Origin of the sequence: Actinacidiphila epipremni, assembly GCF_012034175.1 — a bacterium.
Taxonomy (GTDB): Bacteria; Actinomycetota; Actinomycetes; order Streptomycetales; family Streptomycetaceae; genus Actinacidiphila; species Actinacidiphila epipremni.
On record NZ_JAATEJ010000011.1, the window covers coordinates 1 to 57,151 of the forward strand.

General features: G+C 73.4%; 48 protein-coding genes and 1 pseudogene (1 of these 49 cut by a window edge). 11 read left to right on the plus strand and 38 right to left on the minus strand.

What is annotated here, in order from left to right:
* Positions 1–45: 45 nt before the first annotated feature.
* The 6 genes from HCN08_RS15500 to pyk all read right to left on the minus strand — a co-directional run bounded on the left by HCN08_RS15500 (position 46) and on the right by pyk (position 7,875).
* Positions 46–762 carry an ABC transporter ATP-binding protein gene (locus HCN08_RS15500; protein ID WP_167983661.1) on the minus strand — a complete coding sequence of 239 codons (717 nt, stop codon included), beginning with the start codon at positions 760–762 and terminating at the stop codon, positions 46–48.
* Positions 759–1,688: an ABC transporter ATP-binding protein gene (locus tag HCN08_RS15505; protein ID WP_167983662.1), complete on the minus strand. Its 930-nt coding sequence runs from the start codon at positions 1,686–1,688 to the stop codon at positions 759–761. Before HCN08_RS15505 ends, HCN08_RS15500 begins: the two co-directional genes overlap by 4 nt.
* An 8-nt stretch (positions 1,689–1,696) precedes the next feature.
* Complete coding sequence (locus HCN08_RS15510) at positions 1,697–3,580, minus strand: branched-chain amino acid ABC transporter permease (protein WP_167983663.1); 1,884 nt, start codon at positions 3,578–3,580, stop codon at positions 1,697–1,699.
* 7 nt (positions 3,581–3,587) lie between these two features.
* The gene (locus tag HCN08_RS15515) at positions 3,588–4,517 is read right to left on the minus strand and encodes a branched-chain amino acid ABC transporter permease (protein WP_167983664.1); all 930 of its coding nucleotides are present in this window, start codon (positions 4,515–4,517) and stop codon (positions 3,588–3,590) included.
* Between the two features lie 128 nt (positions 4,518–4,645).
* A complete protein-coding gene (locus HCN08_RS15520) occupies positions 4,646–5,899 on the minus strand; it encodes a branched-chain amino acid ABC transporter substrate-binding protein (RefSeq protein WP_322974466.1) in 1,254 nt (417 codons plus the stop codon).
* A 539-nt stretch (positions 5,900–6,438) separates the two neighbouring features.
* Positions 6,439–7,875 (minus strand): pyruvate kinase, encoded by a 1,437-nt coding sequence (gene pyk, locus HCN08_RS15525; protein WP_167983665.1) that lies wholly within the window; start codon positions 7,873–7,875, stop codon positions 6,439–6,441.
* Positions 7,876–8,128: 253 nt separating this feature from the next.
* Here pyk and HCN08_RS15530 point away from each other — a divergent pair, with 253 nt between their 5' ends.
* Positions 8,129–9,964, plus strand: coding sequence for a bifunctional metallophosphatase/5'-nucleotidase (locus HCN08_RS15530; protein WP_167983666.1), 1,836 nt, complete (start codon positions 8,129–8,131; stop codon positions 9,962–9,964).
* Here the strand turns inward: HCN08_RS15530 and HCN08_RS15535 are convergent.
* The 3 genes from HCN08_RS15535 to pepN all read right to left on the minus strand — a co-directional run bounded on the left by HCN08_RS15535 (position 9,933) and on the right by pepN (position 15,645).
* Positions 9,933–11,510: a lysine N(6)-hydroxylase/L-ornithine N(5)-oxygenase family protein gene (locus tag HCN08_RS15535; RefSeq protein WP_167983667.1), complete on the minus strand. Its 1,578-nt coding sequence runs from the start codon at positions 11,508–11,510 to the stop codon at positions 9,933–9,935. The genes HCN08_RS15530 and HCN08_RS15535 overlap by 32 nt on opposite strands.
* Positions 11,511–11,550: 40 nt before the next feature.
* A complete protein-coding gene (locus HCN08_RS15540; protein WP_167983668.1) occupies positions 11,551–12,951 on the minus strand; it encodes a pyridoxal phosphate-dependent decarboxylase family protein in 1,401 nt (466 codons plus the stop codon).
* Positions 12,952–13,137: 186 nt separating this feature from the next.
* The gene (gene pepN, locus HCN08_RS15545) at positions 13,138–15,645 is read right to left on the minus strand and encodes an aminopeptidase N (protein ID WP_167983669.1); all 2,508 of its coding nucleotides are present in this window, start codon (positions 15,643–15,645) and stop codon (positions 13,138–13,140) included.
* Positions 15,646–15,745: 100 nt separating this feature from the next.
* On the opposite strand from pepN, the gene HCN08_RS15550 reads away from it, so the two are divergent.
* Both HCN08_RS15550 and HCN08_RS15555 read left to right on the plus strand, forming a co-directional pair.
* On the plus strand, positions 15,746–16,669 hold the full coding sequence (locus HCN08_RS15550; protein WP_167983670.1) for a hypothetical protein: 924 nt from the start codon (positions 15,746–15,748) through the stop codon (positions 16,667–16,669).
* Positions 16,670–16,779: 110 nt separating this feature from the next.
* Positions 16,780–17,337, plus strand: coding sequence for a DinB family protein (locus HCN08_RS15555; protein ID WP_167983671.1), 558 nt, complete (start codon positions 16,780–16,782; stop codon positions 17,335–17,337).
* 136 nt (positions 17,338–17,473) lie between these two features.
* On the opposite strand, the gene HCN08_RS15560 is transcribed toward HCN08_RS15555, so the two are convergent.
* The 12 genes from HCN08_RS15560 to HCN08_RS15610 form a co-directional block, all read right to left on the minus strand.
* Positions 17,474–18,937 (minus strand): glutamate synthase subunit beta, encoded by a 1,464-nt coding sequence (locus HCN08_RS15560; RefSeq protein ID WP_167983672.1) that lies wholly within the window; start codon positions 18,935–18,937, stop codon positions 17,474–17,476.
* Complete coding sequence (gltB, locus tag HCN08_RS15565; protein WP_167983673.1) at positions 18,930–23,486, minus strand: glutamate synthase large subunit; 4,557 nt, start codon at positions 23,484–23,486, stop codon at positions 18,930–18,932. Before gltB ends, HCN08_RS15560 begins: the two co-directional genes overlap by 8 nt.
* 328 nt (positions 23,487–23,814) lie before the next feature.
* On the minus strand, positions 23,815–24,558 hold the full coding sequence (locus HCN08_RS15570) for a VIT1/CCC1 transporter family protein (protein WP_167983674.1): 744 nt from the start codon (positions 24,556–24,558) through the stop codon (positions 23,815–23,817).
* Positions 24,559–24,677: 119 nt separating this feature from the next.
* Positions 24,678–25,724, minus strand: coding sequence for a prolipoprotein diacylglyceryl transferase (lgt, locus tag HCN08_RS15575; protein ID WP_167983675.1), 1,047 nt, complete (start codon positions 25,722–25,724; stop codon positions 24,678–24,680).
* Positions 25,725–25,831: 107 nt separating this feature from the next.
* On the minus strand, positions 25,832–26,647 hold the full coding sequence (locus HCN08_RS15580) for a DsbA family protein (protein WP_167983676.1): 816 nt from the start codon (positions 26,645–26,647) through the stop codon (positions 25,832–25,834).
* Between the two features lie 120 nt (positions 26,648–26,767).
* The gene (trpA, locus tag HCN08_RS15585) at positions 26,768–27,586 is read right to left on the minus strand and encodes a tryptophan synthase subunit alpha (RefSeq protein WP_167983677.1); all 819 of its coding nucleotides are present in this window, start codon (positions 27,584–27,586) and stop codon (positions 26,768–26,770) included.
* Positions 27,583–28,881 (minus strand): tryptophan synthase subunit beta, encoded by a 1,299-nt coding sequence (gene trpB, locus HCN08_RS15590; RefSeq protein WP_167983678.1) that lies wholly within the window; start codon positions 28,879–28,881, stop codon positions 27,583–27,585. The genes trpA and trpB overlap by 4 nt, the downstream gene beginning before the upstream one ends.
* Positions 28,882–29,040: 159 nt before the next feature.
* A complete protein-coding gene (trpM, locus tag HCN08_RS36930) occupies positions 29,041–29,202 on the minus strand; it encodes a tryptophan biosynthesis modulator TrpM (RefSeq protein WP_407648779.1) in 162 nt (53 codons plus the stop codon).
* Positions 29,203–29,220: 18 nt separating this feature from the next.
* Positions 29,221–30,030, minus strand: coding sequence for an indole-3-glycerol phosphate synthase TrpC (gene trpC, locus HCN08_RS15595; RefSeq protein ID WP_167983679.1), 810 nt, complete (start codon positions 30,028–30,030; stop codon positions 29,221–29,223).
* A gap of 191 nt (positions 30,031–30,221) precedes the next feature.
* A complete protein-coding gene (locus tag HCN08_RS36935) occupies positions 30,222–30,899 on the minus strand; it encodes a DUF2752 domain-containing protein (RefSeq protein ID WP_407648780.1) in 678 nt (225 codons plus the stop codon).
* Positions 30,900–31,133: 234 nt separating this feature from the next.
* Complete coding sequence (locus HCN08_RS15605; RefSeq protein ID WP_167983680.1) at positions 31,134–31,418, minus strand: HGxxPAAW family protein; 285 nt, start codon at positions 31,416–31,418, stop codon at positions 31,134–31,136.
* Positions 31,419–31,539: 121 nt separating this feature from the next.
* Positions 31,540–32,157 carry a TIGR02234 family membrane protein gene (locus HCN08_RS15610; protein ID WP_167983829.1) on the minus strand — a complete coding sequence of 206 codons (618 nt, stop codon included), beginning with the start codon at positions 32,155–32,157 and terminating at the stop codon, positions 31,540–31,542.
* A 753-nt stretch (positions 32,158–32,910) separates the two neighbouring features.
* On the opposite strand from HCN08_RS15610, the gene HCN08_RS15615 reads away from it, so the two are divergent.
* Positions 32,911–33,984: a S53 family peptidase gene (locus tag HCN08_RS15615; protein WP_407648781.1), complete on the plus strand. Its 1,074-nt coding sequence runs from the start codon at positions 32,911–32,913 to the stop codon at positions 33,982–33,984.
* 77 nt (positions 33,985–34,061) lie between these two features.
* On the opposite strand, the gene HCN08_RS15620 is transcribed toward HCN08_RS15615, so the two are convergent.
* Both HCN08_RS15620 and hisI read right to left on the minus strand, forming a co-directional pair.
* Positions 34,062–35,570, minus strand: a complete 1,509-nt coding sequence (locus HCN08_RS15620; protein ID WP_167983681.1) for an anthranilate synthase component I — start codon at positions 35,568–35,570, stop codon at positions 34,062–34,064.
* 11 nt (positions 35,571–35,581) lie between these two features.
* Positions 35,582–35,944 carry a phosphoribosyl-AMP cyclohydrolase gene (hisI, locus tag HCN08_RS15625; RefSeq protein WP_167983682.1) on the minus strand — a complete coding sequence of 121 codons (363 nt, stop codon included), beginning with the start codon at positions 35,942–35,944 and terminating at the stop codon, positions 35,582–35,584.
* A gap of 150 nt (positions 35,945–36,094) precedes the next feature.
* Between hisI and HCN08_RS15630 the strand changes: the two genes are divergently transcribed.
* Positions 36,095–37,012 carry a hypothetical protein gene (locus HCN08_RS15630; protein WP_167983683.1) on the plus strand — a complete coding sequence of 306 codons (918 nt, stop codon included), beginning with the start codon at positions 36,095–36,097 and terminating at the stop codon, positions 37,010–37,012.
* A gap of 54 nt (positions 37,013–37,066) precedes the next feature.
* Complete coding sequence (locus HCN08_RS15635) at positions 37,067–37,699, plus strand: TIGR03085 family metal-binding protein (protein WP_167983684.1); 633 nt, start codon at positions 37,067–37,069, stop codon at positions 37,697–37,699.
* Positions 37,700–37,721: 22 nt separating this feature from the next.
* On the opposite strand, the pseudogene HCN08_RS15640 reads toward HCN08_RS15635, so the two are convergent.
* Positions 37,722–38,963, minus strand: a pseudogene (locus HCN08_RS15640) (MFS transporter); the annotation flags it as partial.
* Complete coding sequence (locus HCN08_RS15645; RefSeq protein ID WP_167983686.1) at positions 38,960–39,574, minus strand: helix-turn-helix domain-containing protein; 615 nt, start codon at positions 39,572–39,574, stop codon at positions 38,960–38,962. The pseudogene HCN08_RS15640 and the gene HCN08_RS15645, both read right to left, overlap by 4 nt.
* Positions 39,575–39,716: 142 nt before the next feature.
* On the opposite strand from HCN08_RS15645, the gene HCN08_RS15650 reads away from it, so the two are divergent.
* Complete coding sequence (locus HCN08_RS15650) at positions 39,717–40,328, plus strand: O-methyltransferase (RefSeq protein ID WP_322974468.1); 612 nt, start codon at positions 39,717–39,719, stop codon at positions 40,326–40,328.
* 31 nt (positions 40,329–40,359) lie between these two features.
* On the opposite strand, the gene hisF is transcribed toward HCN08_RS15650, so the two are convergent.
* The 8 genes from hisF to hisD all read right to left on the minus strand — a co-directional run bounded on the left by hisF (position 40,360) and on the right by hisD (position 46,266).
* Positions 40,360–41,118 carry an imidazole glycerol phosphate synthase subunit HisF gene (gene hisF, locus HCN08_RS15655; protein ID WP_167983687.1) on the minus strand — a complete coding sequence of 253 codons (759 nt, stop codon included), beginning with the start codon at positions 41,116–41,118 and terminating at the stop codon, positions 40,360–40,362.
* Positions 41,115–41,555 carry a Rid family hydrolase gene (locus tag HCN08_RS15660; RefSeq protein WP_167983688.1) on the minus strand — a complete coding sequence of 147 codons (441 nt, stop codon included), beginning with the start codon at positions 41,553–41,555 and terminating at the stop codon, positions 41,115–41,117. Before HCN08_RS15660 ends, hisF begins: the two co-directional genes overlap by 4 nt.
* The gene (priA, locus tag HCN08_RS15665; protein WP_167983689.1) at positions 41,552–42,277 is read right to left on the minus strand and encodes a bifunctional 1-(5-phosphoribosyl)-5-((5-phosphoribosylamino)methylideneamino)imidazole-4-carboxamide isomerase/phosphoribosylanthranilate isomerase PriA; all 726 of its coding nucleotides are present in this window, start codon (positions 42,275–42,277) and stop codon (positions 41,552–41,554) included. Before priA ends, HCN08_RS15660 begins: the two co-directional genes overlap by 4 nt.
* Positions 42,278–42,397: 120 nt before the next feature.
* Positions 42,398–43,042: an imidazole glycerol phosphate synthase subunit HisH gene (gene hisH, locus HCN08_RS15670; protein WP_167983690.1), complete on the minus strand. Its 645-nt coding sequence runs from the start codon at positions 43,040–43,042 to the stop codon at positions 42,398–42,400.
* A gap of 9 nt (positions 43,043–43,051) precedes the next feature.
* Positions 43,052–43,204, minus strand: a complete 153-nt coding sequence (locus tag HCN08_RS15675; RefSeq protein WP_167983691.1) for a hypothetical protein — start codon at positions 43,202–43,204, stop codon at positions 43,052–43,054.
* Positions 43,201–43,794: an imidazoleglycerol-phosphate dehydratase HisB gene (gene hisB / locus HCN08_RS15680; RefSeq protein ID WP_167983692.1), complete on the minus strand. Its 594-nt coding sequence runs from the start codon at positions 43,792–43,794 to the stop codon at positions 43,201–43,203. The genes HCN08_RS15675 and hisB overlap by 4 nt, the downstream gene beginning before the upstream one ends.
* A gap of 55 nt (positions 43,795–43,849) precedes the next feature.
* On the minus strand, positions 43,850–44,956 hold the full coding sequence (locus HCN08_RS15685; RefSeq protein ID WP_167983693.1) for a histidinol-phosphate transaminase: 1,107 nt from the start codon (positions 44,954–44,956) through the stop codon (positions 43,850–43,852).
* Positions 44,953–46,266, minus strand: coding sequence for a histidinol dehydrogenase (gene hisD / locus HCN08_RS15690; protein WP_167983694.1), 1,314 nt, complete (start codon positions 46,264–46,266; stop codon positions 44,953–44,955). The genes HCN08_RS15685 and hisD overlap by 4 nt, the downstream gene beginning before the upstream one ends.
* A 149-nt stretch (positions 46,267–46,415) precedes the next feature.
* Between hisD and HCN08_RS15695 the strand changes: the two genes are divergently transcribed.
* The 3 genes from HCN08_RS15695 to ybaK all read left to right on the plus strand — a co-directional run bounded on the left by HCN08_RS15695 (position 46,416) and on the right by ybaK (position 49,357).
* Complete coding sequence (locus HCN08_RS15695; RefSeq protein WP_167983695.1) at positions 46,416–48,026, plus strand: oxidoreductase; 1,611 nt, start codon at positions 46,416–46,418, stop codon at positions 48,024–48,026.
* Between the two features lie 106 nt (positions 48,027–48,132).
* Positions 48,133–48,852, plus strand: a complete 720-nt coding sequence (locus tag HCN08_RS15700) for an LON peptidase substrate-binding domain-containing protein (RefSeq protein ID WP_407648783.1) — start codon at positions 48,133–48,135, stop codon at positions 48,850–48,852.
* Between the two features lies 1 nt (position 48,853).
* Complete coding sequence (ybaK, locus tag HCN08_RS15705; protein ID WP_167983696.1) at positions 48,854–49,357, plus strand: Cys-tRNA(Pro) deacylase; 504 nt, start codon at positions 48,854–48,856, stop codon at positions 49,355–49,357.
* Positions 49,358–50,045: 688 nt separating this feature from the next.
* Here ybaK and HCN08_RS15710 read toward each other — a convergent pair.
* The 4 genes from HCN08_RS15710 to HCN08_RS15725 all read right to left on the minus strand — a co-directional run bounded on the left by HCN08_RS15710 (position 50,046) and on the right by HCN08_RS15725 (position 54,311).
* On the minus strand, positions 50,046–50,684 hold the full coding sequence (locus tag HCN08_RS15710; protein ID WP_167983697.1) for an ABC transporter permease: 639 nt from the start codon (positions 50,682–50,684) through the stop codon (positions 50,046–50,048).
* A 34-nt stretch (positions 50,685–50,718) separates the two neighbouring features.
* A complete protein-coding gene (locus HCN08_RS15715) occupies positions 50,719–51,522 on the minus strand; it encodes an ABC transporter permease (protein WP_167983833.1) in 804 nt (267 codons plus the stop codon).
* Between the two features lie 127 nt (positions 51,523–51,649).
* The gene (locus HCN08_RS15720) at positions 51,650–52,705 is read right to left on the minus strand and encodes an ABC transporter ATP-binding protein (RefSeq protein ID WP_322974469.1); all 1,056 of its coding nucleotides are present in this window, start codon (positions 52,703–52,705) and stop codon (positions 51,650–51,652) included.
* 361 nt (positions 52,706–53,066) lie between these two features.
* A complete protein-coding gene (locus tag HCN08_RS15725; protein WP_167983698.1) occupies positions 53,067–54,311 on the minus strand; it encodes an NYN domain-containing protein in 1,245 nt (414 codons plus the stop codon).
* A 290-nt stretch (positions 54,312–54,601) separates the two neighbouring features.
* On the opposite strand from HCN08_RS15725, the gene HCN08_RS15730 reads away from it, so the two are divergent.
* Positions 54,602–54,778 (plus strand): hypothetical protein, encoded by a 177-nt coding sequence (locus HCN08_RS15730; protein WP_167983699.1) that lies wholly within the window; start codon positions 54,602–54,604, stop codon positions 54,776–54,778.
* A 93-nt stretch (positions 54,779–54,871) separates the two neighbouring features.
* On the opposite strand, the gene dnaE is transcribed toward HCN08_RS15730, so the two are convergent.
* On the minus strand, positions 54,872–57,151 hold the 3' portion of the coding sequence (gene dnaE, locus HCN08_RS15735; protein WP_167983700.1) for a DNA polymerase III subunit alpha. It continues 1,275 nt past the right edge of the window; 2,280 of the gene's 3,555 nt are visible here — the last part of the coding sequence; its start codon lies beyond the right edge, outside the window; it ends in the stop codon at positions 54,872–54,874.

A 57,151-nucleotide genomic window follows, 5' to 3' on the forward strand; every position in this document is an offset into this window, starting at 1 on the left:
GGCAGTTTCCGGGTGCGGCCCCTTCCCGTACGAGCGGCAGCGGGGTCAGTCCTCGCCGAGGTAGGTCTTGCGGACGCCCTCGTCGTGCAGGAGGTCCTGTCCTGTGCCGGAGAGCTTGATCGCGCCGATCTCCATGACGTGCGCCTGGTCGGCGAGGGAGAGCGCGGCCTGGGCGTTCTGCTCGACGAGCAGGATGGTGGTGCCCTGCTCCTTGAGTTCCTTGATGGTCGCCATGATCTTCTGCATCATGATCGGCGACAGCCCCATGGAGGGTTCGTCGAGCATGAGCAGCTTGGGCCGGCACATCAGGGCGCGGCCCATGGCGAGCATCTGCTGCTCGCCGCCGGACAGGGTGCCGGCGGCCTGCTTGCGGCGTTCGCCGAGGATCGGGAAGAGCGTGTAGGCGCGTTCGATGTCCTCGGTGACGCCGGCGGGGTCCTTGCGCAGGTAGGCGCCGAGCAGCAGGTTCTGCTCGATGGTCAGGCTGGGGAAGATGTGCCGGCCCTCGGGTGAGTGGGCCAGCCCCAGGGCGACGATCTTGTGCGCGGGGACCCGGGTGAGGACCTTGCCGTCGAAGCGGACGCGTCCGCCGATGGGCTTGAGCAGGCCGCTGAGGGTGCGCAGGGTGGTGGTCTTGCCGGCGCCGTTGGTGCCGATCAGGGTGACGATCTGGCCGGCTTCGACGGTGAAGGAGATGCCTTTGACGGCCTCGATCTTGCCGTAGGCGACGCGCAGGTCGTCCACTTCGAGGAGTGCGGTCATTTGTCGTTCTCCTGCTGCTCGTCGTTCTCCGGCGCCTCGTCGTCGTCCGGTGCGCCCGCGGGGGCGCTCTCCGGTGCGTCCGCGGGAGCGGCCTCCGGTGCGCTCTGCGGCGTGCCCTCGAAGGGTTCGCCGAGGTAGGCGGCGATGACCCGTTCGTCGTTCTGGACGACCTCGGAGCTGCCCTCGACGAGCTTCTCGCCCTGGACGAGGACGGCGACGCGGTCGCACAGGTTGAAGATGAACCGCATGTCGTGCTCGATGACGAGGACGGCGATGCCCTGGTCGCGGATGGCGAAGACGAGTTCCTCGGTGGCCCGGGTCTCCTGCGGGTTCATGCCTGCGGTGGGCTCGTCGAGCAGCAGCAGGCCGGGTTCACTGGCCAGGGCCCGGGCGATCTCCAGTTTGCGCTGCTCGCCATAGGGGAGGTTGCGGGCGAGGTGGTCGGCCTTGGCGGCCAGGCCGGTGAACTCCAGGAGCTCCATGGCCCGTTCACGGGAGGCGCGTTCAGCCCGGTGGAAGCCGGGGCCGCGCACGATCGCGGAGAAGAGCCCTTCCCTGGTGCGGGTGTGCCGTCCGACGAGGACGTTCTCCAGCACGGTCATGTTGGCGAAGAGCCGGATGTTCTGGAAGGTGCGGGCGATGCCGGCCTGGGTGACCAGGTGCGGTTTGGGCGGCAGGACCGTGCCGCGGTAGCTGACGGTGCCTTCGGTGGGCACGTACAGGCCGGTGAGGCAGTTGAAGAAGGTGGTCTTGCCGGCGCCGTTGGGGCCGATGAGGCCGACGATCTCGCCGCCGTTGACCGTGAGGGAGACGTCGCGGACGGCGGTGAGGCCGCCGAAGCGCATGATGACGCCGCTGGCTTCGAGCAGGGCCTGCTTGGGTCCGGCGGAGGCCGGGGTGGGCTGCTGGGGGATGGTGGTGGTCATGGTGTGCCTCACGCCCCTGCCGTGGCGGCGGGGACGGTGTCGTCGCCCATCGGACGGTTGCCGGGTGCCAGTTCCTCGTCCTCGTGGAACTCCAGCTGGCGGCGCCGGTTGGGGATGATGCCCTCGGGCCGGAAGCGCATGATGAGGACGAGCGCGAGGCCGAAGGCGAAGAGCTCGTACTTCGACAGGAAGTCCAGCTTCTCCGGGATGACGTAGAGCAGGGCGGCGCCGAGGATGGGGCCGCTGACGGTGCCCATGCCGCCGAGGACGACGGCGGCGAGCAGGAACGCCGAGTTGGGTGGCACGGGGCCGGAGAACTGGTACGGGTCGGGTACGACGCTGTTGGTGACGTGTGCGAAGACCGTGCCGGCCAGGCCGGCGAGCGAGGCGCCGAGGGCGAAGGCGACGAGCTTGACGCGGAAGCCGTTGATGCCCATGGCGGTGGCGGCGGTCTCGTCCTCGCGGATGGCGATCCAGGAGCGGCCGATGCGGGAGTCGGCGGCGCGGGTGAAGACCAGCACGACGATGACGGTGATGAGCAGCATCAGCAGGTAGTAGTTGGCGAACCGGCCGAGGGTGAAGGAGCCCATGGAGTGGTTGTCGCCGAGGTTGTATCCGAAGACCGACAGGTCGGGGATCTGCGCGATGCCGTTGGGGCCGTTGGTGATCTTCGGGCCGCTGACGCCGTCGAGGTTGCGGACGACGATGCGGAAGATCTCTCCGAAGCCGAGGGTGACGATGGCCAGGTAGTCGCCGCGCAGGCGCAGGGTGGGGGCGCCGATGAGGACGCCGAACACGCAGGCTGCGACCATGCCGGTGATGGCGGCGGCCCAGAACGGGAACTGTACGCCGGACCAGATGGAGAACTGGGAGCCGGAGACCAGGGCGGCGGCATAGGCGCCGACGCCGAGGAAGGCGACGTAGCCGAGGTCGAGCAGGCCGGTGAGGCCGACGACGATGTTCAGGCCGAGGGCGACGGTGCCGACGATCAGGACGCTGACGCCGAGGTTGGCCCAGTGCTCGTTGTTCTGCACGAAGGGGTACGCGATGGCGGCGATGACCCCGACGGTCGCGGAGAAGCGCCGGTTGCGGTGGGTGAGCTGCTGGAACTGCTTGAGCAGGCCGCTCGCGCCCAGGCCCCAGAAGCCGACGGCGACGACGATGAGGTAGCCGATGAAGATGTCGCTGTAGTCGGTGGCCAGGCCGAAGGTGAGGATCTTCAGGCCGAGGGCGTAGACCACGACGATGACCAGGCGCTGGAGCCAGGGGTTGAGCTTGCGGGCGTCCGCGACGCGCAGGTCGCTGTGGTGGAGGCGGGCCTCGCGCAGCCACACGTAGGTGCGGACGACGGCCGCGTACTTCTCGAACCGGCCGAGTTCGTAGTATTCGGCGCCGGCCGGCTCCTGCGGGCGGCGGTCGATCGGCAGGCCGAGGGCGCCGGCGAACAGGACGAGGGCGCCGATGAAGGCGACGAAGCCGCCGGGGTCGAGATTGGCGAAGCCGCCGAGTTTGGCGGCGATGTCGATGACGGTGTACCAGGTGGTGCCGAGGGTGGCCAGGGCCAGCAACAGCACGGAGTTGGGCGAGCGGCTGGGGTTGAGCCAGCGCAGGCCCGGTGTGCCGAAGGCGCCGAGGGCGACGACGCCGGTGAGGATGGCGGCGATCAGCGTCATGATCTGCAGGCCGCCGGGATAGCCGCTGACGGTGAGGTCGCCGGGGAAGTCGGTGGTGTAGGTCCACGACATGAACGTGGAGGCGATGCTGATCACGGCGCCGGCGAGGGTGGCGGCCCGGGCGGCGGTGCGGGGCATCGGGAGGTAGGGGGCGGCGCGGCGGCCGGTGTCGGTGCCGGCGACGGCCGCTTCCGCGGTGGCGAGGGGGATGTCGGTCATGTCGCGATCACGCCCTGTCCGCTACGCGCTCGCCGAGCAGGCCCTGGGGCCGCAGCAGCAGCACGATGATGAGCAGGACGAAGGCCCAGACGTTCTTCCAGCCTTCGCCGCCGAGCTGCTGCATTCCCGGGATGTTGGAGATGTAGGCCGAGGCGCAGGATTCGGCGATGCCGAGGACCACGCCGCCGAGCATGGCGCCGTAGATGTTGCCGATGCCGCCGAGGACGGCGGCGGTGAACGCCTTCAGGCCGGCCTGGAAGCCCATGTCGTATTTGATCTGGCCGTATTTCAGGCCGGAGGCGAGGCCGGCGACGGCGGCGAACAGGCCGCCGATGGCGAAGGCGATCACGATGATGCGGTTGGTGTCGATGCCCATGAGCTGCGCGGTGTCCGGGTCCTGGGCGGTGGCCTGCATGGCGCGGCCGGTGCGGGAGGTGCGGACGAACGTGGCGAGGGCGGACATGCAGACGACGGCGGCGACGACGAGGAAGATGTCGCCGGGGGCGACACTGACCGAGCCGATGTCGAAGCCGTCACCGGGCAGTTGCGGGAAGTGCTTGCCGGCGGTGGCGTGCGGGTACCACAGGAAGACCGCCTGCTGGAGTGCCAGCGACAGGCCGATGGCGGTGATGAGCGGTGCGAGCCGGGGGGCGTTGCGCAGTGGCCGGTAGGCCAGACGTTCGGCTCCCACCGCGATCAGGACGGCCACGATGGCACCGCCGGCCAGCATGAGCGGTAGTGCCGCCCATATGGACATGCCGTCCGGGAGATTCGTGTAGACCGCCAGGGCGCCGAAGGCGCCGGTCATGTAGATCTCGCCGTGGGCGAAGTTGATGAGCTGGACGATGCCGTACACCATCGTGTAGCCGATGGCGATGAGCCCGTACATCGAGCCGATGAACAGCCCGTTGGCCAGCTGTTGCGGCAGGGTGTGCACCGCATGGCCTCCATGTCGCTGGGAGCGTGGGTGAGCGGATGGGCGTGCAGGTGGAGGGGGTGTGACGGGACGGGCCGCGCGGCCGGCGTGGCCGGTCCGCGCGGCCCGTCACCAGGGTGCGGGCCGGGTCAGCCGGTGTACTCGCCGGTCTTGACGGCCACCCACTTGCCGCTCTTGACCTGGTAGACGGTCAGCTGCTTGTTGGTGGTGTCACCGAACTCGTCGAAGGAGACGTGGCCGGCGATGCCGTCGAAGTCGGTCTTCTGGACGGCGTCGATGAGCTTGGCCCGGGCGTCGGAGGGCAGCTTGCCGCCGTTGGCGTCCATGACGGCCTTGACGCCGTTGATGATGGCGGTGGTGGCGTCGTAGGAGTAGCCGCCGTAGGTGCCGTAGTCGCCGGGGTAGCCCTTGGCCTTGTAGGTGTCGATGAAGGTCTTGGCCGCGGGCAGGGTGTCGACGGGGACGCCGACGGAGGTCACCAGGTCGCCTTCGGCGGCGGCGCCGGCGGTCTTGATGTAGGTGTCGGAGTACATGCCGTCGCCGCCCATGAGCGGGATGTGCACGCCGGCCGCCTTGAGCTGCTTGGTGATCAGCTCGGACTCGTCGTACTGGCCGCCGTAGTAGAGGATGTCGGCGCCGGAGTTCTTGATCTTGGTGACGAGGGTGGAGAAGTCGCTGTCGCCGGTGTTGACGTGGTCGGTGCCGGCGATCTTGCCGCCCAGCGACTGGAACTTGCCCTTGAAGATGCCCGCGAGGCCGGCGCCGTAGGTCTGCTTGTCGTCGACGACGAAGGCGTTCTTCTTGTTCAGGGTCTTGGCCGCGTAGTCGGCGGCGAAGTTGCCCTGGTTGGCGTCGGTGGTGGCGGTGCGGAAGTAGGACTTGAACGGGCGGGTCTTGGTGCCGGTGGCCCAGTCCTTGCCCTGCGTGAGCGCGGGGTTGGTGTTGGAGGGCGAGATCTCCACCATCTTGGCGCTGTCGAAGACCTGCTGCATCGACTGTGCGACACCGGAGTTGAGCGGGCCGACGGCGGCGATGACGTCGCTCTCGGCGACGAGCGCGGTGGCGTTCTGCTGGCCGGTGGCCGGCTGCGCCTTGTCGTCCAGCGCCTTGATCTTGAAGGTGACGCCCGGGACGAGCTTCTTGGTGTTGGCGTCGTCGACCGCGATCTGGGCGCCGTACTGGATGCCGAGGCCCGTGGCGGAGTTTGCACCGGTAAGCGGAGCGTCGACACCGATCACCACCGTGGTGCTGCTCGTGCCGGCGCTGTTGCCGCCGCCGTCCGAGCTCTTCTTGTCGTCGTCGCTGCGGGAGCCGCAGGCGGAGAGCGTGAGGGCTCCGGTGGCGAGCACGGAGGTCAGAATCAGCAAGGAACGCTGTCGCACGGTCAGTCCTTTCCCCTGAACGGCCTTCTCCGGTGAGAGACCGAAGTCGCGCGCCGGAACCCGGACTGACTAATCCGGAGGCGCGGTGACTGGCCGTGACTCTAGGCCCGGTTCGTCACCTAAGGCAGAGGTGTGGGGAAGAGTGTGACTGTCTTGTTATGCCGACCGGAAACTCTTGAGCTTTTATTGAGGTTGACTACGGCATTTGGGGGCATTGCTCCCCAGTGCTGCCGTGTCCGGATGCTGAGAACCCGCACTTCCGGTGTGGGACAAGGGCTCGGTGACCTGCCGGGGCCCGCGGGGCGGCCGGCGGCGGCGGGCGGGCGCGGCGCGCATAAGGCAGCGGCGGCGCGGGGGGCGGCGGCCGGCGGGCGCGGCGGAATGGTTATTGCACGCGTGTTACGCAGCGTTAATTACGGTCGAATGACATTTACCGCGCGAGTACCCCGGGTCCGGGGAACCGGCCGAAAGGGTGCGCCCCCGTCGGCGGGGGCCGGCGGGGGCGCGCGATAAGTCAGCACCAAATTCGCGGTGACGCATTACGCGTGCGGGGAGTCGTCCTCGCCGATGCGGTGGACGCGGACCATGTTGGTGGTGCCGGACATTCCGGGCGGGGAGCCGGCGGTGATGATGACGACGTCGCCCTTGGCGCAGCGGCCGATCCGCAGCAGTTCCTCGTCCACCTGTTGGACCATCTCGTCGGTCGTCTGCACCATCGGGCCGAGGAAGGTCTCCACGCCCCAGGTGAGGTTGAGCTGCGAGCGGGTGGCGGGCTCGGGGGTGAAGGCGAGCACCGGGATGGGCGAGCGGTAGCGGGACAGCCGGCGCACGGTGTCGCCGGACTGGGTGAAGGCGACCAGGAAGCGGGCGTCGAGGAAGTCGCCGATCTCGGCGGCGGCCCGGGCGACCGCGCCGCCCTGGGTGCGCGGCTTGGAGCTGTCGGTGAGCGGGGCGAGCCCGGCGGTGAGCATGTCCTCCTCGGCCGCCCGGACGATCCGCGCCATGGTCTTGACGGTCTCGATCGGGTACTTGCCGACGCTGGTCTCGCCGGACAGCATCACCGCGTCGGTGCCGTCCATCACCGCGTTGGCCACGTCGCTGGCCTCGGCGCGGGTGGGGCGGGAGTTGTCGATCATCGAGTCCAGCATCTGGGTGGCGACGATGACCGGCTTGGCGTTGCGGCGGGCGAGCGCGACCGCGCGCTTCTGCACCAGCGGCACCGCCTCCAGCGGCATCTCGACGCCGAGGTCGCCGCGGGCGACCATGATGCCGTCGAAGGCGTCGACGATCTCGTCGAGGGCGTCGACGGCCTGCGGCTTCTCGATCTTGGCGATGACCGGGACCCGGCGGCCCTCCTCGGTCATGACCTTGAGCACGTCGTCCATGTCCCGGCCCGAGCGCACGAACGACAGCGCGACGATGTCGGCGCCGGTGCGCAGCGCCCAGCGCAGGTCGCGGATGTCCTTGTCGGACAGCGCCGGCACGGAGACCGCGACGCCGGGCAGGTTGAGGCCCTTGTGGTCGGAGATCATGCCGCCCTCGATGCACATGGTGTGCACCCGCGGGCCCTCGACGTCGGTGACCTCCAGGGTGACCCGGCCGTCGTCGACCAGGATACGCTCGCCGCGCGCGACATCGGCGGGCAGCCCCTTGTAGGTGGTGCCGCAGATCTGCTGGTCACCCTCGATGTCGTCGGCGGTGATGGTGAACTCGTCGCCGCGTTCAAGCAGTACAGGGCCCTCGGCGAAACGGCCGAGCCTGATCTTCGGGCCCTGAAGGTCGGCCAGGACGCCCACGCTGCGGCCGGTCTCGTCGGACGCCTTGCGCACCCGTCGGTAGCGGTCCTCGTGCTCGGCGTAGCTTCCATGGCTCAGGTTGAGGCGTGCCACGTCCATGCCGGCCTCGACCAGTGCCTTGATCTGGTCGTAGGAGTCGGTGGCAGGTCCCAGGGTGCAGACAATTTTGGCTCGGCGCATGTGTCGAGCGTATGACTTACCCGTTGGTAGTCGTGGCCTCTACGGGCAACTGCCCAACGACAGCTGAATTAACGCTTGTTGACAACTTCCGAAGTGTGCGGGGGGTCGCTCGGATGAGCGCCGCGGGGCGGTGGTCAGCAGCAGTTCACCTGCCGGGGCTGTTGCGGGGACGCCATGTGGGCCACAATCTACGCGCGTTGTGGCCGTCAGGTGCGCCGCGACGCGTCCGTGACCGTCGAGGAGACGAGACAACATGCCGCTCAACCGCAGGGACTTCATCAACCGCTCCGCCGCCACCGGCGCCGGCGTGGCGCTGGCCGGCGCCGGCGCGGTCGCCGCGGCCGGGCCCGCCGAGGCCGCGGAGCCCCACGGACACGGCCACCAGGGCGGCCACGGCCGCAAGAAGAGCTTCAGCCTGCGCGTGCTCGGCACCACCGACCTGCACGGCCACGCCGTGAACTGGGACTACTTCACCAACGCCGAGTACGACGACGCCACCCACAACGACGTGGGCCTGGCCAAGATCGCCACCCTCGTCGAGCAGGCCCGCGCCGAGAAGGGCCACGACAAGACCCTCCTCATCGACGCCGGCGACATCATCCAGGGCACCCAGCTGTCGTACTACTACGCCCGCGTCGAGCCGATCACCGGCGCGCGCAAGGGCCCGCGGCACCCGATGGCGCTCGCGATGAACCACATGAAGTACGACGCGGCGGCGCTCGGCAACCACGAGTTCAACTACGGCATCCCGCTGCTGCGCGCCTTCCAGGAGCAGTGCGACTTCCCGCTGCTGGCCGCCAACGCCGTGGACGCCAAGACCCTCAGGCCCGCCTTCCCGCCCTACCTGGTCAAGGAGCTGAAGGTGCCCGGCCTGCCGCCGGTCAAGGTCGGCGTCCTGGGCCTGACCAACCCCGGCATCGCGGTGTGGGACAAGGCCAACGTGCAGGGCAGGATGGCCTTCCCCGGCCTGGTCGAGCAGGCAAAGGTGTACGTGCCGAAGCTGCGCGCCCTCGGCTGCGACGTGGTGATCTGCACCGACCACTCCGGCCTGGACGGCGGCACCACGTACGGCGACGCGGTGCCGTACCCGGAGAACGCCTCCTCGCAGGTCGCCGCGCAGGTGCCGGGCATCGACGCGATCCTGGTCGGCCACACCCACGTCGAGCGCCCGCAGACGCTGGTGGTCAACGAGCAGACCGGCAGGACCGTGGTGCTCTCCGAGCCGCTGTACTGGGGCATGCGGCTGTCGGTGTTCGACATCGACCTGTCCTTCGAGCGGGGCCGCTGGCACGTGGAGTCGGTCACCGCCGAGGTGCGCAACGCCAACACCGTCGCCGAGGACCCGCAGGTGGCCCGGCTGGTGCGGGCCGAGCACCAGAAGGTCGTGGACTACGTCAATCAGATCGTCGGGACGTGCACGGTCGCGATGTCCGCGGCGGAGTCGACGTACAAGGACACCCCCATCATCGACTTCATCAACCTGGTGCAGTCCGACACCGTGAAGGCGGCGCTGGCCGGCACCGAGTACGCCGACCTGCCGGTGCTGTCGGAGGCCTCGCCGTTCTCCCGCACCGCCGCGATCCCGGCCGGGCAGGTGTCGCTGCGCGACGTCGCGGGCCTCTACGTCTACGAGAACACCCTGGACGCCAAGATCCTCACCGGCGCGCAGGTCAAGGACTACCTGGAGTGGTCGGCGGAGTATTTCGTGCAGACCGCGCCGGACGCGCCCGTGGACCCGGCGAAGATCACCAACGCCAACAACACGCCGGACTTCAGCTACGACGTGCTCAGCGGGGTGTCGTACGACATCGACATCGCGCAGCCGGCCGGTTCCCGGATCGTGAACCTCACCGCGGGCGGGCAGCCGGTCGACCCGGCCGCGCGGTTCGTGCTCGCGGTCAACAACTACCGCTCCAGCGGCGGCAGCAACTACCCGCACGTGGCGGCGGCCCAGTCGGTGTGGTCCAACTCCGACGAGATCCGCAACACGATCATCGCGTGGGTGCAGGCGCACGGCGGCATCGACCCGGCGACCTTCCCGGCCGACCAGTGGCGGCTCACCCGCGCCGGAGTGCCGCTGTTCGCGTGACGGCGTCCTCGCCGGGGCGCCGGGCCTGCGGGACGCCCCCTCCCCCGGCGGCCCCGGCGCCCCTGGCCTGGGGGACGCCCGGCAGGCCGAAGGTGGTGAAGGCGGTCCTGGCCGGCAGCGGGTAGTGCTCCGCGCCGGTCAGGAGCGCGGTGAGGTCGTTGAGGATCACCGCGGAGCGCCAGGCGGCCAGGCCCAGGTCCGGGGCGCCGACGCCGTGCGTGTGGCGCTCGGCGTTCTGGACGTAGATCCGCCCGGTGACCTGCCGGTCCAGCTGGAGGCGGTGCCGGGCGTCGACGGCCGGCCGGCCCGCGGCGTCCCGGACCAGCAGGTCGTCCAGCGGGGCGAGCAGCTGGTCCAGCGGGCGCTCGCGGTAGCCGGTGGCCAGCACCACGGCGCTGGTGACCAGCCGGCTGCGGGCGCCCTGCTCGGCGTGCTCCAGGTGCAGCTCGACACCGGTGGTGCCGATCCGGCCTGCGGTGCGTACCGTCACGCCGGGTGTGAGCACCGCGTCCGGCCAGCCGCCGTCCAGGGTGCGGCGGTAGAGCTCGTCGTGGATCGCGGTGATCGTCTCGGTGTCGATGCCCTTGTGGAGCTGCCACTGCTGCGGCAGCAGCCGGTCGCGTACGTCCTCGGGCAGGCCGTGGAAGTAGCGGGTGTAGTCGGGGGTGAAGTGCTCCAGGCCCAGCTTGCTGTACTCCATCGGGGAGAACGCCGGGGTGCGGGCGAGCCAGGTCAGGCCCTCGCGGCCCACCGGGCGCGAGCGCAGCAGGTCCAGGAAGACCTCGGCGCCGGACTGGCCCGAGCCGATCACGGTGACGTGCTCGGCGGCCAGCAGCTTCTCGCGCTGCGGCAGGTAGTCGGCGCTGTGCAGGACGGGTACGGCCGGCTGCTCGGCGAGCGGGCGCAGCGGCTCGGGGACGTAGGGGGCGGTGCCGACGCCCAGCACGAGGTGCCGGGCGTAGGTGCGGCCGAGGGCCTCGGCCTCGCCGTGGGCGTCGAGTTGGGTGTGGTCGACCTCGAAGTGGCCGCGTCCGGCGTCCCAGCGGACGGTGTCGACCTGCCGGCCGAAGTGCGTGGTGGGCAGCGACTGGGCGACCCAGCGGCAGTAGGCGTCGTATTCGGCGCGGTGCACATGGAAGCGCTCGGCGAAGTAGAAGGGGAAGAGCCGCTCGCGGGTCTTGAGGTAGTTCAGGAACGACCAGGGGCTCGCGGGGTCGGCGAGCGTGACGAGGTCGGCGAGGAAGGGGACCTGGAGGGTGGCGCCGTCCACCAGCAGGCCGGGGTGCCAGTGGAAGCCGGGTGCCTGGTCGTAGAAGGCGGCGGCCAGGTCCGGGACGGCGTCGGCGAGGGCGGCGAGCGAGAGGTTGAAGGGGCCGATGCCGATGCCGAGCAGGTCGAAGGGGCGGGGCCCGCCGGGGGCGGCGGCGGGGCCGGGCTCCTCGACGGACGCCGCGGGGTGGCCGGGCGCCGCGTGGTGGCCGGGTGCCTGGGCGGCCGGTGCGGGCTCCGGGTCCGGTTCCGGCGGCTGTGCGGTGGGGGTGGTCATCGGTACGGGGCCTTCCTTCGGGGGTGCGGCGCCGGGCGGTTCACGGCGTGCCGTCGCTCTGGCGGGTACGGGCGTCGGCCACCAGGCGCAGCAGGGCGTCCAGGTCCTGCGGGCGGATGTGCGGGTTGAGCAGCGTCGCCTTGAGCCACAGCCGGCCGGTCGCGGTGGCCCGGCCGAGCACCGCGCGGCCCTCGTACATCAGCCCGCGCCGCAGCTCGGCGACCTGCTCGTCGTCGGCGCCCGCGGGGCGGAACAGGACGGTGCTGATGGACGGGCGGCCGTACAGCTCCAGCGCCGGGTGCCGTTCGACGGCGGCGGCCAGTTGCCGGGCGTGCCCGCACACCGCGTCGACCAGCGCGCCCATGCCCTCGCGGCCGAGCGCCCGCAGCGTGATGGCGATCTTGAGCACGTCGGGGCGGCGGGTGGTGCGCAGTGAGCGGCCCAGCAGGTCGGGCAGGCCCGCGTCGGTGTCGTCGGCGGCGTTGAGGTAGTCGGCCTGGTGGCCCAGCGGGCGCAGCGCGGCGCCGTCCGGTACGGCCAGCAGGCCCGCGGCGACCGGCTGCCAGCCGAGTTTGTGCAGGTCGAGGGTGACCGAAACGGCGGACTGGAGCCCGTCGAGCTTGCCGGACTCGTGCCGGCTGAAGAGCAGGGGCCCGCCGTACGCGGCGTCCACGTGCAGCTCGGCGCCGTGCCGGGCGGCGGTCTGGGCGAGCTGCGGCAGCGGGTCGATTGTGCCGGTGTCGGTGGTGCCGGCGGTGGCCACCAGCAGGGCGCGGCCGGGCAGTTCGTCGAGGGCGGCGTCCACGGCGGCCGGGTCCAGGACGCCGGCGGGGGTGTCGACGACGATGGGCCGGGGCAGGCCCAGCAGCCATGCGGCGCGCTGCACGCTGTGGTGGGCGTTGCCGCCGCACACCACCTGGACGCGGGGCCCGCCGGCGGCCCGCTCGCGGGCCAGCAGCAGGGCGAGCTGGTTGGACTCGGTGCCGCCGGTGGTCATCAGGGCGTCGGGGGCGGGCAGGTCGGGGTAGACCAGCGCGGCGAGCCCCGCGGCGGTGCGGGTCTCGATCTCGGTGGCCGCGGGGGCCTGGTCCCAGGAGTCCAGCGAGGGGTTGAGAGAGGCGGCGGCCAGCTCGGCGGCGGCGGCGACCGCGAGCGGCGGGCAGTGCAGATGCGCCGCGCAGTACGGGTCGGCGGGGTCGGCGGCGCCGCGGGCCATTTCCCGTACGAGGGTGTGCAGCGCCTCGTGTGCGCCGGTGCCCTCGGGCCTGAGCGGGCGGCCGAGCGCGCCGGCGACCCGGCGGGCGGTCTCCTTCGGCCCGCCGCCCGGCAACGGCCCGCCGCGCGCGGTCGCGCCGTCCTCCAACGCGGCGAGCACCGTCTCGACCAGCGGTCTGAGCTCCGCGGGCCCGTACCGCCCGCCCGCCAGGCCGGGCATCTCCATCTTTGTCGGTCCTCCCGCGTACGTGGCTCTCCTCCGCAGAACCCAACGACGCACCCCCGCCCGGCGGTACGGCTGCGGGCGATTGCGTCGCGCGGGGCGGCGCGGCCGGCACCCGGTGCGCTCAGCGCTCGGCAGCGGCGGGCGGGACCCGGCGGGAGGCGTGGGCAGCGCCGCCCGCCGTACGGCTCACCTCGCCGCCGCCCGGATGCGCAGGGTGCGGGCGAGGTCGTCGAGCCGGTCGGACAGGGTGCGGTGGAAGGCCGCGGTGACGTCGGGCCCTTCCAGGCAGGTACGGCCGAGGTCCAGGGTGGCCTGGGAGACCGCGGTGGAGGGGAAGGCGGTGCGGCCGGCCTGCTCGGCGAGCGCGGTGCCGCGGCGGGCGGCGAGCGCGGGCGCGTCGTCGAAGTAGCGGCGGACGTAAGGGCCGGTCAGCGCGGTGTGCTCGGGCTGCCAGAAGCCCTGGGCGTGGGCGGTGAACAGGTAGTTGGACAGCGAGTCGTCGCCGTACATCGCCTGCCACGCGGCCTGCTTGGCGTCCGCGTCGGGCAGCGCGGCCCGGCAGCGTGCCGCGCCCTCCCGGCCGGTGGCGCCGGGGTCGCGGGCGAGTGCGGTGTCGATGTCGGCGGCGGTGGCCGCGCCGAGCACGGCGAGCCGCAGCAGCATCCGCCAGCGCAGGTCGGCGTCCACGGGTGTGCCGCCGGGGATGGCGCCCTGGTCGTACCACGCGCGCAGCCGCGCGGCGGACTCCTTGTCGCAGGCGCTGTCGACGAGGGTCCGGGTGGCGCTGAGCCGGTTGCCGTCGAGCCCGGCGTCCAGCAGCTGCCGGGCGAGGGCGGCGAGGTCGCGCAGCGCCGCCGGGCGGGCGGCGGGGTCGAGGTACTGGTCGGTGATCTGGCCGCGGCAGAAGGTGAGGACGGCGGAGACGATGCCGGGCTCGGTCTCGCCGGGCAGGTGGTCCGCGGCCAGCGCGAGGTAGGCGGCGGGGGCGAGGCCGCCGTCCTGGACGAGGGTGCGGGCGGCGTTCCAGGCGACGGCCCGGGACAGCGGGTCGGGCACGCCGCCGAGGGTGTCGCGCAGCGTCTGCCAGGACTGCGGGTCGAAGTGGACCTTGGTGTAGGTGAGGTCGCCGTCGTTGAGGAGGATCAGGTCGGGCCGCGGGCCGGGCAGGTCGTGGTGCTCGCTGACCGTCCCGGCGGCGATGTCGACGGTCAGCCGCTCGCGCAGCACCAGCGTGCCGGGCGCGGCGACGGCCCGGTCGTACAGCCCGACGCCGACGTGGTGCGGGCGGGTGCCGCGGTGCCGGATCTCCAGCCGCCAGTGGCCCTCGGGCGCGCCGGGCGGGGTGTCGGGGGTGAGGGTGTCGACGCCGGAGGTGCGCAGCCAGGCCGCGGCCCAGGCGGGCAGGTCGCGTGCGGTGGCGCTGCCGAGGGAGTCCAGGAAGTCGGCGAGGGCGGCGTTGCCGAAGCGGTGCCGGGCGAAGTGGGTGTTGAGGCCGGCCAGGAAGTCCTTGCGGCCGAGCCAGGCGACGAGCTGGCGCAGCGCGGAGGCGCCCTTGGCGTAGGAGATGCCGTCGAAGTTGTTCATGGCCGACGCGGTGTCGGGCACGGCCTCGGGGTCGGGGGCGACGGGGTGCGTCGAGGGCCGCTGGTCGGCGTCGTAGCCCCACGCCTTGCGGGCGACGGCGAAGTCGGTCCAGGTGCCGGTGAAGCCGGTGGCCTCGCTGAGCACCTGGAAGCCCATGTACTCGGCGAAGGACTCGTTGAGCCAGATGTCGTCCCACCAGCGCAGCGTGACGAGGTCGCCGAACCACATGTGCGCCATCTCGTGGGCGATGACGACCCCGCGGAACTGCTTCTCCGCGGGGGTGACGGCCGAGCGGTGCAGGAACTCCTCGCGGAAGGTGACCAGGCCCGGGTTCTCCATGGCGCCGGCGTTGAACTCGGGCACGAACGCCTGGTCGTAGGAGTCGTACGGGTAGGGCTCGTCGAACATCTCGTGGTAGCGGTCGAAGCAGCGCCGGGTGATGTCGAACAGGGCGGCGGCGTCCCGGTCCAGGTGCTCGGCGAGCGAGCGGCGGCAGTGCAGGCCGAAGGGCAGCCCGGCGTGCTCGGTGCGCACCGAGTGCCAGGGGCCGGCGGCGACCGCGACGAAGTAGGTGGCCAGCGGCGGGGTGGTGGCCAGCCGCCAGCGGCCGGGCGCGATCCGGGTCGCGACGCCGTTGCCGAGCACCTTCCACTCGGGCGGCGCGGTCACGGTGACGTCGAAGACCGCCTTGAGGTCGGGCTGGTCGAAGGACGCGGCGACGCGCTGCATGTCGTTCATGAACAGCTGGCTGTGGACGTACGCCTCGCCGTCCTCGGGGTCGGTGAAGCGGTGCATGCCCTCGCCGGTGCGGGAGTAGGTCATGTCCGCCTCGACCCGCAGTTCGTGCGGGCCCGCGGTGAGCCCGGCGAGCGGCAGCCGGTTGCCGGCCAGCAGGTCGGTGTCGAGGTGCCGGCCGTCCAGGACGACGCGGGTCAGCGCCGCGGGGCGGATCTCGGCGAAGGTGTCGCAGTCGCGCCGGGCCTCGAACCGGATCACGGCCGTGGAGCCGAACACCTCGTCCCCGCGGGTGAGGTCGAGGTCGAGCGCGTAGCTGTGGACGGTGAGGTCGCGGGCCCGGGTCTCGGCCTCCGCGTGGGTCAGAACAGGCATGCGCCTCATGCTGCCGCACCCGGTCCCCGGGCGGGAACCTCCCAGGGGCCCCCGCCTTCCCGCGGCGGCGCGTAGGCTCGTGCCGTACGGGGAGGTGGGCATGGCCGAGTACGCGGACCAGGGCGCGGCCACGGTGCCGGGCGGGCCCATCGTGCACGGCTTCCCGCATCTGGCGACGGTGCGTACCGCGCTGACCGCGCTCTACCGGCGGCTGTCGGCGGACGGGGTGCTGCGTTTCCCGGCGAGCGTGCTGCCGGAGCTGGTGGATTTCCCGGCGGACGAGGATCCGTATCTGGGGGCGCAGCGGGTGGCGCGGGCGCTGGTGCAGCACTTCCGGCTGCCGGACGCCCGGATGGTGGTGGGCTTCCGCGACATGGTGCACGCCGGTGACGTCGAACTGGCGGCGGGCCCGGAGTATTTCATCGAGCTGCACTCGCGGTTCAAGACCGACCGGCGGGACGTGGGGGCGGCGCTCGCGCACGAGGTGATGCACGTCTATCTGCACCGGCTGGGCCTGGAGCTGCCGGGGACGCGCGACAACGAGATCCTCACCGACACCGCGACGACGTATCTGGGCGCGGGCTGGCTGCTGCTGGACGCCTACCGGGAGGAGGCGGCGATCCGCGGTGAGCGGCTGCGGATGTCCGCGTACAAGCTGGGCTATCTCACGCCGGAGGAGTTCGGCTATGTGCTGGCCAAGCGGGCGGAGGTCTTCGGGGACGACGTCGAGCCGTGGTTCCGCTCGGCGCAGGCGGCCGACGCCTACCGTGCGGGCCGGGAGCGGGCTCGCGAGGACTGGCGGCGGGCCCCGCTGGCGGGCGCGGGCTGGGGCGCCCGGCGCCGCTACGCCCGGGACCGCCGGGCGCTGGCGGCCGGGCCGGACTACTCCTTCGACGCCGGGGCGGCGGGCCCGCGGGTCTCCTTCCCGTGCCCGGCGTGCTTCCAGCGGCTGCGGCTGCCGTGCCGGGGGCGGATGCGGGCGCGCTGCGGGCTGTGCCGCACGGAGCTGGACGTCGACACATGACCGCCGGCACGTCATCGCCGGCGCGTGACCGCCGGCACATGACCGCCGGTGCGGGGCGGCTCCGGTAACCCGGTGGCGGACCGGGCCGCCCAGGGCCCACCATGCAGCGCATGACCGGTGAACCAGTGCGATGGACCAAGGCGACCGTCTACCCCGACATGTGGGTCGATCCGGCCGACGACCCCCGCGAGAGCGCCGCGGCCCCGCAGGGCGAGCTCGCGACGTTGCAGGACTACCTGCGCAGCTACCGCATCACCGTGGCGATGAAGTGCGACGGCCTGGACGCCGGGCAGCTCGCCCGCCGCTCGGTGCCGCCCTCGACGATGTCCCTGCTCGGCCTGCTGCGCCACCTCGCCGAGGCCGAGCGCGACTGGCGCAACTGGATCACCGAGGGCGAGCCGCTGCCGAAGCTGTACGGGCCGAAGGACGCGGACTTCGACGGTGCCGTGGCCGACCCGGCGGTGGTGGAAGCCGCGTACGCCGACCTGGCGCGCGAGCAGGCGGCGACCGACGCGGAGCTGGACCGGCACACGGACCTCGGCGCGAAGGTGGGCCGGGAGCAGGTCGTGGTGCGCGAGCTGCTGGTGCACCGGGTGGAGGAGTACGCCCGGCACGCCGGGCACGCCGACCTGCTGCGCGAGTGCGTCGACGGCCGGGTCGGGCAGTAGCCCGGGGGGTGCCGCGGCCGGACATGACACAGCGCCCGGCTCCGAGTGGTCGGGGGGAGCCGGGGCGCTGTGCTGTTTCCGCGTTCCGCACGCCGTTGTGCGGGACGGATCGGGGTGGACCCCCGAGGTGCGGGGGTCAGACCGCCAGCGGGCGGTCGGTCGGGCGGATCGGGGCGGGCAGCGCGGAGGGCAGGCCCGTCAGGTACGCGTCGACCGCCCTGGCCGCGGAGCGGCCCTCGGCGATGGCCCACACGATGAGGGACTGGCCGCGCCCGGCGTCGCCGGCGACGAACACGCCGTCGACGTTGGTCGCGTACGAGGCGTCGCGGGCGATGTTGCCGCGGGCGTCGAGTTCCAGGCCGAGCTGCTCGACCAGGCCGTTGGACTGGTCGGTGCCGGTGAAGCCCATCGCGAGGGTGACCAGGTCGGCGGGGATGACCCGCTCGGTGCCCTCCTGCGGGACGAACTTCCCGCCCTCGAAGACCACCTCGACCAGGTGCAGCTCGCGGACGTTGCCGTCCTCGTCACCGGTGAAGCGCATGGTGTTGACGGCGTAGAGGCGCTCGCCGCCCTCCTCGTGCGCGGAGGTGACCTTGTAGACGGCCGGCATCGTCGGCCACGGCTGGTGGGCCGGGCGGTCGTCGGACGGGCGCGGCATGATCTCCAGCTGGGTGACGCTGAGCGCGCCCTGCCGGTGGGCGGTGCCGACGCAGTCCGCGCCGGTGTCGCCGCCGCCGATGACGACGACGTGCTTGCCCTCGGCGGTGATGGGGGGCGCCACGAAGTCGCCCTCCTGCACCTTGTTGGCCAGCGGCAGGTACTCCATCGCCAGGTGCACGCCGTTCAGCTCCCGGCCGGGGACCGGCAGGTCGCGCGAGACGGTGGCGCCGGCGGCGATGACGACGGCGTCGTAGCGCTTGGCGAGCGCGGCGGCGTCCAGGTCGGTGCCGATCTGCACACCGGTGCGGAACTTCGTGCCCTCCGCGCGCATCTGCTCGATACGGCGGTTGATGTGCCGCTTCTCCATCTTGAACTCGGGGATGCCGTAGCGCAGCAGCCCGCCGATGCGGTCGGCCCGCTCGTAGACCGCGACGGTGTGGCCGGCCCGGGTGAGCTGCTGGGCGGCGGCCAGGCCCGCGGGGCCCGAGCCGATGACGGCGACGGTCTTGCCGGACAGCCGCTCGGGGGGCTGCGGGGTCACGTCGCCGGCGTCCCACGCCTTGTCGATGATGGTGACTTCGACGTTCTTGATGGTGACGGGGGGCTGGTTGATGCCGAGCACGCACGCGGACTCGCACGGCGCCGGGCACAGCCGCCCGGTGAACTCCGGGAAGTTGTTGGTGGCGTGCAGCCGCTCGGCGGCGGCCTGCCAGTCCTCGCGGTAGGCGTAGTCGTTCCACTCGGGGATCAGGTTCCCCAGCGGACAGCCGTTGTGGCAGAACGGGATGCCGCAGTCCATGCAGCGGCCGGCCTGCTTGCTGATGATCGGCAGCAGCCCGCCGGGGACGTAGACCTCGTTCCAGTCCTGCCTGCGCTCCTCGACCGGGCGGGTCGGCGCGTTCTCGCGGCCGGTGGTGAGGAAGCCCTTGGGGTCAGCCATTTGCCGCCTCCATCATCTTCGCGGTGGTCTCGGACTCGGAGAGTCCGGCCTGCTCGGCGGCGTTCTTGGCGGCGAGCACTGCCTTGTAGTCCCTCGGCATGACCTTGCCGAAGCGGGTGAGGGCGCCGCCCCAGTCGGCGAGCAGCCGCTCGGCGACGGTGGAGCCGGTCTCCTCGGCGTGGCGGCGCACCACGTCGTGCAGCCACGTGATGTCGTCGGCGTCCAGCGCCTCGACCTCGACCATGCCGGGGTTGACGGCGGCCGGGTCCAGGTCGAGGACGTAGGCGATGCCGCCGGACATGCCGGCCGCGAAGTTCCGCCCGGTGGGGCCGAGGACGACGGCCCGGCCGCCGGTCATGTACTCGCAGCCGTGGTCGCCGACGCCCTCGGCGACGACGGTCGCGCCGGAGTTGCGGACGCAGAACCGCTCGCCGGTACGGCCGCGCAGGAACAGCTCGCCGCCGGTGGCGCCGTAGGCGATGGTGTTGCCGGCGATGGTGCTGTATTCGGCGAGGTGGTCGGCGGCCCGGTCGGGGCGGACCACGACCCGGCCGCCGGACAGGCCCTTGCCGACGTAGTCGTTGGCGTCGCCCTCAAGACGCAGGGTGACGCCCTTGGGCAGGAAGGCGCCGAAGGACTGGCCGGCGGAGCCGGTGAAGGTGATGTCGATGGTGCCGTCGGCCAGGCCCGCGCCGCCGTACTTCTTGGTGACCTCGTGGCCGAGCATGGTGCCGACGGTGCGGTTGACGTTGCGGATCGGCACCTGGGCGCGGACCGGGGCGCCGTTGTCGAGGGCGTCGGCGGCGAGCTTGATGAGCTCGTTGTCGAGGGCCTTGGCGAGCCCGTGGTCCTGCTCGGTGATCCGGTGCCGTGCGGCGCCTTCGGGCAGCTCGGGCACGTACAGCAGCGGGGCGAGGTCCAGGCCCTGGGCCTTCCAGTGGTCGACCGCGCGGCCGGCGTCGATGACCTCGGCGCGGCCGACGGCCTCCTCGATGCTGCGGAAGCCCAGCTCGGCGAGGATCTCCCGGACCTCCTCGGCGATGAACTCGAAGAAGTTCACCACGAACTCGGGCTTGCCGGAGAAGCGGTCGCGCAGCACCGGGTTCTGGGTGGCGACGCCCACCGGGCAGGTGTCCAGGTGGCACACCCGCATCATGACGCAGCCGGAGACGACCAGCGGCGCGGTGGCGAAGCCGAACTCCTCGGCGCCGAGCAGCGCGGCGATGACGACGTCCCGGCCGGTCTTGAGCTGGCCGTCGGTCTGCACGACGATACGGTCGCGCAGCCCGTTGAGCAGGAGGGTCTGCTGCGTCTCGGCCAGGCCCAGCTCCCAGGGGCCGCCGGCGTGCTTGAGCGAGGTCAGCGGCGAGGCGCCGGTGCCGCCGTCGTGGCCGGAGATCAGCACGACGTCGGCGTGCGCCTTGCTGACGCCCGCGGCGACGGTGCCGACACCGACCTCGGAGACCAGCTTGACGTGGACGCGCGCCTTGGGGTTGGCGTTCTTCAGGTCGTGGATGAGCTGGGCGAGGTCCTCGATGGAGTAGATGTCGTGGTGCGGCGGCGGGGAGATCAGGCCGACGCCGGCGGTGGAGTGCCGGGTGCCGGCGATCCACGGGTAGACCTTGTGGCCGGGCAGCTGGCCGCCCTCGCCGGGCTTGGCGCCCTGGGCCATCTTGATCTGGATGTCGTCGGCGTTGACCAGGTATTCGGAGGTGACGCCGAAGCGGCCGGAGGCGACCTGCTTGATGGCGCTGCGCCGGGCCGGGTCGTACAGCCGCTCGGGGTCCTCGCCGCCCTCGCCGGTGTTGGACTTGCCGCCGAGCTGGTTCATCGCGATGGCCAGCGTCTCGTGCGCCTCGCGGGAGATCGAGCCGTACGACATCGCGCCGGTGGAGAAGCGCTTGACGATCTCGGAGACCGGCTCGACCTCCTCGACCGGGATCGCGGGGCGGTCGGACTTCAGGCCGAACAGGCCGCGTAGCGTCATCAGCCGCTCGGACTGCTCGTTCACCCGCTCGGTGTACTGCTTGAAGATGTCGTAGCGGCGGGTGCGGGTGGCGTGCTGCAGCCGGAAGACGGTGTCGGGGTCGAACAGGTGCGGTTCGCCCTCGCGGCGCCACTGGTACTCGCCGCCGATCTCCAGCCGGCGGTGCGCGGCGCGGATGCCGGAGACCGGGTAGGCCTTGGCGTGCCGGGCGGCGACCTCGGCGGCGATGACGTCGATGCCGGCGCCGCCGATCTTGGTGTCGGTGAGGTGGAAGTAGGTGTCGACGAAGTCGGCGTCCAGGCCGATGGCCTCGAAGACCTGGGCGCCGCGGTAGGAGGCCACGGTGGAGATGCCCATCTTGGACATGACCTTCAGCACGCCCTTGCCGAGCGCCTTGATGAGGTTCTTCATCGCGGCCTCGGGCGCGATGCCGCTCAGGAACGTCCCCGCCGCGACCAGGTCCTCGACGGACTCCATGGCCAGGTACGGGTTGACGGCGGCGGCGCCGTAGCCGATGAGCAGCGCGACGTGGTGGACCTCGCGGACGTCGCCGGCCTCGACGAGCAGGCCGACCTGGGTGCGCTGCTTGGTGCGGATGAGGTGGTGGTGCACCGCGGAGGTGAGCAGCAGCGAGGGGATCGGGGCGTGCTCGGCGTCGGAGTGCCGGTCGGACAGCACGATGAGCCGGGCGCCGTCCTCTATCGCCGCGTCGGCCTCGGCGCAGATCTCGGCGAGCCGGGCGGCGAGCGCCTCGCCGCCGCCGGTGACGCGGTAGAGGCCGGAGAGCGTCGCGGACTTCAGGCCCGGCAGGTCGCCGTCGGCGTTGACGTGGATGAGCTTGGCGAGCTCGTCGTTGTCGATGACGGGGAAGGGCAGGGTGATGTTGCGACAGGAGGCGGGGCTGGGCTCCAGCAGGTTGCCCGAGGGGCCGATGGTGGAGATCAGCGAGGTGACCAGCTCTTCGCGGATCGCGTCCAGCGGCGGGTTGGTGACCTGCGCGAACAGCTGGGTGAAGTAGTCGAACAGCAGCCGGGGCCGGTCGGACAGCGCCGCGATGGGCGAGTCGGTGCCCATGGAGCCGATCGGCTCGGCGCCGGTGCGGGCCATGGGGGCGAGCAGGACCCGCAGCTCCTCCTCGGTGTAGCCGAAGGTCTGCTGGCGGCGGGTGACCGAGGCGTGGGTGTGCACGATGTGCTCGCGCTCGGGCAGGTCGCCGAGGTCGATCAGGCCGGCGTCGAGCCAGTCGGCGTACGGGTTCTCGGCGGCGATGCCGGCCTTGATCTCGTCGTCCTCGACGATGCGGTGCGAGACGGTGTCGACCAGGAACATCCGGCCGGGCTGGAGGCGGCCCTTGCGGACCACCTTGGCGGGGTCGATGTCCAGGACGCCGGACTCGGAGGCGAGCACGACCAGGCCGTCGTCGGTGACCCAGTAGCGGCCCGGGCGCAGGCCGTTGCGGTCCAGGACGGCGCCGACGACCGAGCCGTCGGAGAAGGTGACGCAGGCCGGGCCGTCCCAGGGCTCCATGAGGGTGGAGTGGTACTGGTAGAACGCCCGCCGCGCGGGGTCCATCGACTCGTGGTTCTCCCACGCCTCGGGGATCATCATCAGCACGCTGTGCGGCAGCGAGCGCCCGCCGAGGTGCAGCAGCTCCAGGACCTCGTCGAAGGACGCGGTGTCGGACGCGCCGGGGGTGCAGATCGGGAAGATCCGCTCCAGGTCCCCGGCGAACAGGTCGCTGGCCAGCTGGGACTCGCGGGCGCGCATCCAGTTGCGGTTGCCCTTGACCGTGTTGATCTCGCCGTTGTGCGCGACGAAGCGGTAGGGGTGTGCGAGCGGCCAGCTCGGGAAGGTGTTGGTCGAGAAGCGGGAGTGGACCAGTGCGATGGCGGTGGCGAAGCGGCGGTCGGACAGGTCCGGGAAGAACGGCTCCAGCTGCCCGGTGGTGAGCATGCCCTTGTAGACCAGGGTGCGGGCGGACAGCGAGGGGAAGTAGACCTCGGCCTCGCGCTCGGCGCGCTTGCGCAGCACGAAGGCGGGGCGGTCCAGCTCGATGCCGGATTTGGCGTCGCCGACGCCGCCGGCGGCGTCGGCGACGAAGAGCTGGGAGAAGTACGGCATGGTGGAGCGCGCGGTGGCGCCCAGCATGTCCGGGGCGGTCGGGACCTCGCGCCAGCCGAGGACGGTCAGGCCCTCCTCGGCGGCGATGCGCTCGACGGCTTCGACGGCCTTGGCACGGTCGTCGGCGTCGACGGGCAGGAAGGCGGTGCCGACGGCGTAGTGCCCGGGCGCGGGCAGCTCGAAGCCGGCGGCGTCCCGCAGGAACGCGTCGGGGACCTGGAGCAGCATGCCCGCGCCGTCGCCGGTGTCGGGCTCGGCGCCGGTGGCGCCGCGGTGCTCCAGGTTGCGCAGGACGGTGAGCGCCTGCTCCACGAGAGCATGGCTCGCCTCGCCGGTGAGGGTGGCCACGAAGCCGACGCCGCAGGCGTCGTGCTCGTTGCGGGGGTCGTACATCCCCTGCGGGGCGGGGCGCCCGTCCATGAACGCGGAACGCGAACGCATGGCTCTCCCGTCGTCGTCTGATTGGCTTGTATGCATCGCCTGTCCCCAGGCATGCGCAACAGGGACGACGTTGGCCCTCTGCGATTTCGTGCAGGTTACATGATGGCCGAGTGTTCGAGAAGCGGATACTCAGTTCCACCATATGGACGTGCGCGGGTGGCGGAGCAGTGGTTTCGGGCCAACGACGTGATCGGGGTGATCGACCGGCGATGCGGTCACAGGCCCTGGCGGCTCTGCCGGTGGGTTACCGAGTGATGCCCCGCCGCGGCGTGCCTGAAACGGCGGGGAAACACAAGGCTTGTATCGATGTGCGGGAAGCGGTATCGCGTCAGCCGACGGCGTGGCCGATGAGCGCCCCGATAACGAAGGTAACTCCGCCGGCCGCCGCACCCAAGACCAGCTGGCGCAGTCCGCTGAACCACCAGGACCGCGCGGTGACCCGCGCCACGGCCGCCCCGCAGCCGAACAGCCCGGCGAGCGCGAGCAGCACCGCGGGCCACAGCACGTCGGCGCCCAGCAGGTAGGGCAGCACCGGCAGCAGCGCGCCGAGCGCGAAGGACACGAAGGACGAGGCGGCGGCGACCAGCGGCGAGGGCAGGTCGCCGGGGTCGATGCCCAGCTCCTCGCGGGCGTGGATCTCCAGCGCCTGCTCGGGGTCCTGCGACATCTGCCGGGCCACCTCGTACGCCAGCGCCGGCTCGACCCCGCGCGACTCGTACAGCGCGGCGAGCTCGCGCAGCTCGTCCTCGGGGTTGCGGCGCAGCTCGATCCGCTCGACGTCGAGCTCGGCCTCGACCAGCTCGCGCTGGGAGGCGACCGAGGTGTACTCGCCGGCGGCCATGGAGAAGGCGCCGGCCGCGAGCCCGGCGAGGCCCGTGACCACCAGGGTGCGGGTGCCGGCGTCGCCGCCGGCGACGCCGGTCATGAGGGCCAGGTTGGACACCAGGCCGTCCATGGCGCCGAAGACGGCCGGCCGCAGCCAGCCGCCGGAGACGTCGCGGTGCTCGTGGTGCGGGACGTGGGTCGGCCGGTACGGGCCGGCCGCGGCGCTCTCGACGGCTGCGCTGGTCATCCGGTCCACCCCTCCCCCGTGCGGCCCGGCCGGCCGCGACACCTCGGAAACAGGTTCGACCGTACCTGGGGGCGCGGGGCCCCCGCCAGCAAGGAAAGGCTGACCTGACCTGCGGAAACCTACCCGGCGGCGGGCTTGCCCGCGGGCTCGGCGGCGTCGTCCTCCAACGGCTCGGCCGACTCGGCCGGCTCGTCGGCGAGCGCTGCGGCGTCCGGTGCGGCAGCCGGCTCGGCGCCCTCTTCGGCCTGCTCAGCGGCGTCGTCCGCGCCGGCACGGGCGGTCCCGTCGGCGTTCTCGGCGGCTCCTTCGGCGGTCTCGGCAGCCCCGTCGGCGGCGACCGCGGCAACCGGCTCCACCGTCTGCTCACGCCCCGGGTACAGCCGCTGGGAGAGCACGAGATAGGCCACGGCGGCGGCGAAGACCAGGATCGCTGTCCAGTCGTTGAGACGCATGCCCAGGATGTGGTGGGCGTAGTCGACGCGCATGTGCTCGATCCAGAACCGGCCCACCGTGTACGCGGCCACGTACAGCGCGAAGGCCCGGCCGTGGCCCAGCTTGAAGCGGCGGTCGGCCCAGATCACCAGCAGCGCGACGCCGACGCACCACAGCGACTCGTACAGGAACGTCGGGTGGTACGTGGCCAGGTCCGGCGTGGCGTCGGGGCGGTGGTCCACGTCGATCTTCAGGCCCCACGGCAGCGTGGTGGGCCGGCCGTACAGCTCCTGGTTGAACCAGTTCCCCCAGCGGCCCACGGCCTGCGCGAAGGCGATGCCCGGGGCGATGGCGTCGGCGTAGGCCGGCAGCGCGATGCCGCGGCGGCGGCAGCCGATCCAGGCGCCCAGCGCGCCCATGGCGATGGCGCCCCAGATGCCGAGGCCGCCCTGCCACACCTTGAAGGCGTCGACCCAGTCCTTGCCGTCGGTGAAGTACAGCTCGTAATCGGTGATCACGTGGTACAGACGGCCGCCGATCAGGCCGAAGGGCACCGCCCACACGGCGATGTCGGCGACCGTGCCGGCCGTGCCACCGCGGGCGATCCAGCGCTTGTTGCCGTACCAGACGGCGATGAAGACGCCCACGATGATGCAGAACGCGTAGCCGCGCAGCGGGATCGGTCCGAGGTGGACGACGCCGTGCGAGGGGCTGGGGATGAATGCGAGTTCCATGGCAATGTCCGACGCTACCGTGCCGGGGCGGTACGCGGCAGCCCGCCCGGCTACGTATGGATAACGGCCGGGCGTGCCGCGCGGGTGTCAGGACGACGGGGTGCGGGTCAGGACGAGGGGGTGGCGGTGGCCGTGCCGGGCTGCTTGCCCTTGTTGGCGGCGGTGACCATCGCCTTGAGGCTGTCGGGGGTGAGCGCCGGGCTGGTGCCGTAGATGCTCTTGCCGTTCAGCAGCACGGTCGGGGTGGCGTTGAAGCCGGAGTTGCCGAACGCCTGGTTGGACTTGCGCACCCAGTCGTTGTGCGTGCCGTCCTCGACACAGCGGGTGAAGGCCGGCGTCTTGAGGTCCGGCACCTTGTCGGCGAGGTCGAGCAGGGTGTCCTTGTCGCCGAACTTGTCGTCCTGCTCGTCGGGCTGGTTGGCGTAGAGCACGTCGTGGTAGGCGCGGAACTTCCCGGCGTCCTGGGCGCACGCGGCGGCGTTCGCGGCGTTGAGCGAGCCGCTGCCGCCGAGATTGCCGTCGATCAGCGTCACCAGGTGGTATTCGGTGCGGATCTGCCCGCTGTCCTCCAGGGAGTGGATGGTGGGCGTGAACTGCTTCTCGAACGCGTCGCAGGCCGGGCAGCGGAAGTCCTCGTAGATCGTCAGGACCGAGGGCGCGTCGGCGGCGCCGACCGGGATCACCAGGCTGTCCTTGCCGGTGGCGCCGGTGGGCGCGGCGGCCGGGTTGGCCGAGCCGCCGGTGCCGCGGGTGCTGTGGTCGACGGTCACCACGCCGATCACCGCCGCGATGCCCAGCACGCCGGCCACCACGCCCGCCGCGATCAGGGCCCGGTTGCGCCGCCGGCGGGCCTGCTCCCGGGCGCGCTGCTCGCGCAGCGCCTCGCGGGCGTTGCGTTTTCCGTCTCGATTGCGTTCACTCACGCCCAGCGCAACGGCGGGGGGATGCGCTCAGCGCCTCCCCCCGCCGTTTTTCGCCCTCGGGAGTGACAAGATCCGCTCCCACGGGTGACCGGCGTCACCCGGCTGCCGCACGGCCGGGCGTCAGGCCCGCTTGCGTACCCCCTCGGCCAGCTCGGCGGCCAGCGCCCGCACCGCGGCGAGCCCGGCGGCCTCGTCGCCGGCGGCGTCCAGCAGCCGCTTGACGAAGGCCGAGCCGACGATCACGCCGTCCGCGAAGCCCGCGACCTCGGCGGCCTGCGCCGCGTTGGACACCCCGAGGCCGACGCACACCGGCAGGTCCGTGCCGGCCTTGGTCCGGCGTACGAGGTCGGCCGCCTGCTCGCCGACGCTGGCGCGGGTGCCGGTCACGCCCATCAGGGAGGCGGCGTAGACGAAGCCGGAGCCGGCCGCGGTGATCCGGGCCAGCCGCTCGTCCCGGCTGGAGGGGGCGACGACGAAGACGGTGGCCAGGCCGTGCTCGCCGGCCGCCGCCCGCCATGCCTCGGACTCCTCGACCGGCAGGTCGGGCAGGATGCAGCCGGCGCCGCCCGCCTGCGCCAGTTCCGCGGCGAAGCGCGCGACGCCGTAGCGGTCGACAGGGTTCCAGTACGTCATGACCAGCACCGGCTTGCCCGTGGCCTGGTGCGCCTCGCGTACCGTCCGCAGCACGTCGGCGATCCGGACGCCGCCGCGCAGCGCGATGTCGTCGGCGGTCTGGATGACCGGCCCGTCGAGCACCGGGTCGCTGTGCGGCAGGCCCACCTCGACGACGTCGGCGCCGCCGTCGAAGGCGGCCTTGACGGCCTCGATGCCGCCCTCGACGGTCGGGAAGCCGGCCGGGAGGTAGGCGATGAGGGCGGCGCGGTCCTCGGCCCTGGCGGCGGCGAGGGTGTCGCTCAGCAGTTGGATGTTCCCGCTCACGTGGCGTCCCTCTCGATCTCGGCGGTGTCCGCTGTGTCTTCGGAGTCCGCGGCGACCTGCGCGTCGGTGTCGTACAGGCCGAAGTAGCGGGCGGCGGTGTCCATGTCCTTGTCGCCGCGGCCCGACAGGTTGACCACCAGCAGTGCCTCGGGGCCGAGCTCACGGCCGAGCTCCAGGGCGCCGGCGAGCGCGTGGGCGCTCTCGATCGCCGGGATGATGCCCTCGGTGCGCGACAGCAGCAGCAGCGCCTGCATGGCCGCGTCGTCGGTGACGGCGCGGTATTCGGCCCGGCCGCTGTCCTTGAGGTAGGCGTGCTCGGGGCCGACGCCGGGGTAGTCGAGGCCCGCGGAGATCGAGTACGGCTCGGTGATCTGGCCCTCGTCGTCCTGGAGGACGTAGCTGCGCGAGCCGTGCAGGATGCCGGGCTCGCCCGCGGTGAGCGTCGCGGCGTGCTCGCCGGTGGCCACGCCGTGGCCGGCCGGCTCGCAGCCGACCAGCCGGACGCCGGTGTCGGGCAGGAAGGCGTGGAAGAGGCCCATGGCGTTGGAGCCGCCGCCGACGCACGCCACGGCCGCGTCGGGCAGCCGGCCGGTGCGCTCCAGCAGCTGGCGGCGCGCCTCGACGCCGATCACCCGGTGGAAGTCGCGCACCAGGGCCGGGAAGGGGTGCGGGCCCGCGACGGTGCCGAAGAGGTAGTGGGTGCGGTCGACATTGGCGACCCAGTCGCGGAAGGCCTCGTTGATCGCGTCCTTCAGGGTGCGGCTGCCGGAGGTGACCGAGACGACCTCGGCGCCGAGCATCCGCATCCGGGCGACGTTGAGGGCCTGCCGCTTGGTGTCGACCTCGCCCATGTAGATCGTGCACTCCAGGCCGAAGAGGGCGCACGCGGTGGCGGTGGCGACGCCGTGCTGGCCGGCGCCGGTCTCGGCGATGACCCGGGTCTTGCCCATCCGCTTGGTGAGCAGGGCCTGGCCGAGCACGTTGTTGATCTTGTGCGAGCCGGTGTGGTTGAGGTCCTCGCGCTTGAGGAAGATCCGGGCGCCGCCCGCGTGCCCGGCGAACCGCGGCACCTCGGTCAGGGCGCTGGGGCGGCCGGTGTAGTGGGCCTGCAGCTCGTTGAGCTCGGCGGCGAAGGCGGGGTCGGCCTTGGCCTTGTCGTACTCGGCGGCGACCTCGTCCACGGCGGCGACCAGCGCCTCCGGGATGAACTTGCCGCCGAAGGCGCCGAAGTAGCCGGCGGCGCTGGGGCTGAGCCCCTCGGGGTCGGGCAGGAAGAAGTCGTGCTCTGCTGGCATGGGTGTCCCCTGGTCGGGTGTACGGACGCGGCGCGCGCGGGGCTCGACCGGCCAGGACCCGGGTCCTGGTGGCGGTGTGCCGGCCGCGCACGGGCGCGGTGAAGGGGCCGTACCGGTACGGCGGAGGGCCGTACGGATACGGCGGCGGTCAGCGGCTGCTCAGGCGGCTGCGCCGCGGCGCCATCGCCTGCCGTTCACCTGGCCGGGCTCGCACCCGATGACGTACCGCACGCGCCGGCCCAGCACCCGCCGCGCGGGCGCCCTGCACCCGCGGGGGCGGCAGCCCGGTCCGAGACGCGATTCCAGCGACACGCCGGCCACCCTACCGTGCGGGCGCCGTCAGTCGCGGCCGGGCCGCAGGGCCGGGTGGGCGCCGGCGGCGACGAGGTCGGCGACCGCGGTGCGCGGGTCCCGGCCGGTGACCAGGGACTCGCCGACCAGGACGGCGTCGGCGCCGTCGTTGGCGTACGCGATCAGGTCGTGCGGGCCGCGGACGCCGGACTCGGCGATCTTGACGATGTGGTCGGGGATCTCCGGGGCGATCCGGCCGAAGTTGCCGCGGTCCACCTGGAGGGTCTTCAGGTCGCGCGCGTTGACGCCGATGACGCGGGCGCCGGCGTCGACCGCGCGGGCGACCTCCTCCTCGTCGTGGACCTCCACGATCGGGGTGAGGCCGATGGACTCGGCGCGCTCGATGAGCGAGACCAGCGCGGGCTGGTCGAGGGCCGACACGATGAGCAGGGCGAGGTCGGCGCCGTACGCGCGGGCCTCCCACAGCTGGTAGGCGGTGACGATGAAGTCCTTGCGCAGCACCGGGATGTCGACCTTGCCGCGGACCGCCTCCAGGTCGGCGAGCGAGCCGCCGAACCGGCGCTGCTCGGTCAGCACGCTGATGACCGCGGCGCCGCCCGCCTCGTAGTCGGCGGCGAGCCCGGCGGGGTCGGCGATCGCGGCGAGCGCGCCCTTGGAGGGGCTGGAGCGCTTGACCTCGCAGATGACCTTGACCGCGTCGCCGCGCAGCGCCGCGACGCCGTCCTTGGCGTCCCGCGCCTTGGCGGCGCGCTCCTTGAGCTGGTCGAGGGACACGCGGGCCTGTCGCTCGGCGAGGTCGGCACGGACTCCGTCGATGATCTCGTCGAGCACACTCACGCGAGAGCTCCCCTTCCGGCCGGCCGTGCAGCGAAATGATCAAGCCAGTGGCGGGAACCACGGCCATGACGATGGTATCCGGCGGGGGCGCGGCAGCCCGCATCCGGTGATCCGCGGTCCCAGTACCTGGACAATCTTGCCCCGCGGAGGGGGCGGTGTTTGGGCCCTACTCCCGGCGTACGACCCGGGGTTCAGGGCGCGAGCACCGCGCCGAAGGGGAGGTTGCGCACGACGGTGAAGGCCAGCAGCAGGGCGCCCAGCGCGTAGAGCGCCGCGCGCGGCAGCGCGGGCTCGAAGCGCCGGCCGCGCAGGGTGCGGGTGAACCACACGCACCAGACGACGGCGAAGACGGCGTATCCGGCGAGGGCGGCGGCGTTGCACCCGGCGGCGGTACGCAACTGGCCGTGCGCGAGCGCGTGGGCGCCCCGCAGGCCGCCGCAGCCGGGGCAGTAGACGCCCGTGTAGTACAGCAGCGGGCACGCCGGGTAGTGACCCGGCTCATTGGGGTCCACGGCAGCGACGTAGCCGAACCCGGCGAGGACGGCGCCCAGCACGCCGAGCGGCACGGCGACGGCCCGCAACCGCGACACGGCTGCGCCGGCGGCGGGGGGCGGGGCCGCGGCGGGCGCGGCGCCCGCGGAAGCGCCCGCGGCGGTGGCGGGGCCGGAGCCGGTGCGGGAGACCGCGGGACCGGCGGTGGCGGTGCCGTCGGCCGTTGCGGCGGGCGGCGGGGCCGCAGGGCCGGTGGTGGCTTGCGGAGGGCCGGCCGCTTCGGCGGTCGCGGCGGGCGGCGCGAGCGGGGCCGGCGCGGGTGCGGGGCCGGGGCCGGTTCCGGCGGCTGCCGCGGAGGGGGGCGGGATGGGGGGCACGGGTTCAGCCTGACCCCGGACGCGCGGCGGCGCAGCGCGTGCACCCCTGCCGGGGTGACGGGCTGCGCCGGACGGTAGGACCCGAGGCGTACGGGCCGGGCGCACGCCGCGCGGACGGCGGGCGCGCCGCGGACGGCTCGCACCGGGCGCGCGGGCCACTGCCCGAGGACTCAGGCCGCCGGGCGGGGCATGCACCGCAGGCGGCCCGGGTCGGGCGGGCGGACCGCAGGGCGGTTACGCGCCGGCGTGGGCGGCGGCCTGCTCCTTTTCCTGGGCCTCCTCGCGCAGGGCGGCGCGGTCCTGGCCGGTCAGCAGGTGCGGATCGGACTTGCGGCCGAGGCCCATCGTCCGCATGATCCCGCCCACGAGCGGGCCGAGCAGGACGACGCCCATGCTGACCCAGAAGGCGACCGGCTCCGCAGCGACGATGAAACCGCCCGCGGCGCAGAAGCCGAGGAAGGAGATGATCACGCCGGTCCACGCAGCCGGGGTGTGTCCGTGGTCGTAGTGGGCCGCCATGAAGACTCCCTAGATGCTCACATCAGGGGGCGACCTTCGCCTCCTGCTCCGCCTCCATTGTTGCGCGTCCGGCGGGCGGAACGCGCAGCGGGGTGGACGCGGCGGGACGGGGGGTGCGCGGTCAGCCCGCGGCCTCGGTGGGGTCCTCGCCGCGGTCCAGGGCCTTCCACAGGTCCTCGGCCCGGTCCGGGTCGACGGCGACCGGCCGCCGGGAGGCGGCGGCGGAGGCCCGGGCCCGCTCGCGGACCGGGCGGGCGGCGCCGGGGCGGTCGTAGCGGCCGGACATCGCGGGCCAGGCCGGGCCGTAGCGCAGCGCGAGCAGTCCGGCGGCGAGCAGCAGCAGGCCGCCGGCGGCGCACACCAGGGGCCAGCCGGTGGTGCTGACGTGCCGCGCGGTCTCGTGCGCGAGCCCGGAGGCGGAGGAGGCCGCCTCGTTCAGCGCCGCCCGGTCGCCGCGCCGGGTGAGCGCGGTGACGGTGGCGCCGAGGCCGCTGAGGGTGAGCAGCGCGGCGACCACGTACCGCCCGACCCGGCGGACGGCGAAGACGGCGACGAGCGAGGCGAGGCCGACCAGGGCGAGCGCGCCGGGCAGCGCGGTGGTGTCGCTCCCGGTGGCGTGCACCGGCAGGCTCGACTGCCCGAAGGCGGCATAGCCCCGCGCCCACGTCTTCCCGGCCGCGACCAGCACGAGGCTCGCCCCGACGGCCCCGGCGGGCAGCGCGACCGCCAGCGTCCGCATCCCCGCCTTGCGCCGCGCGGCAGCCTCGGCACCCGGCCCCCCGGCGACCGGTGCGCCGGGGTCGGCCGCGCAGGCGCCCTGCGCGGAGCCGGACCCCCCGTCCGGCGACGCGGCGACGGCCCCCGCGGGCGCGGCCCCGGCGGCCGGCGCGTCCGCCGGCGCGGCCTCGGCGGCCGGCGCGGGCTCCGGTGTCGGCGGGGCCGGGGAGGCGGGCTGGTCCGGGGTCGGGGCGGGCTGGTGCGGGGCGGAGGTCACGGGACCACTATCCCCTGCCGCCGCGCCGCCCCGGCGAGGGGGGCGGCCATCACGGTGCGTACCGGGTGGTCGCCGGGCGGGACGGGACGGGCCAGGACGGACCGGCACAACCCGTATCCATGCCTGTCCGGCGGTCATGACCTGGTCAAGAATCGGTCAACTCCCGCCCCCTGAAAGGCAAAGCGGCGGCATAGGTTCCCCTTCCGCCGCCCCCGCGCCTTGTTGACCTGCGCCGGTCACCCTACGTTCTCGGCCAGTCCCCTGCCCCCCACTCATCGCAGGGGCACCACCCCCCCCACCCCCCCGCACGGAAGGACCCGCGGGCACATACCCCCCCACACCCCCGCCCGCCATACCTGGCCGGCCCTCGCCGCGGCGGCAGCGCTCGCCGCGACCGGGCTGGTCGCCCTCGCCCCCACCGCGGACGCCACCGCCGACGCCACGGCCACCGCCCCCGCCCACCGGCTCACCGCCGCGCGCTCCTGCGCGGTCGCCACCGTGCCCGGCGCGATGGCCTGCAAGGCGCTGAAGGTCACCAGCGGCGCCGACACCCTCGCACCCTCGGTGCGTTCCGCGCACCCGGCGGCCATCCCGTCGGGTTACGGACCGGCCGAGCTGCGGGCCGCCTACGCCCTGCCCGACACCGGCGGCGAGGGCGCCACCGTCGCGATCGTCGACGCCTACGACAATCCCAACGCCGAGGCGGACCTGGCCACGTACCGCGCCCAGTACGGGCTGCCGGCGTGCACCACGGACAACGGCTGCTTCCGCAAGGTCGACCAGCGCGGCGGTTCCGGCTACCCGGTGACGGACCCGGGCTGGGCCGAGGAGATCTCGCTGGACGTGGACATGGTCAGCGCGACCTGCCCGGCCTGCCACATCCTGCTCGTCGAGGCGGACACCAACCTGCTCACCGACCTCGGCGCGGCCGTCGACACCGCGGTCGCGCTCGGCGCGCGGTTCGTGTCCAACAGCTACGGCGGCGGCGAGTCCGCGGCCGACGCCGACTACGACGCCCAGTTCTTCGACCACCCGGGCGTCGCGATCACCGCCAGCTCCGGCGACGCCGGCTACGGCGTGGAGTACCCGGCCGGCTCGCAGTACGTGACGGCCGTCGGCGGTACGTCACTGCGGCCGGACGGCACCGAGCGCGGCTGGACGGACACCGTCTGGGGCGGCGCGGGCTCGGGCTGCTCGGCGTACGACCCCAAGCCCGCGTGGCAGCGGGACACCGAGTGCGCGACCCGTACCGTCGCCGACGTCTCCGCGGTGGCCGACCCGGCGACCGGGGTGGCCGTCTACGACACCTTCGGCACCGACCGCGGCTGGGAGGTCTTCGGCGGCACCAGCGCCGCGGCCCCGCTCATCGCGTCGGCGTACGCGCTGGCGGGGACGCCGGCGGAGGGCTCGTACCCGGCGTCGTACCCGTATGCGCACGGTGACGCGCTCAACGACGTGTTGACCGGCACGAACGGCGAGTGCGCCGGCTCGTACCTGTGCACGGGCGCGGTCGGCTACGACGGGCCGACCGGCGTCGGCACGCCGAACGGCCTGGCGGCCTTCACCGGCTGACCCGGCCGGCGGGGGCGGGGCGGACGTGACGGCCGCCCCGCCCCCTCAGCCCTGCCCCTTCACCCGCCCCGCCGCGTTCAGCCGCGCGGCATCGCGTTGGCGATCGCGACCGCCCGCAGCACCGCCGCCGCCTTGTTGCGGCACTCCGTGTCCTCCGCCTCCGGGTCGGAGTCGGCGACGACACCCGCTCCCGCCTGCACGTACGCCACGCCGTCGCGCAGCACCGCGGTGCGGATGGCGATCGCGGTGTCGGAGTCGCCGGCGAAGTCCAGGTAGCCGACGCAGCCGCCGTACACCCCGCGGCGGATCGGCTCCAGCTCCTCGATGATCTGCATGGCGCGCGGCTTGGGCGCGCCCGACAGCGTGCCGGCCGGGAAGCACGCGGTGAGCACGTCGAAGGCGGTGCGGCCGGCCGCGACCTTGCCGGTGACGGTCGAGACGATGTGCATGACGTGCGAGTAGCGCTCGATCGACATGAAGTCGACGACCTCGACGCTGCCCGGCTCGCACACCCGGCCCAGGTCGTTGCGCCCGAGGTCGACGAGCATCAGGTGCTCGGCGCGCTCCTTGGGGTCGGCCAGCAGCTCCTCGGCGAGCGCGGCGTCGGCCTGCGGGGTGGCGCCGCGCCAGCGGGTGCCGGCGATGGGGTGCAGCATGGCCCGGCCGTCCTCGACCTTGACCAGCGCCTCCGGGCTGGAGCCGACGACGTCGAAGCCGTCGAGGCGCAGCAGGTACATGTACGGCGAGGGGTTGGTGGTGCGCAGCACCCGGTAGACGTCCAGCGCGCTCGCCTCGCACTCGGTCGTCATCTGCTGCGAGACGACGACCTGGAAGGCGTCGCCGGCGTGGATGCGCTCCTTGATGTCCACGACCGCCGACTGGTAGCGCTCGCCGCCGAAGCTCCACGACACCCCGAAGTCGACGGCCGACGGCAGCTCCACCGGGGTCTGCGGCAGCGCCTTGGCGAGGTCGGCCTGCATCGCGTCCAGCCGGGCGACGGCGTCGGCGTACGCCTCGTCGACGCCGGTGGCCTCGTCGTTGTGGTTGATCGCGTTGGCGATCAGCAGCACGGTGCCGTCCCAGTGGTCGAGCACCGCGAGGTCGGAGGTCAGCAGCATCGTCAACTCGGGCAGGCCGAGCGAGTCGTACGTGCTGTCGCCGATCTTCTCCAGCCGCCGCACGATGTCGTAGCCGAGGTACCCGACCATGCCGCCGGTGAAGGGCGGCATGCCGGAGGTGAGGTCGCGCGGGGTGTGCAGCGCCTCGACGGTGGCGCGCAGCGCCTGGAGCGGGTCGCCGTCGACGGGAACGCCCACCGGCGGGGTGCCCAGCCAGTGCGTCTGCCCGTCGCGTACGGTCAGCGTCGCCGCCGAGCGCACCCCGACGAAGCTGTAGCGCGACCAGGACCCGCCGCCCGAGCCGCTGTTGGAGCTGGTGTCCGCGGACTCCAGCAGGAAGGTGCCGACCCGCTCCGCCGCGAGCTTGCGGTACAGCCCGACCGGTGTGTCCCCGTCCGCGAGGAGGCGCCGGCTGACCGGGATCACGCGGCGGTCGACCGCGAGCTTGCGGAATGTGTCGAGGTCCATGGCCGCAGACCTTACTGGCCCGCGGCGGGCAGCAGGACGTCCTTGTCGAAGCATGTGCGGTCCCCGGTGTGGCAGGCCGCGCCGACCTGGTCGACCTGCACCAGCAGGGTGTCGCCGTCGCAGTCCAGCGCCACGGACTTCACGTGCTGGACATGCCCGGAGGTGTCCCCCTTGGCCCAGAACTCGCCGCGGCTGCGGCTCCAGTACGTGCAGCGCCCGGTGGTCAGGGTGCGGTGCAGGGCCTCGTCGTTCATCCAGCCCATCATCAGCACCTCCCCGGTGTCGTACTGCTGGGCGATCGCGGGCACCAGCCCGTCGGGGGTGCGCTTGAGGCGGGCGGCGATGGCGGGGTCGAGCTGCGGCATGCGTCCCATGATGCCGCCGGGGGCCCGGCCCGCGGAAATACCATGTCCGGATGGTGGACGGCGGCCACAACCGGCAAAGGGGACAAGCCGGTTGACTGTCACCAAGCTGTCGCGGGGTTGTTACGCGCGGCTGTCACCCGTATGGGGCATCCTTCGTGCATGGGTTTTCCTCCGCCGCCGCACAATGGTCCGCCTCCTGAGCAGGGAGGCGGCTTTGGCCCGCCTCCGCAGGGCTTCGGCCCGCCGCCTCCGCCGAACGACGGTTACGGCTACCCGCAGCAGGGTGGCGGGTACGGGCAGCCGGGTCCGCCCGGGCCGCCGGCGCCGCCCGGCGGCGGGTACGGCTACCCGGACGGCGGCCAGGGCGGGCAGGGCGGCGGCTGGGGGCAGGGCGGGCCCGGCGGGTTCGGGCCCGGCGGTTACGGCCAGGGCCCGTACCCGCCGCCACCGCCGCCGCCGAACAACACCAAGCGCAACGTGTGGATAGCCGTCGGCGCGGTCGTGGTGGTCGGCGCGGTCATCGGCGGCGTCGTGGCCGCCAACAGCGGCAAGGACGACGACAAGCCGTCCGCCCAGAAGTCCATATCGATGCCGACGACCACGCACATGCCGTCGATCCCGATGCCGACCTTCAGCCTGCCCACCGACTTCCCGAGCCTGGACCTGCCGACCGACCTCCCCACGGACCCCGACGAGTCCGAGCCGTCGTCCTCGCCGACGGACTCCAAGGAGGTGCCGTACGTCGTCGTCGATCCGGGCAAGTGCTTCAACGCGCCCTCGATGACGCGGACCATCGACGAGGTGACGGTCGTCGCGTGCACCTCGCCGCACGACGCGCAGTCGGTGGCCACCAAGACGCTGTCGGGCACCTTCACCGACGACCAGGAGATCGAGGACAAGGCGTTCGACCTGTGCAAGGCGGACGCCGAGAAGCACGCGACGTCCAACGACTACTACGAGTACGTGCTGTACCCGCAGTTGATCACCTATGAGGTGCAGGGCCGCAAGACGGTGACCTGCGCGCTGACCCTCAACGACGGCAAGAACGGCAAGAAGCTCTCCCACAAGCTGAGCTGAACCGCCGGGCGCGGGGAGCGGGCGGCGCGCGGTCCGGGTCGCTAACCTGGCGGTATGACGACCCATGCGCAGCGTGAACGTCTGCTCCTCGCCGACCTGCTGGAGTCCACCGGCCCCGACGCCCCGACGCTCTGCGACGGTTGGCGGACCCGGGACCTCGCCGCCCATGTCGTGGTACGGGAGCGGCGCGGCGACGCGGCGGCCGGCATCGTCGTGCCGCGGCTCGCGGAGCGCCTGGAGCGGGTGCGCGGCGAGTACGCGCAGCGCCCGTACGCCGAGCTGATCCGGCTGATCAGGACCGGGCCGCCGCGCCTGTCGCCGTTCGCGCTCAAGCAGCTGGACGAGGCGTCCAACACGGTGGAGTTCTACGTCCACACCGAGGACGTACGGCGGGCGCAGCCGGACTGGACGCCGCGGGAGATCGACCCGGTGTTCGCCGACGCGCTGTGGAGCCGGCTGGAGCGGGCCGCCCGGGTGCTGGGCCGGCGCGCTCCGGTCGGGCTGGTGCTGCGCCGGCCCGACGGGCAGACGGTGGTGGCGCACCGGGGCTCCCCGGTCGTGACGGTCACCGGCGAGCCGTCGGAGCTGACGCTCTACGCCTTCGGCCGGCAGTCCGCCGCGGACGTCACGGCCGAGGGCGACAAGGCGGCGGTCGCGGCGGCGGAGTCGGCGCCGCTGGGCATCTGAGCGGGCATCTGAGCGGCGCTCAGCGCGGCAGCTCCGCCCGGCGGACCGCCGGGGTGAGGGCGGTCAGGACCGCGCCGGAGGTGGCGAGGGCGGCGCTGGCCAGGAAGACCACGGGCAGGCCGAAGGCGGCGCCGGCGGCGGCGAAGGCGGGGTAGGCCAGCGGGGCGAGGCCGAAGCTGCTCAGGCTCATCACGGAGGTGACCCGGCCGAGGTAGGCGGGGTCGGTGGCCGTCTGGATCAGCGCGGTGGCGAGCCCGCCGCACACCCCGCACACGAGCCCGGCGACGAAGGCCGCCGCCGTGGCCGCGGGCAGCGCGGGCGTGACGCCGATGAAGCCCACGCCGACCGATCCGGCCACCAGCGTGGCCGCCTGGACCGCGCCGGCCCGCCGGATGCCGCCGCGTACCGCCAGCAGCAGCGCGCTGAGCGCGGCCCCGGCGCCGAACGCGCCGATGACCCAGCCGTATCCGCTCGCGCCCCAGCCGCGCCGCTGGGCGAGCAGCACCATGCCGACGTTGAGCGGCCCGACGAGCCCGAGCTCGCACAGCGCGCCGGACAGCACGAGCGGGCCGACGAGGCGGTGCCGGCGGATGTAGCCGAGCCCGTCGCGCAGTTGGTGGCCCGCGGTGGCCCGGTCCGGCGTTTTCGCGGGCAGGGCGTGCAGGCGGGTGGTGAGCAGCAGCGGCACGGACAGCGCGAAGAGCGCCCCGGCGGTCGCGAAGGCCGCGGCGGCGCCGCCGAGCCCCATCGCGAGCCCGCCCGCGGGGGGACCGGCGATCTGTCCGAACCGGGAGACCAGGGAGCGCAGGCCCTGGAGGCGTACGAGCTGGTCCGGTGCGGTGATCCGGGGCGGCAGCGCGCCGACCGCGGGCATGAACAGCGCGTCCACCGCGCCGAAGACCAGGGCGAGCGCGATCAGCAGCCACAGCCCCGGCGAGGTCAGCGCGAGCGCGCCGGCCGCGGCGAGGATGAGCACGCAGCGCACGGCGTCGCCGCCGATGACCACCAGGCGCGGCCCGAACCGGTCGGCGACCACTCCCCCGCCGAGCATGAGCACCGCCCGCGGCACCGCGCCCGCCGCCATGACCAGGCCGACCTGCGTGGGCGGCGCGGTGCGGGCGGCGGCGAAGCCGAGGGCGACGAAGTAGACGGAGTCGCCGAGCAGGGAGGCGGTGTAGGCGGTGAGCCAGCGCAGGACGTTGCCGTCGCGGTGGGCGGGTGTGCCGGGCCGGTCGGCGGCCTGGGATATCGCGGGCGCGGTCATGGCCGGAAGGGGAAGCCGTACATCTGGACCGCGACGTGCTCGCGCCCCTCGGTCTCGCCGGCGTCCTCCGCGGCGCGCCCGCGGTCGGTCCAGCGCTGCATGAGGGCGCCGATCTCCTCGGCCATCTGCTGGAGCTCGTCGGCGGTGAGCAGCGGCATGTACTCCGAGGAGAAGGAGGCGTTGGTCCACTCCCGCGCCCAGGCCGCGTGCTGGTCGAGGAACTGCTGGTAGCGCTCGGCGCGGGTGGCGAGCAGCTGCCGGGTCACCTGGGCGAGGACGGCGGCGCCCTCGGGGCGGTCGTCGAAGTCGGCGGTGCGGAAGGAGAAGCCGCGCTCGGCGGACACCTTCCACCAGCGCTCGCGGCCGTCGGTGCCGTGGTCGCGGTCCTCGGTGATGAAGCCGTGCGCGGCCATCTTGCGCAAGTGGTAGCTCACGAGCGAGACCGCCTCGTCGACCTGGTCGGCCAGGTGCGAGGCGGTCGCGGTGCGGGCGATGAACAGCGCGCGGTACAGGCGGATGCGCAAGGGGTGGGTGAAGACCTTCAGCGCGTCGAGGTCGGTGATGCGCTGGTCCCGGTCGGGGGCGTCGGTGGTGCGGTCGTCGTCGGTCACCTCACCGAGGCTAGATACACAAGGAAAGTTGCGCAAGAGAATTTGCACAACTCTTCTTGCGCAACTTCCTTTGCGCAAATTCACGTGCGCAAGGTTTCTTTCTCAGCTGATCGGTCCCCTCCGCACCCGCAGGACCGGCAGGATGGCCGCCATGTCCCTCGACGGCACCCGCGCGCACCTCAGCGGCACCGGTGACCTGCCGGCCCTGGTGGAGCGCGCCGCGCAGCACGCGACCCGGCTCGGCTTCCGCTACTCCTGCCGCCCCGAGCAGGGCCGGCTGCTGCACGCGCTCGCCGCGGGCGCCGAGCGGATCGGCGAGACCGGCACCGGCTGCGGGGTGGGCCTGGCGTGGCTGGTGTCGGGGATGCGCGGCGGCGCGACCGCGGTCAGCGTCGAGCAGGACGCCGAGCGGGCCCGGGAGGCCGCCGGCCTCTTCGCCGGGTACGCCCCGCGGGTCACCGTGCGGCACGCGGACTGGCCGGCGATCGCCGAGCACGGCCCCTTCGACCTGCTCGTCCTCGACGGCGGCGGCCAGGCCAAGGACGGCGCCCCGGCCGCCGACCCGGCCGCGCTGCTGCGCCCCGGCGGGGTGCTCGTCATCGACGACTTCACCCCCGCGCGCGGCGCCCCGCCCGTCCACGCCGGCGCCCCGGACACCGCCCGGCTGCACTGGCTGGACCACCCGGCCCTGCGCACGGTGGAGATACCCCTGGCGCCGGACCTGGCGACCCTGGTCTGTACGAGGAAGGGCTAGCCCGGCCGCGGGAAGGGCCGGCCGGAGCCGCTCAGCGCACCGGGTGGCCGGCCGAGCGCAGCGCGGACTTGACCTCGCCGATGCGCAGGTCGCCGAAGTGGAAGACGGACGCCGCGAGCACTGCGTCCGCGCCCGAGGCCACCGCGGGCGCGAAGTCCTCCCGCCGCCCGGCGCCGCCGGAGGCGATGACCGGCACCGACACCCGGGCCCGTACCGCCGCGATCATCTCGGTGTCGTAGCCGTCCTTGGTGCCGTCGGCGTCCATCGAGTTGAGCAGGATCTCGCCCGCGCCCAGCTCCGCCGCGCGCTCGGCCCACTCGACCGCGTCGATGCCCGTGCCGCGCCGGCCGCCGTGCGTGGTGACCTCGAAGCCCTCGCCGGAGGCGGCCCTGCGGGCGTCCACCGACAGCACGAGCACCTGCCGCCCGAAGCGCTCGGCGATCTCCCGGATCAGCTCGGGCCGGGCGATGGCGGCGGTGTTGACGCCGACCTTGTCCGCCCCGGCCCGCAGCAGCTTGTCGACGTCGTCGGTGCTGCGCACCCCGCCGCCGACCGTCAGCGGGATGAAGACCTGCTCGGCGGTGCGCCGCACCACGTCGTACGTCGTCTCCCGGTCGCCGGAGGAGGCGGTGATGTCCAGGAACGTCAACTCGTCGGCGCCCTCGGCGTCGTAGAGCCGGGCCATCTCGACCGGGTCGCCGGCGTCCCGCAGGTTGCGGAAGTTGACGCCCTTGACGACCCGTCCGCCGTCCACGTCGAGACAGGGGATGACGCGTACGGCGAGGGTCATGATGGGTCTCCTCCTGCTGCTCCGTCGGCTCCGGCCGCCGCGTCGGCGCGGAAAGCCTCGATCTCCACTTCCACCAGCACCCCGGGCTCGGTGAAGCCGCCGACCACCACCATGGTCGCCGCCGGCCTGACCGCGCCGAAGACCTCGCTGTGGGCGCGGCCCACGTCCTCGGCGTCCCGGGTGTGGCCCAGGTACGTACGGGTCCTGATGACGCTGTCCGCGCCGAGCCCGAACGGTTCGAGGGCGGCCAGCGCGTTGCGGTACGCCAGCAGCGCCTGCTCGTACGGGCTGCCCTCGCCGCCCACGACGCCCTCGGTGAAGGGCTTGGTGCCGGACACCAGCACCCGGTCCCCCGCGGCGACGGCGCTCGCGTAGCCGATGGTCTCCTCCGGCGCGCTGCCGGACTGCTCGCGCCGCACCACGGGTTCCGGGCTCATCGTGACACTGCCTCCAGGGCCTCTTCGAGAGTGAAAGCCTCCGCGTAGAGTGCCTTTCCCACGATCGCGCCCTCCACGCCCCGCGGGACGAGCGAGGCGATCGCACGCAGGTCGTCCAGGCTGCTGACGCCGCCGGAGGCGACGACCGGGCGGTCGGTGGCCGCGCACACATTCGCCAGCAGCTCCAGGTTGGGGCCCTGGAGGGTGCCGTCCTTGTTGATGTCGGTGACGACGTAGCGGGCGCAGCCCTCGGAGTCCAGCCGGGCCAGCGTCTCGTACAGGTCGCCGCCGTCGCGGGTCCAGCCCCGGCCGCGCAGGGTGGTGCCGCGCACGTCGAGGCCGACGGCGATCTTGTCGCCGTGCTCGGCGATGACCTTGGCGACCCACTCCGGGGTCTCCAGCGCGGCGGTGCCGAGGTTGACCCGGGTGCAGCCGGTGGCCAGGGCCGCGGCGAGCGTGTCGTCGTCGCGGATGCCGCCGGACAGCTCCACCTTGATGTCCATGCTGCGGGCGACCTCGGCGATCCGCGCCCGGTTGTCGCCGGTGCCGAAGGCCGCGTCGAGGTCGACCAGGTGCAGCCACCGGGCGCCCGCGCGCTGCCAGGTGAGGGCCGCGGCCAGCGGGTCGCCGTACGACGTCTCGGAGCCGGACTCGCCGTGCACGAGGCGGACGGCCCGGCCGTCGCGGACGTCGACGGCGGGGAGCAGTTCGAGCGTGGTCATCGGGGTGCGTCCTCGCGGGGGTGTCGGGTGGGGCGGTACGGACGGGGCGGACGGGCGGTCGGGGCGGTACGGGCGGGTGCGGGCGCGGGTGGTGGCGCCGGGTCCCGGTCCCGGTGGGGCCTAGAACGAGTCGAGCCAGTTGCGCAGCAGCTGCGCGCCGGCCTCGCCGGACTTCTCCGGGTGGAACTGCGTGGCCCACAGCGGCCCGTTCTCCACCGCGGCGACGAACGGCTCGCCGTGCGTGGACCAGGTGACCCGGGGGCTGCGGATGTGGTCGCCGCGCTCCTCCATCTCCCAGCGGCGGACGGCGTAGGAGTGGACGAAGTAGAAGCGGGTGTCCTCGTCGGTGCCGGCGAACAGCCGGGAGCCCTCGGGGGCCTTCACCGTGTTCCAGCCCATGTGCGGCACGACGGGCGCCCGGAGCGGTTCGACGGTGCCGGGCCACTGGTCCAGGCCCTCGGTCTCGACGCCGTGCTCGATGCCGCGGGCGAAGAGGATCTGCATGCCGACGCAGATGCCCATGACCGGCCGCCCGCCGGCCAGCCGCCGGCCGACGATCCAGTCGCCGCGCACCGCCGTGAGCCCGGCCATGCACGCGGCGAACGCGCCGACGCCGGGCACCAGCAGCCCGTCGGCGGCCATCGCCTTGTCGTAGTCGGAGGTGATCTCGACGTCGGCCCCGGCGTGCGCGAGGGCGCGCTCGGCGGAGCGGATGTTGCCGAAGCCGTAGTCCAGGACGACGACGCTTCTGCTCTTCGTGCCCATCACGTCCCCTTAGAGCTGGAGCAGGCCGGTGACCAGCGCCATGACCGAGCCTATGGCCAGCAGCGCGATCAGCGACTTGGACTGCTTCTGCTGCCAGAACGAGTAGACGCCGCCGGCCAGGAACAGCCCCAGCAGGATGAAGAGAGTCGAGCCCTTGCTCACAGCGCGCCCTTCGTGGAAGGAAGAATCCCGGCGGCCCGCGGGTCGCGTTCGCTGGCGTAGCGCAGCGCGCGGGCCAGCGCCTTGAACTGGCACTCCACGATGTGGTGCGCGTTGCGCCCGTACGGCACGTGGACGTGCAGCGCGACCTGCGCCTGCGCGACGAACGACTCCAGGATGTGCCGGGTCATCGTGGTGTCGTACGAGCCGATCATCGGCGCCATGCCCTCGGGCTCGGTGTGCACCAGGTACGGGCGGCCGGACAGGTCCACGGTGACCTGGGCGAGTGACTCGTCCAGCGGGACCGTGCAGTTGCCGAAGCGGTAGATGCCCACCTTGTCGCCGAGCGCCTGCTTGAAGGCGGCGCCGAGCGCGAGAGCGGTGTCCTCGATGGTGTGGTGGGTGTCGATGTGCAGGTCGCCGTCGGTCTTGACCGTGAGGTCGAACAGGCCGTGCCGGCCGAGCTGGTCCAGCATGTGGTCGAAGAAGCCGACGCCGGTGGACACCGACACCTGCCCGGTGCCGTCGAGGTCGAGCTCGACGACCACCGAGGTCTCCTTGGTGGTGCGCTCGACGCGGCCCACGCGGGTCATGCTCGTTCCTCCGTCGTCCTGTGCGACACGCGGTACACGCTGTACACGCCGTACGTCATGCCGTGTGCTCCTTGAAGACCGCCCGCGCCGCGTCCAGGAACGCGTCGTTCTCGGCGGGGGTGCCGACCGAGACCCGCAGCCAGCCGGGCACTCCGTTGTCCCGGACCAGCACGCCGTGCGCGAGCACGGCCTGCCAGGCGGCGTGGCTGTCGGCGAACCGGCCGAACTGCACGAAGTTCGCGTCGGACTCGACGACCTCGTAGCCGGTCGCGCGCAGCTCGCCGACGACCCGGTCCCGCTCGGCCTTGAGCTGCTCGACGTAGCCGAGCAGCGTGTCGGTGTGCTCCAGCGCGGCCAGCGCGGTGGCCTGCGTGACCGCCGACAGGTGGTACGGCAGCCGCACCAGCTGCACGGCCTCGACGACCGCCGGGTCCGCGGCGAGGTAGCCGAGCCGCAGCCCGGCCGCGCCGAACGCCTTGGACATCGTACGGGTCAGCACCAGGTGCGGGCGGCCGGCGATCAGCGGCAGCAGCGAGGGGCGGTGCGAGAACTCGCCGTACGCCTCGTCGATGACCACCAGCGAGGGCCGGGCGGCCTGCGCGGCCTCGTAGAGGGCGAGCACGGTCCCGGCGGACACGGCGGTGCCGGTGGGGTTGTTGGGCGAGCAGATGAACACCACCTCGGGGCGGCGCTCGGCGATCTCCCGTACGGCCGCGCCCGTGTCGATGGTGAAGTCGGCGTTGCGCGGGCCCGAGACCCAGCCCGTACCGGTGCCGCGGGAGATCAGCGCATGCATCGAGTAGGACGGCTCGAAGCCGATCGCGGTACGGCCGGGGCCGCCGAAGGTCTGCAGCAGCTGCTGGATGACCTCGTTGGAGCCGTTGGCCGCCCACACCTGGTCCACGCCGACCGGGTGCCCGGCGGTGCGGGTCAGGTAGGCCGCGAGGGCGGTGCGCAGCTCGACCGCGTCCCGGTCCGGGTAGCGGTTCAGGCCGCGGGCGGCCTCGGCGACCCGCTCGGCGATCCGGGCGACCAGCGGCTCGGGCAGCGGATACGGGTTCTCGTTGGTGTTGAGCCGCACCGGCACGTCGAGCTGCGGGGCGCCGTACGCGGACTGGCCGCGCAGCTCGTCGCGGATGGGCAGGTCGTCGACGCCGGTCACGCCCGGCCTCCCGCGAACCTGACGCTGACCGCCTCGCCGTGCGCGGGCAGGTCCTCGGCGGTGGCGAGCGTCACGACGTGGCCGGCGACCTCGGCGAGCGCGGCGCGCGAGTAGTCCACGACGTGGATGCCGCGCAGGAAGGACTGCACCGAGAGCCCCGAGGAGTGGCAGGCGCAGCCGCCGGTGGGCAGCACATGGTTGGAGCCGGCGCAGTAGTCGCCGAGCGAGACCGGGGCGTGCGGGCCGACGAAGACGGCGCCGGCGTTGCGCACCCGGGCGGCGACGGCCGCGGCGTCCCGGGTCTGGATCTCCAGGTGCTCGGCGGCGTAGGCGTCCACCACGGCCAGGCCCTGCTCCAGGGTGTCGACCAGCACGGTCGCGGACTGCCGGCCGGTCAGGGCCGCGGTGATCCGCTCGCGGTGCTTGGCGGCGGCGACCTGGGCGTCCAGCTCCTTGTCGACCGCGTCGGCCAGCTCCGCGGAGGTGCTGACCAGCACGGCGGCGGCCAGCGGGTCGTGCTCGGCCTGGCTGATCAGGTCGGCGGCGACGAAGGCGGGCTCGGCGGACTCGTCGGCGAGGATCGCGATCTCGGTGGGCCCGGCCTCGGCGTCGATGCCGATCCGGCCCTTGAGCAGCCGCTTGGCGGCGGCGACGTAGATGTTGCCGGGGCCGGTCACGAGGTTGACCGGGCGGCAGTCCTCGGTGCCGTACGCGAACATCGCGACGGCCTGGGCGCCGCCGGCCGCGTACACCTCGGTGACGCCGAGCAGCGCGCACGCGGCGAGGATCGTGGGGTGCGGCAGGCCGCCGGACTCCTTCTGCGCGGGCGAGGCCACCGCGATGCCCTCGACGCCGGCCTCCTGCGCCGGGACGACGTTCATCACGACGGACGACGGGTAGACCGCCAGGCCGCCCGGTACGTACAGCCCGACGCGCTCGACCGGCACCCACCGCTCGGTGACCGTGCCGCCGGGCACGACCTGCGTGGTGACGTCGGTACGGCGCTGCTCGTGGTGCACGATGCGGGCCCGCCGGATCGACTCCTCCAGCGCCGCGCGCACCGCCGGGTCCAGGCCCGCGAGCGCGTCGCCGATCGCCTGCTCCGGCACCCGCAGCGAGGCCGGGCGCACCCCGTCGAAGCGCTCCCCGAAGTCGAGCACCGCCGCCGAGCCCCGATGGCGGACGTCGTCGCAGATCGGCCGCACCGCCTCAAGGGCGGCCTCGACGTCGAAGTCGGCACGGGGCAGCAGGTCGCGGTCGATCCCGCCCTCCGGGAAGGCGGCACCGCGCAGATCGATTCGGGAGATCACGCCCCCAAGTGTAGAGACCCCCGCACTCCCCCCGGCCGCGCCATCCACTCCGTGATACGCGTCGCCCGCGTGTGCCGTACGGGGACGGGCGGGCGCGCCGGGCGGGGCGCTACGGTGAGCGGCGCCACGACGACGGGGAGGGGATCGCGGTGACGGAGGTCGCGGGCGGGAGCGGGGCGGGGGCGCCGCCGCAGGGCTGGACGGCGGTGGAGCGGCGGGTGTGGGAGGCGTTCCGGCAGGGCCGCACGCTGGACCTGCGCACCGGCGACCCGGCGGTCGACGACCCGCTGGCCGGCCCGCCGTGGGGCGCGCAGCGGACCGTACGCGCGCAGGTGCTCGCCGAGCTGCTGCTGGACGGCCCGCCGGCCGCGCCGGGGCGGGTGACGGCGCTCAAGCTCGCCGGGGTGCGGGTCAGCGGGCGGCTGATGCTCGCCGGGGCGACCGTGACGCCGTACGTCCAGCTCGACGACTGCCGGTTCGACGAGCAGCTGATGCTCCAGGAGTGCCGGGTCGGCAGCATGCGCCTGGTGCGCTGCCTGATCCCGCGGGTCGAGGCGGCCCGGCTCCAGGTCGGCGGCGACCTGCACCTGCCGCAGTGCCGGATCACCAGCGGCCTGCGGATGACCGACGCGCACATCGGCACCGATCTGCTGCTCAACCAGCTCACCGTGCTCGGCGGCGCCGCCTCCCGGGCGATCGCCGCCGACGGGCTCACCGTCGCGCAGGACCTGGACGCGGAACTCATCGACGTCACGGGCGAGTTCAGCCTGCGCAGCGCGCGGATCGGCGGCCGGTTCAGCCTGCGCGGCGCGGTGCTGCGCAACCCGGGCGGCCGGCAGGCCCTCAACGCGGCGCGCATCACCGTCGAGCACACGCTGTACCTGTCCGGCGCGCGGGTCGGCGCGCCGCCCGGCTCCCATGCGCCGGCCGAGCGGGCCGGGCGGGCCGAGCCGGGCGTGGAGATCCGCGACTTCACCTGCCGGGGCGGGCTGCGGCTGGACGACGGGCGGTTCGGCAACGCCGTCATCATCAGCCGGGCCCGCTTCGTCGCGAGCCGCCCCGACCACCAGGTGTCGCTGCGCCGGCTCCAGACGCCCGAGCTGTGCTTCACCGTGCCGCGGGCGCCGGTCTGCCCGGTGGTGCTGTCCGGCGCGAAGGTCGGCAAGCTCAACGACACCCCGGGCGCGTGGCCGGGGCCCGGCCGGCTGCGGATGACCGGCTTCGGCTACGACACGCTGCCGCCGCTCGCCGACTTCCCGCTGCGGGCCCGGCTGGAGTGGCTGCACGCGGCGACCCCGGAATTCCGGCCCGAGCCGTACGAGCGGCTGGCGGCGGCGCTGCGGGCGGCGGGCGAGGACGCCGAGGCGCGCGAGGTGCTGCTGGCCCGGCAGCGGCGGCGCCGCGAGACGCTGCCGGTCGCGGGGCGGGTGTGGGGCTGGCTCCAGGACGTGACCGTCGGCTACGGCTACCGGCCCGGGCGGGCCGCGGTGTGGATGGCGGTGCTGTGGGCGCTGGGCGCGGTCTACTTCGCCCTCCACAAGGCGCCGCCGCCCGCGGACACCGGCGGCTACCACCCGCACTGGAGCCCGCCGCTGTACGCCCTGGACCTGCTGCTGCCGGTCATCGACCTGGGCCAGGACAACGCGTGGCGGGAGGCGGGGCCGGGCCAGTGGGTGGCGTCGGTGCTGACGCTGCTGGGCTGGATGCTCGCGACGACCGCGGCGGCGGGCGCGACGCGGCTGCTGCGGCGTACGGCGTAGGGCGTGGTGGCGTAGGGGTGTAGTGGCGTGGGGCGTGGAGGCGTGGGGTGGTTCCGCGGGGGAAGGCGGGGACCGGGTCGCCGGTCAGGCCGTACGCTGGCTCATTGTGACCGACAGCATTCCGCTCTTCCCGCTGGGCAGCGCCCTCTTCCCCGGCCTCGTGCTGCCGCTGAACGTCTTCGAGGACCGCTACCGGGCCCTCGTCGCGGATCTGCTCGCCCTGCCGGAGGGGGCCCCGCGGAGGTTCGGCGTCGTCGCGATCAGGAACGGCCAGGAGGTCGCCCCCACCGGCCAGGACGGCCGGGCGACCGGCCCCGCGGCGGGCCTGGGCGAGGATCCGCTGGCCGCGCTGTACGGCGTGGGCTGCATCGCCGACGCGACGGGCGTCGCCGAGCGCGAGGGCGGCGGGTACGAGCTGGTCGCGACCGGGCTGCTGCGCTTCCGGCTGCTGTCGCTCGACACGAGCGGGGCGTATCTGACGGCGGAGGTCGAGGAGATCCCCGAGGAGGCGGGCGGCGGCTCCGGGGCGCTCGCGGCCGAGGTCCGCCGGGTCTTCGGCACGTACCAGAAGCGGCTCGCGGGCGCCCGGGAGCGCACCCTCGCGCCGGGGCAGGAATTCCCCGACGACCCGACGGTGCTGTCGTACCTGGTCGCGGCGGCGCTCATCGCGGAGACGCCGGTGAAGCAGTCGCTGCTGGAGGAGCCGGACGCGGCGGCGCGGCTCGCGGCGGAACTGCGGCTGCTGCGCAGGGAGTCGGCGGTGATCGAGAAGCTGCCGTCGCTGCCGGCGGTGGATCTGACCAGCCAGCCGATCAGTGCGAACTGACGTGGCGAGGAAGAGGGGCGCTGCCGCGGGCGGGGGGACGCCGGCCACCGTCGCGCTGGAGAAGGCCGGGGCGGCCTTCACGGTCCACGCGTACGTCCACGATCCGGCCTCCGGCCTCGGTTACGGGGAGGAGGCGGCGCTCGCGCTCGGGACGTCGCCGGAGCGGGTGTTCAAGACGCTGGTCGCCGAGGTCGACGGCGCGCTGACCGTCGCGGTGGTGCCGGTGGCCGGCTCCCTCGACCTCAAGGCGCTGGCCGCGGCGGTGGGCGGCAAGCGCGCGAGCATGGCGGACCCGGCCGCGGCCGAACGCGCCACGGGTTACGTCCGCGGCGGTATCTCCCCGCTGGGCCAGCGCAAGCGCCTCCCCACGGTCCTCGACGCCTCCGCGCTGACCCACCCCACGATCTTCGTCTCCGCCGGCAAACGCGGCCTAGAGGTCGAACTCCCGCCCGCCCTCCTCCTCACCCTGACCTCCGCGACCCCCTCCCCCATCACCCGCCCTTAGCCCTACCTGCGGCTCCGCCGCAGGCCAGCAAACCAGGAGCGCGGGGCTGTGCTCGATCTGCGGCTACCGCCGCGCGGGCGCGACCGGTCCGGCGCCGCGTCTGCGCGGGACGCCAACCACCAGGGGCGCGAGGAACTGCGCGCGCAACCCACCACCGGCCGGTGGTCCGGATCGGACCGAACAGCCCCTTTGGGTCGGTGACGACGTGCACGCCGGTTCCTGGCTGGTCGCGCAGTTCCCCGCGCCCCTGGTTTGCTGGCCAGCGGCGCAGCCGCAAGCCCCGCCGGTCGCGCCCACGCGGCGGCAGCCGCACAACAAACACAGCCCCGCACCCCTGGGTGTCGCCCTGCGGCGCAAGCCGCAGCCTGCCGGAGTGAGCTCACTCGGCGCAGGACGCCAACCACCAGGGGCGCGGGGAACTGCGCGCGCAACCACCCACCGGCCGGTGGCCCGGATCGAACCGAACAGCCCCTTTGGGTCAGTGACGACGTGCACGCCGGTTCCTGGCTGGTCGCGCAGTTCCCCGCGCCCCTGAAAAGCAACGCCCGACGCAGCCGCAAACCCCCGCCGGTCGCGCCCACGCGGCGGCAGCCGCACAACAAACACAGCCCCGCGCCCCTGGTTTGCCGGCCAGCGGCGCAGCCGCAAGCCCCGCCGGTCGCGCCCACGCGGCGGCAGCCGCAGGGGGCTACTGCTGGTCCGGCGGAGTCGGGGGTGGGAGGGGGAGCTCTTGTTTTGGAGGGGCGGGGTCCTTCGGGATGAAGGCGGAGGTCAGGATGAGGTGGAGGATCATCGCTGCGGCCGGCCAGGCGACAAGCGCGGACTTGGCCCGCAGCTCCAGGGGCGCGTCGAAGACGACCTTCGGGCCGACTCGCGTGGCGTGAGCCACGATGTTCGTGTCCGGGCCGAGCCAGACGCCCACGCGCCAGCCGATGACGGACGCGGCGACCCCGCCGAGCGCAAGCCCGAGCACGGGGCCGATCCCCCCGCGCCGGTAGCGCAGGAAGACCGCCGCGCCGGTCAAAAGCCCGAGCCCCGCCGCGATGAGCACGAACGTCCCGTCGCCCCCGATCGCCTCCTCGCCCTCCGTGTCCTTGAGGTACACCGCCTTGCCGTCGGAGACGAGTGGTACGCGTGGCGAGAGCCACAGCCACAGCAGCCCGAGCGCGACCCCGCACACGGCGACGAGCAGCGCGACGAGCGCCCCCCTGGCGACCTCGGTGAGCACCGCCTTCCTGCGGTCCTCACCCGTGCCGGGGCCGGTTTCCGCCCCGGGGTACGGCGGAAGGTGCGGCGAGTGGTCGTGGGGAGTCAGCGGAGCGGTCACCTGCCCATCGTGCCAGGTCCATACGGATGACGCCTCACCGGCAGGCCGCCCTGCGGTACGCCCAGGTGGCGACGCCGAGCGAGACCACGCCGACGCCCGCGCACACCGACAGATCGCCGGCGACCGCGGCCCAGTCGGTGTGGGCGCTCCCTCCGAGGGTACGGGCGAATGCCTGCACGCCGTACGTGGATGGCAGCAGGTCGCGCGCCCAGCGGATGACCTCGGGCAGGTGCGAGGCGGGCAGCACGCCGAGCAGCAGCGCGGCGGACATGCCGAGCTGGCCGAGCAGCGTGGCGATCTCCTGCCGGGGCGCGAGCAGCCCGAGCGCCGCGCCGAGCCCGGAGAGGGCCGCGCCGGCGAGCGGGATGACCACGGCGAGCACCCACACCGTGGTGAGCGTCAGATGGAAGAGCACGCACCCGGCGACCGCGGTGAGCAGCGTCCCGGGCACGGTGAAGGACGCGTACGCGCCCGCCGCGCCGAGCACGACGGACGCGGGCGGCACCGGCAGCGTCGCGTAGTGGTCCAGGCCGCCGGACGCGCGCAGCTGGCCGAAGTACTGGGCGAGCAGGTTGAGCGCGACGAAGGCCACGACGAGGACGCTGGAGCCGGCCACGACCGCGCGTGCGGCCTCGCCGTCGCCGGCGTCGACGACCCCGCGCATCATGATCATGATGCCGACGGACTGGAAGGTGGCCACGAACAGCAGCGGGATGCGGGCCACCCGCGCACGGGAGAGCTGCGCGCGGTAGACGGCCGCGAAGGCGGGCCACAGCCGGGCTCGGGGCGCGAGTTCCGCGGGGGCCTGCGCCGGGCCGCCGGCGGCCGGCGCGGCGATGCCGCCCTGCCCGGGCCCAGGCCCGCTCTGTGCGATCACGGTCACCGCGGACCTCCGCCCGTACAGCGGCGGGCGGGCGTGGCGGGCCGCCACGGGGCCGCCACGGGGAGCGGGTGCGGGGTGCGGGTCATGACTTCACCAGGCCCTTCGCTCGGCCGCCCAGGGCCAGGTAGACGTCTTCGAGGCTGGGGGCGGCGAGCGTGATGTCGTCGAGCCAGGGGTAGGCGGGGCCGCCGGTGAGGTCGGCCATCGTGGCGCGGGCCCGGGCGTGCGGCAGGCGCAGCGTCCAGCGGCGGCCCGAGACGTCGGCGAGCGGCCGGAGCGCGGCGACGGCGGGCAGGTCCAGCGGCGGCTCGTCGCGCCACACCAGGTCCAGCCGGACCTCGTCGGCGACCAGGGCGCGCAGCCCGGCGGGGGTGTCGCAGGCGATGACGCGGCCCGCGTCGAGCACGGCGACCCGGTCGAGCACGGTCTCCGCCTCGATGACGTTGTGGGTGACCAGCAGCACGGTCGTGCCGTGCTCGCTCCTGCGCCGCCCGACCGCGGCCCACACCGCGCGCCGGGCGACCGGGTCCATGCCGGTCGTGGGCTCGTCCAGCACCAGCACGGGCCGCTCCCCGACCAGGGTCGCGGCAAAGCACGCGAGGCGGCGCTGGCCGCCGGACAGCCGCTTGATGGGCCGGCCGGCCAGCGGCCCGAGCTCCAGCTCGTCGAGCACGGCGTCGCGGGCGGCGCGGGCGGCGGTCGCGTCGAGGCCGCGCAGCCGCCCGGTGGTCTCGGCGGCGAGCGCGACGGTCAGCTCGTCGAGCGCGGTGGACTCCTGGCCGAGGTAGCCGATGAGCCGGGCGGCGCGGTCGGGGTGGCGTACGAGGTCGTGGCCGAGGACGTCGATCCGGCCGGCGTCGGGCCGCAGCAGGCCGGTGAGCTGGCGCACCAGCGTGGTCTTGCCGGCGCCGTTGGGCCCGAGGATGCCGAACAGCTCGCCGCGCCGCACGTCGAGGTCGATGCCGTCGCTCGCCCGTACCGGCGCGGCGTCCGCGGCGGCGCCCCCGCGCCGCAGCCCGGGCCGCCGCCGGGCCCCGGAGCCCGCCGGGTACGTCCTGACCAGACCGCGCACGGTGCACACCGTGTCGCGGCCGGTGGCCGCCGCGGGGGGCGCCTCGTCCTGCGTGCCCGTCTTCACGAGGATCGAGCCTACGCGGCGCGGACGGCTTGCGCCGCAAGGGGGGTTGTACGAGTGGACCCCACCCGCGCGTGTCCCGCGCGGGGCAGCGGCTGTGGGCAGCATCACGACACGGATGTGCGCGGCATCACGGGGCGGCCGTGCGCCGCGCCCCGCACGGGCGTGCGCCGACACCCGGCGCCGGCGCGCGCCTCGTCCGGCACGTAGGTGCGCGGTCCGGCGTGTACGTGCGCGCCGGGCACGGCACGGGCGTGCGCAGCCTCCCGGCGCCGGCGTGCGCACCGTCCGGTACGTACGTGCGCGCCCGGCACGGCGTCGGCGTGCGCCCTCCGTCAGGCGCCCCCCGACCCGCGGCGCGTACTCAGTCCTCCGCCGTGCCGTGGACGCCGCCCGTGTGGGTGTCGACCTCGCGCCAGAAGCCGGCTCGGATCGCGTAGCGGTCGTGCTCGTCGATCTGGTCGTCCTTGTGGGCCAGCAGCCCGAAGCGCGCGGCGTAGCGGAGCAGCTCGCCGTCGATGCGGTGCGGGACGCGCGGGTAGTGGGTGGACAGCTGGTGGAGCTGGGCGGGGTCGCTGATCCGGGCGGTCCAGCGGCGGGCGAAGACCTGGCCGACCTCGTAGGGGTCGCCGCTGACCGCGGTGATGTCGGCCTCGCGGTCGGCCCAGCGCTGCTCGGCGGTGGTGAGCTGGGCGAGCGTGGGCAGGCCGCTGGTGTCGACGTCGGAGCCGGGGCCGCGGTCGGCCCAGCCCTTGTCGGAGGACCAGCGCAGGGTGGCGTTCGCCGCGGGGTGCGGTCCAGGCGCCGGCGCGGGGTGCGGTTTGCCGAGTCCCGCGAGGTCCTTGGGGGTGGGTACGCCCTTGCCGCCGCTGCCGGCCGCGGGCGCGGGGGCGGTGCCGTCGTCGGCGGGGCGGGGGGCCTGCGAGGGGTGCTCGGGGTGCTGCTCCTGCGGCGGCGGGGGCGGGGTGCCGGTCGCGGACTCGGGCAGCGGCGCGGACAGGATCGCGGCGATCTCCGGCCCGATGTCGGCGTGGCTGGTGCCGCTGGGCGGACAGACGCCGTCGCGGGCCCGGATCGCCGCGGTGATCCACTCGCGGTCCAGCACCCGCCGCTCGTCGGCCTCGGCGACCAGGTCCTCGGACTGGTTGTAGTCGCCGTCGGCGGCCTGGACGGCCCACAGGTGCACGGCCACGCCGTGCTCCTTCGCGGACATCATGCCGGGCAGCAGGTCGCCGTCGCCGGTGACCAGCACGATGTCGGAGCAGGCCCGGTTGCGGGCGAGCTCGGACAGCTCGGCGTGCATCGCGGCGTCCACGCCCTTCTGCGCCCAGCGGCCGTCCGTCCGGGTGAGCGCGCCGAGCCGTACCGTCACCCGGGGCATCACCCGCAGCCGGCGGTGCTCGGGTTGCGGAACCCGGTCGGGCGCTCCGTCGAACCAGTAGATCCGCAGCAGCGGCTGGCCCGTCTCGCGTTCGGCTCTTTCCCGCAGGCCAGCCACGACGCCGGCATGATCGACGACGATGCGCGAGCGGGAGGGCTCACCGGCCAGAAGGCTCGCTGCTGCGCCGAGCAGGTATCCGGCGTCCACCAGGACGACGCAGCGGTCCAAATCGCACCTCTTCCGGTCGCCCCCTCGATCAGGAATCCCCCAGGTCCCCCCGAGTCTGCCCGAATGCGGGGGCGTTATGAGCCCGAACGCGATCTTCGGCGTGGCGGTCGCGGCTTTTCACCGCACCCGTCCCACCAACTGCCCGAAATGCGCGCTTCGTCCCGCCGTGCAAGTCTGATCTCGGCCGCTCGGCCGTGAGCCCCCGGGGCGTGAACCCCGCCGGGAGGCAGGCCCTTCGGCCCTCACCCCTCATCGGGCCCTCATCCGGCCCTCATCAGGAAGGCACGACAGTGGCTAAGAACCGCAACCAGAACCCGAACCGCCGCGCCGAGCAGCCGCAGCCGCAGCGCGGCCCGGCCGTGGACGCCCAGGAGCAGGGCCGCAGCCACCAGGCCGAGGAGCACATGATGCCCGCCGCGACGCAGGTCTCGCGCAACAAGCAGGGCAAGCGGTTCGGCCACAACTGAACCACCGGTGCCGCTGGTTCGGCATCGCCCGCGGGGGCGCCGCACTGCTGGGGCGCCCCCGCCCCCTCATGAGGCCCTACGCGTGCGGTCCGGTCAGCCCGCCTGCTGGCCCGCGCCCAGGCACGCCGGGCCGAGCAGCGCCTTGAGGTCGCCGAACAGCGACGGGTCGGCGGTCACCCGGTGCCGGTCAAGACGCAGCACGGTGGTGGACCGTACGCCCTGCAACCGCACCCGTACCTCGGTGTTGCCCTTGTGGCTCTCCAGCACCTCGCCGAGCCGGGCCACCAGCGGCGGGGTGACCTTGACCGTCGGGATGGAGATGCTCACCGGCGCGTTGGTGCCCACGTCGGTGAGGTCGGGGACCATCAGCTCCATGGCCACCAGCCGCGGGATGTCCTCGCGCTTGTCCAGCCGGCCCTTGACGAAGACGATGGCGTCCTCGACGAGTTGGGTGGACACCAGCTGGTAGGTGGCGGGGAAGAACATGCAGTCCACCGAGCCGCCCAGGTCCTCCACGGTGGCGATGGCCCACGCGTTGCCCTGCTTGGTCATCTTGCGCTGCAGGCCCGAGATGATGCCGCCGATCGTCACGATCGCGCCGTCGGAGTAGTCGCCGGCCAGCGCCATGATCGCCGCGTCGGTCTTGTCGTTGAGGATGTGCTCGATGCCGAACAGCGGGTGGTCGGAGACGTACAGGCCCAGCATCTCCCGCTCCTGGGCGAGCAGATAGGACTTGTCCCACTCCACGTCGGAGAAGACCACGTCCATCCCGAAGGCCGGCCCGTCGTCGGCGCCGTCGTCGCCCATCCCGCCGAACAGGTCGAACTGCCCCTCGGCCTCCTTGCGTTTGACCTGCACGACGTTGTCGATCATCGTCTCGAAGTGCTCGGTCAGGCCGCGCCGGGTGTGCTGCATGGTGTCGAACGCGCCGGCCTTGATCAGCGACTCGACGGTCCGCTTGTTGCACACCACCGCCTCGACCTTGTCCAGGAAGTCCGGGAAGGTGCCGTAACGGCCCTTGGACCTGCGGCACTTGACGATGGAGTCCACGACGTTCTGCCCGACGTTGCGGACCGCGGTCAGGCCGAAGACGATTGTGTCGTCGCCGCGCGGGGTGAAGTTGGCGTTGGACTCGTTCACGTCCGGGGGCAGCACCTTGATGCCCATCCGGCGGCACTCGTTGAGGTAGAGCGCCATCTTGTCCTTGTCGTCCTTGACCGAGGTGAGCAGCCCCGCCATGTACTCGGCCGGGTAGTTCGCCTTGAGGTACGCCGTCCAGTACGACACCAGGCCGTAGGCGGCGGAGTGGGCCTTGTTGAAGGCGTAGCCGGCGAACGGCACCAGCACGTCCCACACGGCCTGGATGGCCTGGTCGGAGTAGCCGCGCTCGCGCATGCCGGCCTGGAAGGGGATGAACTCCTTGTCCAGGACCTCCTTCTTCTTCTTGCCCATCGCCCGGCGCAGCAGGTCGGCCTGGCCGAGCGAGTAGCCGGCGAGCACCTGCGCGGCCTTCTGCACCTGCTCCTGGTAGACGATCAGGCCGTAGGTGACCTCCAGCACCTCGCGGAGCGGTTCCTCCAGCTCCGGGTGGATGGGGGTGATCTCCTGCTGCTTGTTCTTGCGCAGGGCGTAGTTGATGTGCGAGTTCATGCCCATCGGGCCCGGCCGGTAGAGGGCCGAGACGGCGGAGATGTCCTCGAAGTTGTCGGGCTTCATCATGCGCAGCAGGGCGCGCATGGGGCCGCCGTCGAACTGGAAGACGCCGAGCGTGTCACCGCGGCTGAGCAGCGCGTACGTGTTGGGGTCGTCCAGCGGCAGGGCGAGCAGGTCGATGTCGATGCCCTTGTTGGCCTTGATCGACTTGACCGCGTCGTCCATGATCGTCAGGTTGCGCAGGCCCAGGAAGTCCATCTTCAGCAGGCCGAGCGACTCGCAGCTCGGGTAGTCCCACTGCGTGACGACCGCGCCGTCGTTCTTGGGCGAGAAGATCGGCACATGGTCGATAAGCGGCTCGGCGGACATGATCACGCCGGCCGCGTGCACGCCCATCTGCCGCACCAGGCCCTCGATGCCGCGCGCGGCGTCGATGACCTTGGTCACGTCCGGCTCGTTCTCGTACATCGCCCGGACCTCGCCGGCCTCGCTGTAGCGCGGGTGGTCCTTGTCGGTGATGCCGGACAGCGGGATGCCCTTGCCGAGGACGTCGGCGGGCATCGCCTTGGTGATCCGGTCGCCCATCGAGAAGGGGTAGCCCAGCACGCGGGCGGAGTCCTTGATCGCGGCCTTGGCCTTGATGGTGCCGTAGGTGGCGATCTGCGCGACCTTGTCGGAGCCGTACTTCTCGGTCACGTAGCGGATGACCTCGCCGCGCCT

Excerpts from the sequence above, each read along its gene's own strand:
- HCN08_RS15500 (WP_167983661.1), bottom strand. The coding sequence starts at position 762 with ATGACCGCACTCCTCGAAGTGGACGACCTGCGCGTCGCCTACGGCAAG.
- HCN08_RS15505 (WP_167983662.1), bottom strand. The coding sequence starts at position 1,688 with ATGACCACCACCATCCCCCAGCAGCCCACCCCGGCCTCCGCCGGACCC.
- HCN08_RS15510 (WP_167983663.1), bottom strand. The coding sequence starts at position 3,580 with ATGACCGACATCCCCCTCGCCACCGCGGAAGCGGCCGTCGCCGGCACC.
- pyk (WP_167983665.1), bottom strand. The coding sequence starts at position 7,875 with ATGCGCCGAGCCAAAATTGTCTGCACCCTGGGACCTGCCACCGACTCC.
- HCN08_RS15530 (WP_167983666.1), top strand. The coding sequence starts at position 8,129 with ATGCCGCTCAACCGCAGGGACTTCATCAACCGCTCCGCCGCCACCGGC.
- HCN08_RS15535 (WP_167983667.1), bottom strand. The coding sequence starts at position 11,510 with ATGACCACCCCCACCGCACAGCCGCCGGAACCGGACCCGGAGCCCGCA.
- HCN08_RS15540 (WP_167983668.1), bottom strand. The coding sequence starts at position 12,951 with ATGGAGATGCCCGGCCTGGCGGGCGGGCGGTACGGGCCCGCGGAGCTC.
- pepN (WP_167983669.1), bottom strand. The coding sequence starts at position 15,645 with ATGCCTGTTCTGACCCACGCGGAGGCCGAGACCCGGGCCCGCGACCTC.
- HCN08_RS15550 (WP_167983670.1), top strand. The coding sequence starts at position 15,746 with ATGGCCGAGTACGCGGACCAGGGCGCGGCCACGGTGCCGGGCGGGCCC.
- HCN08_RS15555 (WP_167983671.1), top strand. The coding sequence starts at position 16,780 with ATGACCGGTGAACCAGTGCGATGGACCAAGGCGACCGTCTACCCCGAC.
- HCN08_RS15560 (WP_167983672.1), bottom strand. The coding sequence starts at position 18,937 with ATGGCTGACCCCAAGGGCTTCCTCACCACCGGCCGCGAGAACGCGCCG.
- gltB (WP_167983673.1), bottom strand. The coding sequence starts at position 23,486 with ATGCGTTCGCGTTCCGCGTTCATGGACGGGCGCCCCGCCCCGCAGGGG.
- HCN08_RS15570 (WP_167983674.1), bottom strand. The coding sequence starts at position 24,558 with ATGACCAGCGCAGCCGTCGAGAGCGCCGCGGCCGGCCCGTACCGGCCG.
- lgt (WP_167983675.1), bottom strand. The coding sequence starts at position 25,724 with ATGGAACTCGCATTCATCCCCAGCCCCTCGCACGGCGTCGTCCACCTC.
- trpB (WP_167983678.1), bottom strand. The coding sequence starts at position 28,881 with ATGCCAGCAGAGCACGACTTCTTCCTGCCCGACCCCGAGGGGCTCAGC.
- HCN08_RS15605 (WP_167983680.1), bottom strand. The coding sequence starts at position 31,418 with ATGGCGGCCCACTACGACCACGGACACACCCCGGCTGCGTGGACCGGC.
- HCN08_RS15610 (WP_167983829.1), bottom strand. The coding sequence starts at position 32,157 with ATGCGGACGCTGGCGGTCGCGCTGCCCGCCGGGGCCGTCGGGGCGAGC.
- HCN08_RS15620 (WP_167983681.1), bottom strand. The coding sequence starts at position 35,570 with ATGGACCTCGACACATTCCGCAAGCTCGCGGTCGACCGCCGCGTGATC.
- hisI (WP_167983682.1), bottom strand. The coding sequence starts at position 35,944 with ATGGGACGCATGCCGCAGCTCGACCCCGCCATCGCCGCCCGCCTCAAG.
- HCN08_RS15630 (WP_167983683.1), top strand. The coding sequence starts at position 36,095 with ATGGGTTTTCCTCCGCCGCCGCACAATGGTCCGCCTCCTGAGCAGGGA.
- HCN08_RS15635 (WP_167983684.1), top strand. The coding sequence starts at position 37,067 with ATGACGACCCATGCGCAGCGTGAACGTCTGCTCCTCGCCGACCTGCTG.
- HCN08_RS15650 (WP_322974468.1), top strand. The coding sequence starts at position 39,717 with ATGGCCGCCATGTCCCTCGACGGCACCCGCGCGCACCTCAGCGGCACC.
- hisF (WP_167983687.1), bottom strand. The coding sequence starts at position 41,118 with ATGACCCTCGCCGTACGCGTCATCCCCTGTCTCGACGTGGACGGCGGA.
- HCN08_RS15660 (WP_167983688.1), bottom strand. The coding sequence starts at position 41,555 with ATGAGCCCGGAACCCGTGGTGCGGCGCGAGCAGTCCGGCAGCGCGCCG.
- priA (WP_167983689.1), bottom strand. The coding sequence starts at position 42,277 with ATGACCACGCTCGAACTGCTCCCCGCCGTCGACGTCCGCGACGGCCGG.
- hisH (WP_167983690.1), bottom strand. The coding sequence starts at position 43,042 with ATGGGCACGAAGAGCAGAAGCGTCGTCGTCCTGGACTACGGCTTCGGC.
- hisB (WP_167983692.1), bottom strand. The coding sequence starts at position 43,794 with ATGACCCGCGTGGGCCGCGTCGAGCGCACCACCAAGGAGACCTCGGTG.